At 67.4% G+C, this 43,779-nt stretch carries 43 protein-coding genes, 1 tRNA gene, 1 pseudogene and 1 riboswitch; of the genes and pseudogenes, 25 read left to right on the top strand and 20 right to left on the bottom strand.

Features of this window, described 5'->3' with window-relative positions:
- Window positions 1-123: 123 nt before the first annotated feature.
- Entirely contained in the window at window positions 124-489 is a 366-nt protein-coding gene (locus tag H3O04_RS10680) for a BON domain-containing protein (protein WP_011544712.1), read from the bottom strand.
- 433 nt (window positions 490-922) lie between these two features.
- On the opposite strand from H3O04_RS10680, the gene H3O04_RS10685 reads away from it, so the two are divergent.
- The 3 genes from H3O04_RS10685 (at window position 923) to H3O04_RS10695 (ending at window position 4,122) form a co-directional block, all read left to right on the top strand.
- Window positions 923-2,365 carry a TAXI family TRAP transporter solute-binding subunit gene (locus H3O04_RS10685; protein WP_053524216.1) on the top strand — a complete coding sequence of 481 codons (1,443 nt, stop codon included), beginning with the start codon at window positions 923-925 and terminating at the stop codon, window positions 2,363-2,365.
- 94 nt (window positions 2,366-2,459) lie between these two features.
- Complete coding sequence (locus tag H3O04_RS10690) at window positions 2,460-3,098, top strand: DsbA family protein (RefSeq protein ID WP_012328007.1); 639 nt, start codon at window positions 2,460-2,462, stop codon at window positions 3,096-3,098.
- Between the two features lie 79 nt (window positions 3,099-3,177).
- Window positions 3,178-4,122 carry a LysR family transcriptional regulator gene (locus H3O04_RS10695; protein ID WP_027807430.1) on the top strand — a complete coding sequence of 315 codons (945 nt, stop codon included), beginning with the start codon at window positions 3,178-3,180 and terminating at the stop codon, window positions 4,120-4,122.
- Window positions 4,123-4,183: 61 nt separating this feature from the next.
- Here the strand turns inward: H3O04_RS10695 and H3O04_RS10700 are convergent, their stop codons facing one another.
- The 4 genes from H3O04_RS10700 to xdhA form a co-directional block, all read right to left on the bottom strand.
- The gene (locus H3O04_RS10700) at window positions 4,184-4,585 is read right to left on the bottom strand and encodes a nuclear transport factor 2 family protein (protein WP_202587651.1); all 402 of its coding nucleotides are present in this window, start codon (window positions 4,583-4,585) and stop codon (window positions 4,184-4,186) included.
- 113 nt (window positions 4,586-4,698) lie between these two features.
- Window positions 4,699-5,367 (bottom strand): xanthine dehydrogenase accessory protein XdhC, encoded by a 669-nt coding sequence (xdhC, locus tag H3O04_RS10705; RefSeq protein ID WP_012328004.1) that lies wholly within the window; start codon window positions 5,365-5,367, stop codon window positions 4,699-4,701.
- Window positions 5,368-5,454: 87 nt separating this feature from the next.
- Entirely contained in the window at window positions 5,455-7,818 is a 2,364-nt protein-coding gene (xdhB, locus tag H3O04_RS10710; protein WP_175781088.1) for a xanthine dehydrogenase molybdopterin binding subunit, read from the bottom strand.
- An 18-nt stretch (window positions 7,819-7,836) separates the two neighbouring features.
- Window positions 7,837-9,438 (bottom strand): xanthine dehydrogenase small subunit, encoded by a 1,602-nt coding sequence (gene xdhA, locus H3O04_RS10715; protein WP_202587652.1) that lies wholly within the window; start codon window positions 9,436-9,438, stop codon window positions 7,837-7,839.
- 335 nt (window positions 9,439-9,773) lie between these two features.
- On the opposite strand from xdhA, the gene H3O04_RS10720 reads away from it, so the two are divergent.
- Window positions 9,774-10,988 carry an MFS transporter gene (locus tag H3O04_RS10720; RefSeq protein ID WP_006476769.1) on the top strand — a complete coding sequence of 405 codons (1,215 nt, stop codon included), beginning with the start codon at window positions 9,774-9,776 and terminating at the stop codon, window positions 10,986-10,988.
- 116 nt (window positions 10,989-11,104) lie between these two features.
- Here the strand turns inward: H3O04_RS10720 and H3O04_RS10725 are convergent, their stop codons facing one another.
- Complete coding sequence (locus H3O04_RS10725; RefSeq protein ID WP_012327998.1) at window positions 11,105-11,995, bottom strand: DMT family transporter; 891 nt, start codon at window positions 11,993-11,995, stop codon at window positions 11,105-11,107.
- A 134-nt stretch (window positions 11,996-12,129) separates the two neighbouring features.
- Here H3O04_RS10725 and H3O04_RS10730 point away from each other — a divergent pair, with 134 nt between their 5' ends.
- Entirely contained in the window at window positions 12,130-13,065 is a 936-nt protein-coding gene (locus H3O04_RS10730) for a helix-turn-helix domain-containing protein (protein WP_012327997.1), read from the top strand.
- Window positions 13,066-13,092: 27 nt separating this feature from the next.
- Here H3O04_RS10730 and H3O04_RS10735 read toward each other — a convergent pair whose 3' ends face one another.
- Entirely contained in the window at window positions 13,093-14,304 is a 1,212-nt protein-coding gene (locus H3O04_RS10735) for a pyridoxal-phosphate-dependent aminotransferase family protein (RefSeq protein ID WP_006476772.1), read from the bottom strand.
- A 761-nt stretch (window positions 14,305-15,065) separates the two neighbouring features.
- Here H3O04_RS10735 and H3O04_RS10740 point away from each other — a divergent pair.
- The 5 genes from H3O04_RS10740 (at window position 15,066) to H3O04_RS10760 (ending at window position 20,641) form a co-directional block, all read left to right on the top strand.
- Window positions 15,066-16,049: a LysR family transcriptional regulator gene (locus tag H3O04_RS10740; RefSeq protein WP_202587653.1), complete on the top strand. Its 984-nt coding sequence runs from the start codon at window positions 15,066-15,068 to the stop codon at window positions 16,047-16,049.
- A 30-nt stretch (window positions 16,050-16,079) separates the two neighbouring features.
- Window positions 16,080-17,078 carry a 2-hydroxyacid dehydrogenase gene (locus H3O04_RS10745; protein WP_006476774.1) on the top strand — a complete coding sequence of 333 codons (999 nt, stop codon included), beginning with the start codon at window positions 16,080-16,082 and terminating at the stop codon, window positions 17,076-17,078.
- A gap of 172 nt (window positions 17,079-17,250) precedes the next feature.
- Window positions 17,251-17,994: a 5,6-dimethylbenzimidazole synthase gene (gene bluB, locus H3O04_RS10750; protein WP_006476775.1), complete on the top strand. Its 744-nt coding sequence runs from the start codon at window positions 17,251-17,253 to the stop codon at window positions 17,992-17,994.
- A 223-nt stretch (window positions 17,995-18,217) separates the two neighbouring features.
- The gene (locus H3O04_RS10755; RefSeq protein ID WP_069232247.1) at window positions 18,218-19,387 is read left to right on the top strand and encodes an MFS transporter; all 1,170 of its coding nucleotides are present in this window, start codon (window positions 18,218-18,220) and stop codon (window positions 19,385-19,387) included.
- A gap of 93 nt (window positions 19,388-19,480) precedes the next feature.
- The gene (locus H3O04_RS10760) at window positions 19,481-20,641 is read left to right on the top strand and encodes an MFS transporter (protein ID WP_202587654.1); all 1,161 of its coding nucleotides are present in this window, start codon (window positions 19,481-19,483) and stop codon (window positions 20,639-20,641) included.
- Window positions 20,642-20,826: 185 nt separating this feature from the next.
- Here H3O04_RS10760 and fahA read toward each other — a convergent pair whose 3' ends face one another.
- From fahA to H3O04_RS10785, 5 genes are read right to left on the bottom strand one after another with little or no spacing between them, the layout of a single operon-like run.
- The gene (gene fahA / locus H3O04_RS10765; protein WP_011694175.1) at window positions 20,827-22,131 is read right to left on the bottom strand and encodes a fumarylacetoacetase; all 1,305 of its coding nucleotides are present in this window, start codon (window positions 22,129-22,131) and stop codon (window positions 20,827-20,829) included.
- The gene (gene hmgA / locus H3O04_RS10770) at window positions 22,128-23,462 is read right to left on the bottom strand and encodes a homogentisate 1,2-dioxygenase (protein WP_027807440.1); all 1,335 of its coding nucleotides are present in this window, start codon (window positions 23,460-23,462) and stop codon (window positions 22,128-22,130) included. Before hmgA ends, fahA begins: the two co-directional genes overlap by 4 nt.
- Window positions 23,463-23,478: 16 nt before the next feature.
- Window positions 23,479-24,837 carry an MFS transporter gene (locus H3O04_RS10775; RefSeq protein WP_027813031.1) on the bottom strand — a complete coding sequence of 453 codons (1,359 nt, stop codon included), beginning with the start codon at window positions 24,835-24,837 and terminating at the stop codon, window positions 23,479-23,481.
- Window positions 24,834-25,064 (bottom strand): DUF2783 domain-containing protein, encoded by a 231-nt coding sequence (locus H3O04_RS10780; protein WP_011544693.1) that lies wholly within the window; start codon window positions 25,062-25,064, stop codon window positions 24,834-24,836. Before H3O04_RS10780 ends, H3O04_RS10775 begins: the two co-directional genes overlap by 4 nt.
- A gap of 28 nt (window positions 25,065-25,092) precedes the next feature.
- Window positions 25,093-26,754, bottom strand: a complete 1,662-nt coding sequence (locus H3O04_RS10785; protein WP_011544692.1) for an FAD-dependent oxidoreductase — start codon at window positions 26,752-26,754, stop codon at window positions 25,093-25,095.
- Between the two features lie 356 nt (window positions 26,755-27,110).
- Here H3O04_RS10785 and H3O04_RS10790 point away from each other — a divergent pair, with 356 nt between their 5' ends.
- Window positions 27,111-27,914, top strand: coding sequence for an EAL domain-containing protein (locus H3O04_RS10790; protein WP_006484944.1), 804 nt, complete (start codon window positions 27,111-27,113; stop codon window positions 27,912-27,914).
- 190 nt (window positions 27,915-28,104) lie between these two features.
- Here the strand turns inward: H3O04_RS10790 and H3O04_RS10795 are convergent, their stop codons facing one another.
- Window positions 28,105-28,515, bottom strand: coding sequence for a GFA family protein (locus H3O04_RS10795; RefSeq protein ID WP_011694174.1), 411 nt, complete (start codon window positions 28,513-28,515; stop codon window positions 28,105-28,107).
- Between the two features lie 152 nt (window positions 28,516-28,667).
- Window positions 28,668-29,459 (bottom strand): IclR family transcriptional regulator, encoded by a 792-nt coding sequence (locus H3O04_RS10800; RefSeq protein ID WP_011544690.1) that lies wholly within the window; start codon window positions 29,457-29,459, stop codon window positions 28,668-28,670.
- A 278-nt stretch (window positions 29,460-29,737) separates the two neighbouring features.
- Between H3O04_RS10800 and H3O04_RS10805 the strand changes: the two genes are divergently transcribed.
- Entirely contained in the window at window positions 29,738-30,925 is a 1,188-nt protein-coding gene (locus H3O04_RS10805; RefSeq protein ID WP_011544689.1) for an acyl-CoA dehydrogenase, read from the top strand.
- 119 nt (window positions 30,926-31,044) lie between these two features.
- Here H3O04_RS10805 and H3O04_RS10810 read toward each other — a convergent pair whose 3' ends face one another.
- Complete coding sequence (locus tag H3O04_RS10810; RefSeq protein WP_006476788.1) at window positions 31,045-31,683, bottom strand: peroxiredoxin; 639 nt, start codon at window positions 31,681-31,683, stop codon at window positions 31,045-31,047.
- A 318-nt stretch (window positions 31,684-32,001) separates the two neighbouring features.
- Here H3O04_RS10810 and H3O04_RS10815 point away from each other — a divergent pair, with 318 nt between their 5' ends.
- The 3 genes from H3O04_RS10815 (at window position 32,002) to H3O04_RS10825 (ending at window position 33,299) form a co-directional block, all read left to right on the top strand.
- Window positions 32,002-32,304, top strand: a complete 303-nt coding sequence (locus H3O04_RS10815; RefSeq protein WP_006494044.1) for a DUF883 family protein — start codon at window positions 32,002-32,004, stop codon at window positions 32,302-32,304.
- Window positions 32,305-32,422: 118 nt separating this feature from the next.
- Window positions 32,423-32,812, top strand: coding sequence for a phage holin family protein (locus H3O04_RS10820; protein ID WP_011544688.1), 390 nt, complete (start codon window positions 32,423-32,425; stop codon window positions 32,810-32,812).
- A gap of 43 nt (window positions 32,813-32,855) precedes the next feature.
- Window positions 32,856-33,299, top strand: a complete 444-nt coding sequence (locus H3O04_RS10825; RefSeq protein ID WP_202587655.1) for a DUF3318 domain-containing protein — start codon at window positions 32,856-32,858, stop codon at window positions 33,297-33,299.
- On the opposite strand, the gene H3O04_RS36650 is transcribed toward H3O04_RS10825, so the two are convergent.
- From H3O04_RS36650 to glyA, 3 genes are all read right to left on the bottom strand, one after another.
- The gene (locus tag H3O04_RS36650; RefSeq protein WP_334029296.1) at window positions 33,242-33,631 is read right to left on the bottom strand and encodes a prepilin-type N-terminal cleavage/methylation domain-containing protein; all 390 of its coding nucleotides are present in this window, start codon (window positions 33,629-33,631) and stop codon (window positions 33,242-33,244) included. The two genes, H3O04_RS10825 and H3O04_RS36650, sit on opposite strands and share 58 nt — an antisense overlap.
- 186 nt (window positions 33,632-33,817) lie before the next feature.
- Window positions 33,818-34,297, bottom strand: a complete 480-nt coding sequence (nrdR, locus tag H3O04_RS10835) for a transcriptional regulator NrdR (protein ID WP_011694173.1) — start codon at window positions 34,295-34,297, stop codon at window positions 33,818-33,820.
- 6 nt (window positions 34,298-34,303) lie between these two features.
- The gene (gene glyA, locus H3O04_RS10840; RefSeq protein WP_011544684.1) at window positions 34,304-35,551 is read right to left on the bottom strand and encodes a serine hydroxymethyltransferase; all 1,248 of its coding nucleotides are present in this window, start codon (window positions 35,549-35,551) and stop codon (window positions 34,304-34,306) included.
- Between the two features lie 137 nt (window positions 35,552-35,688).
- Window positions 35,689-35,789, bottom strand: a riboswitch (ZMP/ZTP riboswitch).
- A 180-nt stretch (window positions 35,790-35,969) separates the two neighbouring features.
- Here glyA and H3O04_RS10845 point away from each other — a divergent pair.
- The 9 genes from H3O04_RS10845 (at window position 35,970) to H3O04_RS10885 (ending at window position 42,535) form a co-directional block, all read left to right on the top strand.
- Entirely contained in the window at window positions 35,970-36,716 is a 747-nt protein-coding gene (locus H3O04_RS10845) for an SDR family NAD(P)-dependent oxidoreductase (RefSeq protein ID WP_054927409.1), read from the top strand.
- Window positions 36,717-36,823: 107 nt separating this feature from the next.
- Window positions 36,824-37,309, top strand: a complete 486-nt coding sequence (ybgC, locus tag H3O04_RS10850) for a tol-pal system-associated acyl-CoA thioesterase (protein ID WP_053525121.1) — start codon at window positions 36,824-36,826, stop codon at window positions 37,307-37,309.
- A 144-nt stretch (window positions 37,310-37,453) separates the two neighbouring features.
- Window positions 37,454-38,131, top strand: coding sequence for a protein TolQ (gene tolQ, locus H3O04_RS10855; RefSeq protein WP_006476795.1), 678 nt, complete (start codon window positions 37,454-37,456; stop codon window positions 38,129-38,131).
- Window positions 38,132-38,141: 10 nt separating this feature from the next.
- Window positions 38,142-38,591, top strand: a complete 450-nt coding sequence (gene tolR, locus H3O04_RS10860; RefSeq protein WP_006484943.1) for a protein TolR — start codon at window positions 38,142-38,144, stop codon at window positions 38,589-38,591.
- On the top strand, window positions 38,588-39,643 hold the full coding sequence (gene tolA / locus H3O04_RS10865; RefSeq protein WP_012327979.1) for a cell envelope integrity protein TolA: 1,056 nt from the start codon (window positions 38,588-38,590) through the stop codon (window positions 39,641-39,643). Before tolR ends, tolA begins: the two co-directional genes overlap by 4 nt.
- A 109-nt stretch (window positions 39,644-39,752) precedes the next feature.
- Window positions 39,753-41,048, top strand: coding sequence for a Tol-Pal system beta propeller repeat protein TolB (gene tolB, locus H3O04_RS10870; protein ID WP_202587657.1), 1,296 nt, complete (start codon window positions 39,753-39,755; stop codon window positions 41,046-41,048).
- Between the two features lie 17 nt (window positions 41,049-41,065).
- Window positions 41,066-41,578 (top strand): peptidoglycan-associated lipoprotein Pal, encoded by a 513-nt coding sequence (pal, locus tag H3O04_RS10875; RefSeq protein ID WP_006484980.1) that lies wholly within the window; start codon window positions 41,066-41,068, stop codon window positions 41,576-41,578.
- Window positions 41,579-41,597: 19 nt separating this feature from the next.
- Window positions 41,598-42,347 (top strand): tol-pal system protein YbgF, encoded by a 750-nt coding sequence (ybgF, locus tag H3O04_RS10880; protein ID WP_011544679.1) that lies wholly within the window; start codon window positions 41,598-41,600, stop codon window positions 42,345-42,347.
- A gap of 111 nt (window positions 42,348-42,458) precedes the next feature.
- A tRNA-Lys gene (locus tag H3O04_RS10885) sits at window positions 42,459-42,535 on the top strand.
- A gap of 259 nt (window positions 42,536-42,794) precedes the next feature.
- On the opposite strand, the gene H3O04_RS10890 is transcribed toward H3O04_RS10885, so the two are convergent.
- Window positions 42,795-43,115: a helix-turn-helix domain-containing protein gene (locus H3O04_RS10890; RefSeq protein WP_012327977.1), complete on the bottom strand. Its 321-nt coding sequence runs from the start codon at window positions 43,113-43,115 to the stop codon at window positions 42,795-42,797.
- Between the two features lie 140 nt (window positions 43,116-43,255).
- Here H3O04_RS10890 and H3O04_RS10895 point away from each other — a divergent pair, with 140 nt between their 5' ends.
- Window positions 43,256-43,651: a hypothetical protein gene (locus tag H3O04_RS10895; RefSeq protein WP_202587658.1), complete on the top strand. Its 396-nt coding sequence runs from the start codon at window positions 43,256-43,258 to the stop codon at window positions 43,649-43,651.
- Here H3O04_RS10895 and H3O04_RS10900 read toward each other — a convergent pair.
- Window positions 43,648-43,779 (bottom strand): annotated as a pseudogene (locus H3O04_RS10900) (IS481 family transposase); the annotation flags it as partial. The gene H3O04_RS10895 and the pseudogene H3O04_RS10900 sit on opposite strands and share 4 nt — an antisense overlap.

A 43,779-nucleotide genomic window follows, 5' to 3' on the forward strand; every position in this document is an offset into this window, starting at 1 on the left:
ATCGTTATCGGTCCGCCGCCGCGTCGCGCGCGGCGTTCGGCCTCTGAAGCGCAAACGGGCCCCGGCATGCCGGGGCCCGCCTGAAAACGGGCGCACGCGGCGCTCGCGCGCCGCCGCCCGGCGTTACTGCTGCTGAACCGTCAGCTTGTTCGTGACCGACGTCACGCCCTTCACGCTCTTCGCCGCCTCTTCCGCCTTGTCGATCTGTGCCTGGTCGGGCACCGTGCCCTCCAGCGAGATCGCGCCGCCCTTCGAACGCACGACGATGTTCGCCACGTCGATGCCGCCTGCCTTCGTAATGGCCTTGCGCACCGCGTAGCCGAGCTTGCGGTTCGCCTTCTTCGCGGTTTTCGCGGCGGCCTTCGGCGCGCTGCTCGCCGCCGCCGGCGCTTCCGTGGCCGCTGCGTCGCTCGACTGCGCATACACGCTGCCCGACAGACAGGCCGCCACGGCGGCGACACCCAACGCTCTCAACACGATCGACTTCATGCTATCTCCTTATCACTCCGGAACGGCCGTGCACAGTACGGCCGAATACCCCCAAAAACAGCCGGCCCGCGCGCGAACGGGCGGGACAGCCGGTGTTTTCCACGGCGATACGAGAGAGGCGTCACGGGCCGGCGGCCGGCGCACGCGAAAGCGGGCCGGCCGGGCCGGGCAACCGCCGGCCGGACGCGCCCGGTCTGATGACGTGCCGGGTCGCGCGCGAATCGGGCGCGGCTGCGTCGCACAATGTAATCCAGCGCCCGCCGAAGCGCAAAGCTTTTGACGCGGGGGTGCCCGCCGCCGTCCCGGTGCCGCGGTGCAATACTCTCCCCGACTCGCGCAGGCGCGGGGAAACCGGGTACCATCGCCGCGAGACTCCACGTCGTCCCGCGACGACCGTCACCGATGCGTCACGCCAGCGTCATCCGCCAACCCCATGAAGCCTGCCCGCCCTCGCCCGCCGCGCCGCATCCTCGCCCGCTTCGTCGCCGTCTCGTGGCGCGACCTCGCGCTGTCGATCGGCCCGACCGTGCTGCTCGCCGGCGCGGCCGTCTGGCTCGCGGTCAAGCTGATCCAGCCGGCGCCGCCGTCCACGCTCGTGATCTCGTCCGGGCCGCCCGGCAGCACGTACTGGAACGCCGCGCAGAAGTACAAGACGATTCTCGCTAAAAACGGCGTCACGCTCGACGTTCAATCGTCCGAAGGTTCCGCGCAGAACCTCGCGCGGCTGTCGAATCCGAACGCGCCGGTCGACGTCGGATTCGTGCAGAGCGGCATCGGCCCGAAGGAGCGCGACGAGCATCTCGTGTCGCTCGGCAGCATCGGCTACGTGCCGCTCGCGATCATGTACCGCGGCCCGGTCGTCGCGCGCCTGTCCGACTTCAAGGGCAAGCGGCTCGCGCTCGGTGCGGAAGGCAGCGGCGCGCGCGAACTGAGCCTCGCTCTGCTGAAGATGAACGGCATCGTGCCGGGCGGCCCGACCGCGCTCCTGCCGACCGCCGGCGAGGACGCGGCGACCGCGCTGCTCGACGGCAAGATCGACGCGGCCTTCCTGTCCGGCGATTCGACGCAGATCCCGGTGATGGCGAAGCTGTTCCGCGCGCCGGGCGTGCACGTGTATTCGTTCACGCAGGCCGAGGCGTACGCGCGGCGCTTTCCGTACCTGACCGCGATCACGCTGCCGATGGGCGTCTACGATCTCGGTCTCAACCTGCCGCCCGCCGATATCCACACGGTCGCGCCGACGATCGAACTCGTCGCGCGCGACTCGCTGCACCCCGCGCTGTCCGACCTGCTGATCGAGGCCGCGCGCGAAGTGCACGGCCACGCGACGATCCTGCAGCACGCGGGCGAATTCCCGTCGCCGGTCACGCGCGGCTTCCCGCTGTCCGACGACGCGTCGCGCTATTACAAGTCGGGCAAGACCTTCCTGTACCGGCGGCTGCCGTTCTGGGTCGCGAGCCTGGTCGACCGGTTGCTGGTCGTGCTGGTACCGCTGATCGTCGTGCTGATTCCCGGGCTGCGGCTCGTGCCGTCGCTGTACGGCTGGCGGGTGCGCTCGCGCATCTACCGCTGGTACGGCGCGCTGATCGCGCTCGAACGCAGCGCGCTCGGCGACCATACGGCCGAGGAGCGCGTGCAGTTGCTCGACCAGCTCGACGACATCGAGGAAGCCGTGAACCGGATGAAGATGCCGCTCGCGTACGCCGGTCAGTTCTACGTACTACGCGAGCACATCGGCTTCGTGCGCGAACGGCTCACCGCGCACGACCAGGATGCGCCGGCGGGCCCGCCCGGGGCCGGCAGCCCGCCGGCACGCGCGCAAGCCGCGCCACCGCCGGCTGGCGACGCCCCCCGGGCGACTCCCGGTTCCGCGTGAGCGAACGATCCGCGATCATTGCTGCATGCGCGCGCCGCCGCGTAACATGGAGGCCGCCGCCAGGCGCCGCACGCCCCACCTTCTGGAGAACGACATGACAACCGGCCTCGATACCACCCAACCCGCCTGGTTCTTCGACTTCGTGTCGCCGTTCTCGTATCTGCTGCTGGAGCAGCACGACAAATGGCCGGACGTGCCGTTCGTCCCCGTGCCCGTGTCGCTAAGCGACCTGCAGCGCCACTGGGGCCAGCGCCCGACCGCCGACGTGCCGGCCAAGCGCGTGTTCACGTACCGTCACGCGCTGTTTCGCGCGGAGCAGCTCGGCATCCGTTTCAAGATGCCGCCCGCGCACCCGTTCGATTCCGACAAGGTGCTGCGCCTCGCGATCGCGCTGCGCGCCGATATCGTGACGGTGCTGGAAATGTTCCGGTTCATCTGGCGCGAAGGCAACGATCCGTCGACGCCGGAAGGCTTCGCCGCGCTGTGCGAACGCGTCGGCGTGGGTCACGGCGACGAGCTGATCGAATTCGAGGAAACCGCTGCGCAACTGACCCGCAACACGACCGACGCGATCGCGCTCGGTGTGTTCGGCGTGCCGACGTTCTGGATGAACCAGCAACTGTTCTGGGGCGAGGACGCGCTGCCGATGGTGCTGTACTGCGCGCGCACGCCGAACTGGCTCGAATCGCGCGAGGTCAAGCGGATCAGCACGCTGCCGAAGGGCCGCGCGTGATGGCGTGCGTGATGGCCGGTATCACGCACGGCAACGTGCGGCTGCGGTAAGGTTACGCGTCCCCCGAATCCCTCCACCCATGGAAGACGACCGTACCGCCTCGCTCGACATCTGGCTCGTGCGCGTGCTGCGCACGCTGCTGCTCGAGCGCAGCGTCACGCAGGCCGCGTTGCGGCTGAACCAGACCCAGCCCGCGATCAGCACCGCGCTGCGCAAGCTGCGCGAGACGCTGAACGACCCGATCCTCGTGCGCGGCAAATCGGGCATGGTGCCGACCGAATACGGCGCGTCGCTGCTCGAAGCCGCGTCGCGGGCGCTGCGCGAGGTCGATTTCATCGCGACGCCGCACGGCGACTTCGATCCGTCATCCGCGCGGCGCACGTTCCGCGTCGCCGCGCCCGACTACCTGAACGACTTCTTCATGCCGACGCTGATCGAGCGCTTTCGCGACGCGGCGCCGCATGCCCATCTGGAAATCGATTCGCTCAATCCCGCGCTCGACCACGCGGGCGCGCTCGAATCGGGCGCGCTCGATCTCGTGATCGGCAACTGGCCGAAGCCCGACCCGCAGTTCGCGCGCCAGGACCTGTTCTCCGACACGATCGTGTGCCTGATGCGCGACGCGCATCCGCTTGCCCGCGCGCCGCTCACGCGCGAAGCGTATGCATCGGCCGCGCACGTCGCACCGACGCCGTACACCGGCGACAAGCGCAACGCGATCGAAATCGGCCTGGCACGCGCGCGCCTCACGCGGCGTATCGTGACGACGCTGCCGTACTTCGGCATCGTGCCGCAGGTGCTGCTGCAGTCGGACCTGATCTTCACGACGACGCGCCGCTTCGCGACACACTATGCGCAACTGCTGCCGCTCGTCGTCGTCACGCCGCCCGTGCCGTTCCCGCGCATCAAGAGCTACCTGCTCACGCACCCGCAACCCGATCGGCCGACCGACATCGCGTGGCTGTGCGCGCTGATGCAGAGCGTGTCCGACGAGCTGACGGTCGCCCGCACGCGCAAGCGCTGACGCGCGGCCGAAGCGCAGTATGACGGGGCAGGCAGCGCGACGGGTCAGGCAGCGCAGCCGCTCAGGCCGTGCAGAAGGTTTCCTGCAGATGGGTCCAGCGCACGACGCCCGCCGCATCACGCGTGAACACGGCGGTCGCACGGCGCGCGGGCAGCTCGCCCGCTGCCGCGTGCTGCGCTTCGAGATAGGTGAGCACCGCATGCGATGCGTCGGCCGCGAGCACGCGGATCTTCGACAGCGTGATGCGCAGCCCCGGCTTCGCGCCGGCCAGCTTCGCGAACAGCGCGTGCATGCCGTCATGGTCGACCACCCGGCCGTCGGTCAGGATCATCGTGAAGTCCGCGGAAAACGTGGCGAGCAGTGCATCGAGCGCCGCGGGCGCGGTATCGACGCCGGATAGCCAGCGCTCGATGGCGACGAGGCTCGCATCGAGCGCGTCGAGATAGACGGAGTGATCGGACATGGGTGCGTGCACGGTGAGGTGAAGCGCGACCCGCTGCCGCGCATGGTCGTGCAGTGTATGCAAAAACGCGCGGCCGTGCGCCGGCCGCGCGGCGTCGCCGTTTTACCGTGGCTTTATCGCGCGCAGGACACGTCGTCGCGTGCGCGGCCGGCCGCAGCCGCCTTCGCATCGGCCACCGGCATGCCCGAGCGGGCCTGCAGCAGTTCCGCGCAGACGGCCACTGCGATCGCGCCCGGCGCCTTGTCGACGATGCCCGCGACGCCGATCGGACACACCATCTCCACGAGCCGCGCCGGATCGACGCCGCGCGCAGCGAGCCTGCGCTCGAACTTCACGCGCTTGGTGCGCGAGCCGATCATCCCGAAGTACGCGTAGTCGCGCCGCCGCATGATCTGCGCGGCGAGCGAGAAGTCGAGCGCATGGTTGTGCGTCATCACGAGGAAGTACGCGCCGGGCGGCGCCGCGTCGACGACGGCCTCCGGCGTGTCGGTCGGCTCCGGCTGCACGTTCGGCGGACATTCGTCCGGAAACAGCTCGTCGCGCGTGTCGACCCACTGCACGACGCACGGCAGCGCGCCGAGCAGCGTGACGAGCGCGTGGCCGACGTGCCCCGCACCGAACAGCACGATGTGCATCGGCGCCGGCGCGCCGGTCGCGCGGTTGCGCTGGCCGGTGCCCGGCGCGAACGGCTGCATCGACGACGGCGCGCTGCCGCACGCGCCGTCGCAGCCGGCGGCGGGCGCCTGCGACGCGGCACGAGGCGAACGAGCGGGGCCGTTCATGCCGGCCTCCGCCGAGCCGGCCTGACGACGAGGCTGACCGCCCCGTCGGGGCCGGCGCACGAAGCGAGCGTGGAGAGGCGGTTCATCTCAGCCTGCCCGCGCGGCGCTCGCCGCCCGCACCGCGCCGATCGCGCGCAGGATCGACTCGCCGGTGGCCGGCGCGTCGAGCGGCGGGTTCACCTGGTAGTCGCCGACCGCGGCCACGGCGTCGCGCACCGCGAAGAACACCGAGAACGGCAGCAGCAGCGGCGGTTCGCCGACGGCCTTCGAACGGTGGATGCTGTCCTCGACGTTGCGGTTCTGGAACAGCCGCACGTTGAACTCGGGCGGCGTGTCGTTCACCGTCGGGATCTTGTACGTGGACGGCGCGTGCGTCATCAGCTTGCCGCCCTGGTTCCACCACAGCTCCTCGGTCGTCAGCCAGCCCATCCCCTGGATGAACGCGCCTTCGACCTGGCCGATGTCGAGCGCCGGGTTCAGCGACGCGCCCACGTCGTGCAGCGCATCGACGCGCAGCGTGCGCATTTCGCCGGTCAGCGTGTCGATCACGACTTCCGACACGGCCGCGCCGTACGAGTAGTAGTAGAACGGCCGGCCCTGCAGCTTCGACTGATCCCAGTGCAGCTTCGGCGTCGCATAGAAGCCGTCGGACCACAGCTGCACACGCGCGAGGTACGCCTTCGCGATCACTTCGCCGAACGGCACGCCATGGCCGCCGACCCACACGACGTCGTTGCCGAACTTCACGTCGGCCGCATCGACCTTGCCGTCGCCGAACTGCTTCGCCGCGAACACCGCGAGCCGCTCGCGCAACTGGCGCGCCGCATCCTGCGCGGCCTTGCCGTTCAGGTCCGAGCCCGTCGACGCCGCCGTCGCGGACGTGTTCGCGACCTTGCTCGTGTCGGTCGCCGTCACGCGGATCCGGCCGAAGCGGATGCCGAGCTCGTGCGCGACCACCTGCGCGACCTTCGTGTTGAGCCCCTGCCCCATCTCCGTGCCGCCGTGGTTCACGAGCACCGAGCCGTCGGTGTAGATGTGCACCAGCGCGCCGGCCTGGTTGAAGTGCGTGACGTTGAACGCGATGCCGAACTTCACCGGCGTGAGCGCGATGCCCTTCTTCAACACAGTGTTGCGTGCGTTGAAGGCGCGCACGCCCGCGCGCCGCGCACGGTAGTCGCTCGTCGTCTCGAGTTCGCCGAGCAGCTCCTGCAGCACGTTGTCCTCGACCGTCTGCCCGTACGGCGTCACGTTGCGCTCGGTCTTGCCATACAGGTTCGCGTAGCGGACGTCGAGCGGATCGCGGCCGAGCGAACGCGCGATGTCGTCGAGGATGTATTCGATCGCGAACGCACCCTGCGGGCCGCCGAAGCCGCGGAACGCGGTGTTCGACTGCGTGTTGGTCTTGCCGCAGTAGCCGGCGATGTCGACGTCGCCGAGCCAGTACGCGTTGTCGAAGTGGCACACCGCGCGCGTCATCACCGGGCCGGACAAGTCGGCCGAGAAGCCGCAGCGCGACGTCATGTCGAGCGCTACGCCGTCGATGCGGCCATCGTCGTCGTAGCCGACGTCGAAGCGGTAATGGAAGTCGTGCCGCTTGCCGGTGATCATCATGTCGTCGTCGCGGTCCGGGCGCAGCTTCACCGGGCACAGCAGCTTCCATGCGGCGAGCGCCGCGCAGCACGCGAACAGCCCCGACTGCGATTCCTTGCCGCCGAATCCGCCGCCCATCCGGCGGCATTCGACCAGCACGTTGTGCGACGCGACGCCGAGCACGTGCGCGACGAGGTGCTGCATCTCGCTCGGGTGCTGCGTCGAGCAGTACACGTGCATCCCGTCGTCGTCCTTCGGCACCGCGTACGCGATCTGCCCTTCGAGGTAGAACTGCTCCTGCCCGCCGAGCAGCATCTCGCCCGACTCGCGGTGCGGTGCGGCGGCGAGCCGCGCGGCCGCGTCGCCGCGTGCGAGCTTCAGCGGCGGGATCACGTAGGTTTCGGCCTTGCGCGCTTCCTGCGCGGTCAAAATCGCCGGCAGCTCCTCGTAGTCGACCTGCGCGCGGCGCGCGGCGAGCCGCGCGGTTTCGTGCGACGTCGCGACGACGATGAACATCGGCTGGCCGACGAACTGCACGACGCCCTTTGCGAGCACCGGATCGTCGTGGATGATCGGGCCGCAATCGTTGACGCCCGGGATGTCGTCGGCCGTGAACACGGCGACCACGCCCGGCGTCGCGCGCACCGCGTCGAAGTTCATCGACACGATCTTCGCGTGCGGCTTCGCCGACAACCCGAGCGCCGCGTGCAGCGTGCCGGCGACGAGCGGAATGTCGTCGGTGTAGGTGGCGCGCCCGCTCACGTGCAGGTGGGCGGATTCGTGGGCGCGCGACACGTGCACCTGCGCGGCGTCGGCCTGCGGATCGAGGGTGCTCAGGAACGGTTCTGCTTGCTGGTTCATGTTCGGTGTTCTCCCTCGTCAGACGCGCGCCGCGTCGTTGGCCGCTTCAGCGGCGATTTCGGCGGCCACTTCGCGCACGTTCAAGGCTTGCGGCGGCAGCGGGTCGTGCGGACGCGTCTCCAGCCAGAATCGATACATCAGGTTCTTCGCGGTCTCGAGCCGATACGTGCTCGTCGCGCGCATGTCGGACAACGGCTGGTAGTCGCGCTCGAGCGCCTGCATCGCGGCCTGCGCGGTGGCTTCGTGCCACTGCGCGCCGTCGAGCACGGCTTCCGTATTGGCCGCGCGCTTCGGCGTCGCGGCCATTCCGCCGAACGCGATGCGCGGTTCGCGGATCGTGTCGCCGTCCGCGATGAACGCGAACGCCGCGCACACGGCCGAGATGTCCGAGTCGAAGCGCTTCGACAGCTTGTACGTGCGGAACTGCAGCTTGTCGCGCGCGCCGGTGCGGGTCGGCACCTTCAGGCCGACGACGAATTCGTGCGGCGCCATGTCCTTCTGCTGGTAGCCCGTATAGAGCGCCTCGAGCGGCAGCTCGCGCACCGTGTCGCCGCCGCGCAGCACGACGCGCGCGCCGAGCGCGATCAGGCCCGGCATCGAATCGCCGATCGGCGAGCCGTTCGCGACGTTGCCGCCGAGCGTGCCCGCGTTGCGGATCGGCAGCGACGCGAAGCGCTTCCACATCTCGGTCAGTTCCGGATACGTGCCGGCCAGCGCCGCATAGGCCTTCTCGACCGTCACGCCTGCGCCGATCCCGATCCAGTCGTCGCCGTGCACGATCTGCTGCAGTTCGGCGATCTGGCCGACGTAGATCAGGTCGTCGAGGCGGCGCATCTGCTTCGTGACCCACAGGCCGATGTCGGTGCTGCCGGCGAGAATGCGCGCGTCGGGGCGCTCCGCCTTCAGCGCGGCCAATGCGTCGAGCGTGCGCGGCGCCGCGAAGCGTTCGCCGTTGACCGTCGTGTAGTCGAACGTGTCGTCGCGCTTGAGCGATGCAAGCGTGCGGGCGAGCGCGGCCGTGTCGACCGGCGCCGACGGTGCCTGAGCACCTTCGCCGGCCGCGCCTTCGCCGGTCGCACCTTCGCCGGCCGCGTCGAACATCCGCACCGCCGCATCGACGATCGGGCGATAGCCGGTGCAGCGGCACAGGTTGCCGGTCAGCGCATCGGCGATCTCGGTGCGCGTCGGCACGTCCTTCGCCTTCGCGCACGCACTGCCGCAGCCTTCGTGGCCGTGCTTCTCGTACAGCGCCCACATCGACATCACGAAGCCGGGCGTGCAGAACCCGCATTGCGAACCGTGGCAATCGACCATCGCCTGCTGCACCGGATGCAGCGTGCCGTCCGGCTGGCGCAGGTCCTCGACCGTCAGGAGCGCCTTGCCGTCGAGCGTCGGCAGGAACTGGATGCACGCGTTGACGGCCTTGAACTCGACCGCGCCGGCATCGGTCAGCTCGCCGACGACGACCGTGCACGCGCCGCAGTCGCCTTCCGCGCAGCCTTCCTTGGTGCCGGTGCAATGCGCGTCCTCGCGCAGGTATTGCAGCACGGTGCGGGTCACGTCCGCGCCGCTGACTTCGCGGATCGCGTGACGATGATAGAAGCGGATCGGCTCACTCATGTCTCGGCGTTTCTTCAAATGGGGGGCAAGGCGGCCTGCGCGGAGCGCTCGACCGACGTTTTTCTGACAGTTTGCACGCTATCACCGTCAAATTCCGCAACCCATAGCCCATCACGCATGCGGCTCATATAACTGCCGCGATATGCGGGCCCGGCCGGCCGACACCCTTGCCGCACGGTGCGCTCGGGCCCGTCCCGGTCGCCCGCGACCGTCCGCGATCCTCCGGAACGGGGCTCGATTAACTAAATGGTACCTGCGGGAAAACCGGTTCCATGGGAAAATCCCGATTCCCTTTTCCGCCGTTTTCCGTTCGTTCCGTCATTCGTTCCGACCCCATGTCCTCCGATTCCGCCACACCGCCGCGCAGCGGGTTCGCGGTCACGCTGCAAATCGTGTCCGTCGTCTGCTTCACGTTCATCTGCTACCTGACCATCGGCCTGCCGCTCGCGGTGCTGCCGGGCTTCGTCCACGACGACCTCGGCTTTTCGGCGATCGTCGCGGGTGGCGCGATCAGCGTCCAGTACTTCGCGACGCTCGCCTCGCGGCCGCTCGCCGGGCGCCTCGCCGATACGCTCGGGCCGAAGCAGACCGTGCTGCGCGGGCTGGTCGGCTGCGGCGTGTCGGGCGTGCTGCTGCTCGTCGCGCTGCTGCTCGCGCACTGGCCGGTCGCGAGCCTCGTGCTGCTGGTCGCGAGCCGGCTCGTGCTCGGCGTCGGCGAAAGCCTGTGCGGCACCGGCGCGATCCTGTGGGGCATCGGCCGGGTCGGCGTCGCGCACAACGCGAAGGTGATCTCGTGGAACGGCATCGCGACCTACGGCGCGCTCGCGCTCGGCGCGCCGGTCGGCGTCGCGATCGCGCATACGCTGAATCCGGCGCTGATCGGCGTGATCGTGATCGCGCTGGCCGCGCTCGGCTTCTACCTCGCCCGCCTGATCGCGCCGGTGCCGCTGGTGCACGGCGAACGGATGTCGTATGCGAGCGTGTTCACGCGCGTGCTGCCGCACGGCCTCGGTCTCGCGCTCGGTTCGGCCGGCTTCGGCTCGATCGCCACCTTCGTCACGCTGTACTACGCGGCGCGCCACTGGCCGAACGCCGCGCTGTCGCTGACGGTATTCGGCACGCTGTTCATCGGCGCGCGCCTGCTGTTCGCGAACACGATCAAGACCTACGGCGGCTTCCGCGTCGCGATCGTGTCGTTCGCGTTCGAATCCGCGGGCCTGCTGCTGCTGTGGCTCGCGCCGGTACCGCACGTCGCGCTGGTCGGCGCGGCGCTCACGGGCTTCGGCTTCGCGCTGATCTTCCCGGCGCTCGGCGTCGAGGCCGTCGCGCTCGTGCCGCCCGCGAGCCGTGGCGCGGCGCTGTCCGCGTACTCGGTGTTCCTCGACCTGTCGCTCGGCATCACCGGCCCGCTGGCCGGCTATGTGGCAGGTGCGTTCGGCTATCCGCAGGTATTCCTGTTCGCGGCGGTGGCCGCCGCGGCGGGCGTCGCGCTATCGATGGTGCTGTATCAGCGGCAGGCGCGCGTGGCGGGGAGCGGCGCGACGGCGTGATGCCTGCGCCGTGCACGGCGGCCGGCCGCGACCTTCGCCCCGCCGCCAAAATAAAACGCCCGCGCGATGCGGGCGTTTTTTCATCCGTCGATCGATATGACGACAGCGAGGATCGATCACGCCGTCCGCAGAAACAGCTTCCGCGTGAGGTCGAACGCGACGAGATTGCCGGCCACCACGAGCAGCAGCCCCAGCACCGCCAGCGGCGACCACTGGTAGCCCTCGAACACCGTCGACACGGCCAGCGCGACGATCGGGAACAGCACCGTGCAGTACGCCGCGCGCTCCGGTCCGATCCGGCCGACGAGCGTCAGGTAAGCGGTGAAGCCGATCACCGAGCCCGGCACGGCGAGATACACTAGCGCGCCGAGATAGCGCGGGCTCGTGTCGAGCGTGAACGGCATCCCGGCCGCCGCGCTGCCGACGGTCAGGATCGCCGCGCCGATCAGCATCGCCCAGCCGTTGGTCACGAGCGGATGCAGCCCCATCGACTGCATCCGGCTCGACAGCAGGTTGCCCGCCGAGAAGCACATCGTGCCGGCGAACGCGATCGCGAGCCCCGTCCACGTCGCATGGTCGTCGAGATGGCCGGCCATCTGCTGCCAGAACAGGCATGCGATGCCCGTCAGGCCGAGCAGCGCGCCGGCGATCGCCGACGGCCGCAGCGGGCGGCCCATGAACAACCGGCCGTTGATCGAGTTCAGCAGCGGCGCGGTCGAGAAGATCACCGCGACGAGGCCGCTCGGCACGACCTGCTCCGCGTAGTAGAAGCACAGGAAGTTCAGGCAGAACAGCGCGAAGCCCTGCGCGACGAGAAAGCGCCACGCCTCGCGCGGCGGGCGCACCGGGCGGCGCATCACGCGCAGCAGCGCGAACAGCACGGCGGCCGCGAGCCAGAAGCGCCACGCGATCGACACGGGCGGCGGCACCGAGCCGAGCTGCCACTTGATCGCGATCCAGGTGGTGCCCCAGATCAGCACGGTGACGAAATAAAGCGACAGGTTCATGGCGGCATTCCGGACAATCGGGTGAATCGGGATCCCGACTATGCCGTCGCCCAGCGTGGGTCGATTGTCCGGAATTGCGGTCTTTTTCGGCGCGCCGCACGCGGCGCCGCGTGCCCGCTTATACTCGGCGCATCATGAGTCTCTCCCTCTGCGCCCCGCCCGTCGATCGCGCCGCCGCCCTGGCCGGCGGCGATCTGCCGTTCGGCCTGCAGTCGGTCTGTCGCACGCTCGCCGACGCGAACGCGACGCTCGAGCGCTTCGCATGGCTCGGCGATCACCTCGCGATCGCCGAATGGACGCGGATCACCGATGAAAGCGAGACGGTCTACGAGCAACCCGGCCACCACACGCTGTCGTGCTACCTCGACGGCGGCTACCGGACCGAGCGCCAGCGCGTGCCGCGCTACGGCGCGCCGAGCCTGCTGTGCGCGTTGCCGGGCGACCATGAATCACGCTGGTGGGTGCGCGGCGAAATGCATTTCATCCACCTCTATTTCCTGCCCGAGCACTTCACGCAGCGTGCGATCCGCGAGCTCGATCGCGAGCCGCGCGAGCTGAAGCTCGCCGATCGCACCTATTTCGAGGATGCACGCGTCGCGGCGCTGCTGCGCTCGCTCGCGCTGGATGGCTGGGACGATGCCGACGAGCGGCTGCGCGTGAACGAGACCGCGCACGAAGTACTCAGCCTGCTGCTGCGCGGGCAGAGCACGACGCGCACCGACACGTCGTTCCGCGGCGGGCTGGCGCCGGCCGTGCGCCGCCGCGTGCGCGACTACATCGACACGTATCTCACGCAGCCGCTGACGCTCGGCGAACTTGCCGAGGTCGCCGCGCTGTCCGAATACCATTTCTCGCGGATGTTCCGGCTGTCGTTCGGCCGCGCGCCGCACGCGTGGGTGGCCGAGCAACGGCTCGCCCGGGCCCGCGAGCTGCTGCGCACGACGTCGCTGCCGCTCGCGCAGATCGCGGCCGACTGCGGCTACGCGAACGCCGGCCACTTCAGCCATCGCTTTCGCGACGCGCACGGCACGACGCCGAATACGTATCGGCGCGCGATGCAAGGCCGCTGAGCGCGGCCCCTTTCCGCTGTTCCGCGCTTACGCGCCGCGCCGCGACAGTTCCTGTTCGAGCGCCGCGACGCCGGCCGGCAGGTCGACCGGCACCTTCAGGTCGACCATCGTGCGGCCGAACGCATGCAGCGTGCGGAACAGGTTGTGTTCGCGGCACTGCTCGCCCATCTGCCCGATCCGCACGATCGGCAACCCGAACGAACCCGAGATCTCGACCTGGTACTGCTTCGAGATATGGCCGCAGACCATCCCGGGCGTCAGCCCCTCCGGCGTCTCGATCCCGACCACCGAATTGAGCCGGCAGTCCTTCGGCGCATAGAGCTTGAGCCCCATCGACTCGACGCCCGCCTGCAGCGCCAGCGAGCAGCGCAGGTGGCGCGCGAAGCGGCTTTCGAGCGTCTCCGCGCAAACCAGCCGCAGCGCCTCGTGCAGCGCGAGCACCCCCGACACGGGCGCCGTGTAGTGATAGCCGGCGTTGTGCCAGAAGTTCTCCGCGAGCGCCATGTCGAGACACCAGTGCGCGTTCGGCTCGGGGCGCGTCTTCATACGCTCCCACGCGGCATCGGAGAACGCGATCAGCGACACGCCCGGGATCGACGACAGCCCCTTCTGGCCGCCGGTGATCACCGCGTCGATGCCCCACGCGTCCATCTCGAGCGGCATCGTCGACAGCGTGCACACCGCGTCGACGACGACCAGCGCGCCGGCCGCCTTCGCGAGCGCCGCGATGTCGCGCAGGTCGCGGTTCCACACGGTGTTCGACGTCTCGCCCTGCACGATCGTGACGATCTCGGGCCGCTCGCGCGCGATCGCGTCGGCGATCTCGTCGAGGCTCGCCACCGCACGATCGGCCACTTCGAGCGTCGCGACGTCGGCGCCGACACGCGTGGCCATCTCGGCCATCCGCGCGCTGAAGAAGCCGTTGCGGATCGACAGCACGCGCGTGCCGCGCCATGCGAGGTTCGAGATCGCCATTTCCATCGCGGCCGAGCCGGGGCCCGCGACGCCGAGCACCCACTTCGTGCGGGTCTGGAACACGTAACGCGCCATCTCCTTCACCTGCTCGATGATCTTCGCCATCGTCGCGCCGAGGTGGTTGATCACGATCGTGTTCGCCTTGGCCACCGCGGCCGGAATCGGAACCGGGCCGGCCCCCATCATCAGCAGCGGTTCTTCGGGCAGGATCGCGTCGAGCGGCACGACGACGGGACAGGGAATCGGCGAGTAATCGATGGACATGGCTGGAAAAGGATGAGGAAAGGAAGTGCTCGAACGCCCGCAGCACGGGGCCCGTTGCACGCGGCGAACTGATCGATCATTCCGTGTTCCGCCGCCTCGCGCAAGAGGCACGCACGTCCGGACAGCGCGACGGTGGCCCGGTCATCGAACCGGGCCAGACCGGCCGTTCGCCGCACGCGCGATGATCGTCCGGATTGGAAAAAGGATTGCCCCCGGTTGCGAAACGGTTCCATTCGGGTTCCGTACGCGCGATTTTCTTCGCCAATATCAAGACGATTCTTCGAAACCGGCGGCTCAGCCCAATTGGCGGATCGCGCGCAATACACCGGCCACCTGATACAAATCACGGAGCGAATTCGATACACAAAATCCGAACGTTGAAAAAACATCCACCATTCCTGATCGTATTGGGGAACGACTCCTGCACTGCCGTGTACCCGCTCGCTCGAACCACCTACAACACATTGATTAATTTGATAAATATTCTCCAAATCGACACATACTCCAATACCGATTCGGTTTTGTCCGGTGCGTTCTTGCTGCGTTGCAGCGTTAAACCGGTACCCGCGATTTCGATTTTACGCAAGCCGCCCATTTTCTCAGGTTGACGGATATCGGTTCTGTATTGAACAATTGTCTACGGAATCGAAAAATCGATTTTTCGATACGAGGGCAAGCTGGAGCCGCGCGATGCGCTTTCGACGTTGCGCGGCGAAAAATCACAACCATAATCAATCAACCGGGCCAGAAATACGCAAGCCATGAACCAGATTCAGACCATGCGTGTATTCGTCTGCGTCGCCGAGCAGCAAAGCTTCCGGCGCGCGGCGCACCATCTCGGCGTGTCCAATGCGCTCGTCACGCGTTCGATCGCGATGCTCGAGGGCCACCTGAACACACGGCTGATCCATCGCACCACGCGCAATCTGTCGCTCACCGAGGCTGGCGTGCGCTACCTCGATGGTTGCCGCGCGCTGCTCGAGGAATTCGACCACCTCGAATCGTCCGTCGCGCATGCCGTGCGCGAACCGGCCGGCACGCTGCGCGTCGTCGCGTCGGGGCTGCTGTCGCCGCTGGCGCTGACGCCGCTCGTCAGCGGCTTCCGGCACCGCTACCCCGAGCTGCGCGTGCAGCTGACCGTCGCCGAAGGGCCGCTCGACGTGCTCGATTCCGGCTACGACGTCGGCATCGTCACCGGCACCCGGCTCGACGGCAACCCGACGCTGATCGGCCATGCGCTCGCACCGAACCCGTTCGTCGCGTGCGCGGCGCCGGCCTATCTCGACCGCCGCGGCGAGCCGCGCGTGCCCGACGACCTGCCGGGCCACGACTGGGTCACGCTCGCGCCGCACCAGCACGCACCGACCTGGCAACTGGTCGGCCACGACGGCGTCGCCCATTCGGTCACGGTGCGCCCGGCCTGCACGGTCAACCAGCTCGCGCTCGTCCAGGCGGCGGCCGTGGCCGGCGCCGGCATCGCGATCCTGCCCGAGCCGTGCGTCGCCGACGCACTCAACCACGGCACGCTCGTGCGGCTGATGGCCGGCTACCGGATCGACGATCCCGACACGCAGTTGTCGCTCGTCTATCCGAACCGCCAGTACGTGCCGGCCCGCACCCGCAGCTTCGTCGAGCACACGCTCGAGCACTTCAGCGCGCCGGCCGCCCGCGAGCAGGCGGATTACGGCTTCCTGCGGCCGGTACGCGGCCCCGAACGCTCCGACATCGTCACGGGGCTGCAGTAAACTGCGCGCGTCAGCCATCGGAGGTGCAGCGTGCGCGTGATCCTGTTCAGCAGCCGGCAGTACGACGACGATTCGTTCACCGCCGCCAACCGGCAGTTCGGCTATCGGCTGCACTTCCAGCCGTCGCACCTCGACGCGGAAACCGCGATCCTCGCGCACGGCTATGACGTGGTCTGCCCGTTCGTCAACGACACCGTCGACGCGGCCGTGCTCGAACGGCTCGCCGACGGCGGCACGCGGCTGATCGCACTGCGCTCGGCGGGCTTCAACCATGTCGACCTCGCCGCCGCCGAACGGCTCGGCATCACGGTCGTGCGCGTGCCCGCGTATTCGCCGCATGCGGTCGCCGAGCACGCGGTCGCGCTGATCCTCGCACTCAATCGCCGCCTGCCGCGCGCCGTCGCCCGCACCCGCGAAGGCGACTTCTCGCTGAACGGCCTGCTGGGCTTCGACCTGCACGGCAAGACCGTCGGCGTGATCGGCACCGGCATCATCGGCAGCGTGTTCGCGAAGATCATGATGGGCTTCGGGATGCACGTGCTCGCGCATTCGGTGCCGCCGTACAACGACGAGCTGATCGCGTTCGGCGCGCGCTACGTCGAGCTCGACGAGCTGCTGCGTCATGCCGACATCGTCAGCCTGCATTGCCCGCTGCTGCCGTCGACACACCACCTGATCAACGAGCGGACGCTCGCGCGGATGAAGCACGGCGCAATGCTGATCAACACCGGGCGTGGCGGCCTCGTCGATGCGCAGGCGCTGGTCGACGCGCTCAAGAGCGGCCAGCTCGGCCATCTCGGGCTCGACGTGTACGAGGAGGAAAGCGGGCTCTTCTTCGAGGATCACTCCGACCTGCCGCTGCAGGACGACGTGCTCGCGCGCCTGCTGACGTTCCCGAACGTGATCGTCACGTCGCACCAGGCGTTCTTCACGCGCGAGGCGCTGGCCGAGATCGCGCACACGACGCTGCTGAACATCGAGGCGTGGCACGCGGGCGCGCCGCAGAACGTCGTGACCGCAAACCGCTGAGAAACCGCACGTTTGATGGCCGGCAGCGCATCCGCAATCGTTTGCTTGTGCGTGCTGCCGCGCACCGCACTCGTCCTCGTCAACAATTCAGCGCATTGTTTCGGCTGAAGTAACGTTTCGCGCGCGCCGTCTGCTATCGTTGCGTCGACGTCCTTCCCTGCCTTTGCCGCTCATGCGTTTCGACGATTCAGACATCGCCGCCGTCTACCGTGCCATCTTCGAACGGCGCGACATGCGCCACTTCACACCGGCGCCCGTCGATCCGGCCGTGCTCGCGCGGCTACTGCGCGCGGCGCACCATGCGCCGAGCGTCGGTTTCATGCAGCCGTGGCGCTTCATCCGCATCACCGATCCCGCCCTGCGCACCTCGATCCACGCGCTGGTCGAGGCCGAACGCCGCGCGACCGCCGACGCGCTCGGCGAGCGCCAGGAGGAATTCATGCGGCTGAAGGTCGAGGGCGTGCGCGAATGCGGCGAGTTGCTGGTCGTCGCGCTCGCCGACGGCCGCGAACGCCACGTATTCGGCCGCCGCACGCTGCCGGAGATGGATCTGGCCTCCGCCGCGTGCGCGATCCAGAACATGTGGCTGGCCGCGCGCGCGGAAGGGCTCGGGATGGGCTGGGTGTCGCTGTTCGACGTCGATGCGCTGCGCACGCTGCTGCGGATGCCCGACGGCGCGAAGCCGATCGCCGTGCTGTGCGTCGGCCACGTCGACGCGTTCTATGCGAAGCCGATGCTCGAAGCAGAGCGCTGGGCCGCGCGGATGCCGATCGAAGCCTGCCTGTTCGAGAACGGCTGGGACGATCCGGCTGCGATCGGTGGGGCCGGAGCGGCTGCGGCGCCAGCGGATGGGGGCAGCGAAACGAAGCACACGCCGGACGCGATGCGCGACGGGCCGTCCGAACGCATCGCGTGATCTCACCCGCCGGCAGCCGCCATCATCCCGGCCTGGGCCCCCGCGAATCCCACACTGTGAGCTTGCCGCTCACCACCCCGTCGCACGCCGGCAACACCTGTTTTGGCCCCAAGCATAGGGGTTTTCACTGAAGTAGAATCGCGGCTGACGTTCGCCTCACCGACCGCCCGCTCCGCGCCTCCCGCGCCTGGCTCGAGCGGCATCCTTTCCCGAGCCTACCGCGATGCCCCTGCCTCTTTTCGCCCTTGCCGTCGCCGCATTTGGAATCGGTACCACCGAATTCGTGATCATGGGGCTGCTGCCCAATGTCGCGCGCGACCTCGGCGTGTCGATTCCGGCCGCCGGGATGCTCGTGTCGGGCTACGCGCTCGGCGTGACGATCGGCGCGCCGATCCTCGCGATCGTCACCGCGAAGATGCCGCGCAAGCGTGCGCTGATGAGCCTGATCGGGCTGTTCATCGCCGGCAACCTGTTCTGCGCGATCGCGCCCGGCTACGCGGTGCTGATGGCCGCGCGCGTCGTCACCGCGTTCTGCCACGGTGCGTTCTTCGGCATCGGCTCGGTGGTCGCGAGCAACCTCGTCGCACCGAACCGCCGCGCACAGGCGATCGCGCTGATGTTCACCGGCCTCACGCTCGCGAACGTGCTCGGCGTGCCGCTCGGCACCGCGCTCGGCCAGGCGTTCGGCTGGCGCGCGACGTTCTGGGCCGTCACCGGCATCGGCATCGCCGCGGCCGCCGCGCTCGCGGTGTGCCTGCCGAAGAACCTCGCGATGCCCGACACCAGCATCACGCGCGAATTCAGCGTGCTGAAGCACCCGCAGGTGCTGATGGTGCTCGGCATCAGCGTGCTCGCGTCCGCGAGCCTGTTCAGCGTGTTCACGTACATCACGCCGATCCTCGAGGACGTGACGGGCTTCTCGCCGCGCCAGGTCACCTACGTGCTGCTGCTGTTCGGCCTCGGCCTGACCGTCGGCGGCACGCTCGGCGGCAAGCTCGCCGACTGGCGCCGGATGCCGTCGCTGATCGCGACGCTCGCGCTGATCGGCATCGTCCTCGCGCTGTTCGCGGGCACGATGCATCTGCCGTTCGCCGCGCTCGCGACGATCTTCGTGTGGGGCATCCTCGCGTTCGCGATCGTGCCGCCGCTGCAGATCATGATCGTCGATCGCGCGAGCGACGCGCCGAACCTCGCGTCGACGCTCAACCAGGGCGCGTTCAACCTCGGCAACGCGACCGGCGCGTGGCTCGGCGGGATGGCGATCGGCTCGGGCGTGTCGCTCGTGAGCCTGCCGTGGGTCGGTGTCGCGATGGCGGTCGCGGCGCTCGCGCTCACGCTGTGGTCGGCGTCGCTCGAACGCCGGCCGGTGGTCGTGCCGACCGAGTACGTGTGACATCACCCTGCTGCGATCGTTGCGTACGCAACTCCATCCGATCCTGATGGCCTTCATGGACCTTTCAACGGTCGCGGTGTAGCATCGCGGCCGATGAAAGCCATTCTCAATCGCGACTTCCTCGCGCTGATCCTGAGCGTCGCGGTCGTCGGTCTCGGGACCGGCGCCACGCTGCCGCTCACCGCGCTCGCACTGACCGAAGCCGGGCACGGCACCAACGTCGTCGGCATGCTGACCGCCGCGCAGGCGCTCGGCGGCCTCGCGATCGTCCCGTTCGTCACCGCGCTCGCACGGCACATCGGCGCGCGCCGCGCGATCGTCGTGTCGGTCGTGCTGCTCGCGGCGGCCACCGTGCTGATGCAGTTCACGTCGAACCTGATCCTGTGGGGCGTGCTGCGCGTGCTGTGCGGCGCCGCGCTGATGCTGCTGTTCACGATCGGCGAAGCATGGGTGAACCAGCTCGCCGACGATTCGACGCGCGGTCGCGTCGTCGCGATCTACGCGACCAATTTCACGCTGTTCCAGATGGCCGGCCCCGTGCTGGTCAGCCAGATCGCCGGCGCGACCAGCATCCGCTTCGCGCTGTGCGGCGCGCTGTTCCTGCTCGCGCTGCCGACGCTCGCGACGATCCGCCGTGCACCGCTCGCCGGCGACGACGCGCATCACGCAGCGCACGACAGCTGGCTCGCGGTGCTGCCGCGCATGCCCGCGCTGATCATCGGCACCGGCTTCTTCGCGCTGTTCGACACGCTCGCGCTGTCGCTGCTGCCGCTCTATGCGATGGATCACGGCGTCGCGAGCGCGACCGCCGTGCTGCTCGCGTCGATCATGCTGTTCGGCGATACCGCGATGCAGTTCCCGATCGGCTGGCTCGCGGACAAGCTCGGCCGCGAACGCGTGCACCTCGGCGCCGGCTGGATCGTGCTGGCCGGCCTGCCGCTGCTGCCGTTCGTCATCGCGAATCCGTGGCTGTGCTGGCCGCTGCTGTTCGTGCTCGGCGCGGCGGCCGGCAGCATCTATACGCTGTCGCTCGTCGCGTGCGGCGAACGGTTCCGCGGCGCGGCGCTCGTCACCGCGAGTTCGCTCGTGTCGGCGTCGTGGAGCGCGGCGAGCTTCGGCGGCCCGCTGGTTGCCGGCGCGTTGATGGAGCAACTGGGCAGCAACGCACTCATCGGCGTGCTGGTTGCCTGTGTCGCCGCGTTCGTCGCGGCCGCGCTGTGGGAGCGCCGCGCCGCGGTGCAACGCGCGGTCTGATGCGGGTTGGCGTTGGCGTTGGCGTTGGCGTTGGCGTTGGCGTTGGCGTTGGCGTTGGCGCGCAGCATCATGCACCCGTACGCACCGGCCCGCTCGCGCTCTTCCTCCGGTAAACGACAACGGCCTGCGCAATGCGGGCCGTCCTCTACGCGTGACCTATACGTCACATTTCGCGCTGCGATCCGTCACACGCTGCGTGCCGGCAAAATCTTGCCTGCACACGTACCGAAGCCGACGCGATACCCCTCGCCCTGGCACCAGCCCGCGAGCGTCAGCTCGTCGCCGTCCTCGATGAACGTGCGGCTGCCGCCGCCGTTCAGCGCGACCGGCTCCTTGCCGTTCCACGTCAGTTCGAGCAGGCTGCCGAACGAATCCTTGGTCGGCCCGCTGATCGTGCCCGAACCCATCAGGTCGCCCACGCGCGTGTTGCAGCCGGCCACCGTGTGATGCGCGAGCTGCTGCGCCATCGTCCAGTACATGTGCTTGAAGTTGGTGCGGCAGATCGACGTGGCCTCGGCCGCACCCTCGGCGCGCAGCGTCACTTCCAGCGCGATATCGAACGCATGCTTGCCCGCATGCCGCAGATACGCGAGCGGCTGCGGCGACTGCTCCGGCTGCGCGACGCGGAACGGTTCGAGCGCGTCGAGCGTGACGATCCACGGCGAGATCGTCGTCGCGAAGCCCTTCGAGTTGAACGGCCCGAGCGGCACGTATTCCCACTGCTGGATGTCGCGCGCGCTCCAGTCGTTCAGCAGCACCATCCCGAAGATATGCGCTTCCGCGTCCTCGCACGCGATCGGCTCGCCGAGTGCGTTGCCCTTGCCGACGATGAAGCCCGTCTCCAGTTCGATGTCGAGCTTGCGGCACGCACCGAACACCGGACGCTCCTGGTCGGGCAGCTTCAGTTGCCCGTTCGGGCGCCGCACCGGCGTGCCGCTCACGACCACCGACGACGCGCGGCCGTTGTAGCCGATCGGCATCTCCGACCAGTTCGGCAGCAGCGCATTCTTCGGATCACGGAACATCGAGCCGACGTTGGTCGCGTGCTCCTTCGACGAATAGAAATCGGTGTAGCCGGGAATCTCGACCGGCAGATGCAGCGTCGCGTCGCGCTGCGCGACGAGTACCTGCGCGCGCAGCGCCGCATCGTCACGCAGCGTCGCGTTGTCGCGCGAGAACAGCGCCGACAGTTGCGAGCGTACGCTGCGCCATGCATCGCGGCCGAGCGCGATGAACGCGTTGAGCGTCGGCGCGGCGAACACGTCGGCGCCGGCCGGCAGCGTCACGAGGCCCGCACGCGCGAGTGCCGCGAGATCGACGATCTGGTCGCCCAGTGCAACGCCGGCACGGCGCACGCCCTGCTTCGCATCGCTGAAGATCCCGAACGGCAGGTTCTGGATCGGGAAATCGCACGCGGGATCGTTCGCCGTGTCGATCCAGCTCTTGCGAGCCGGGTCGAGCGTCGCGCGCCAGTCTTGGGTGTCGCTCATCGTTGCTCCGGATTGAAGTGTTTCTTGATGCCTTGCCAGCATTCGAAGTAGTCGGCCTGCAGCTGCGCGGTGTCGAGCGCGTAGCGCGTCGGCCGAATCAGCGTGCGGGTTTCGAACATGAACGCCATCGTCGCGTCGACCTTGTGCGGCTTCGTCGTGTCGCTCGCGGACGCCTTCTCGAACGTGTCCGCATCGGGCCCGTGGCCCGACATGCAGTTGTGCAGGCTCGCGCCGCCCGGCACGAAGCCTTCGGCCTTCGCGTCGTACGCGCCGTGCACGAGCCCCATGAACTCACTCGCGACGTTGCGGTGGAACCACGGCGGGCGGAACGTATCCTCGGCCGCGAGCCAGCGCGGCGGAAAGATCACGAAGTCGATCGTGTCGACGCCCGGCGTGTCGCTCTGCGCCTGCAGCACGAGGAAGATCGAAGGATCGGGATGGTCGAAGCTGATCGAGCCGATCGTGTTGAACAGCCGCAGATCGTACTTATACGGTGCGTAGTTGCCGTGCCACGCGACGACGTCGAGCGGCGAATGGCCGATATCCGCGCGCCAGAGCCGGCCGTTCAGCTTCGCGATCAGCTCGAACGCGCCTTCGCGATCCTCGTACGCGGCCTGCGGCGTCAGGAAATCGCGCGGGTTCGCGAGCCCGTTCGAGCCGATCGGGCCGAGATCCGGCAGGCGCAGCAGCGCACCGAAGTTCTCGCAGATATAGCCGCGCGCGTCGCCGTCCGGCAGCGCGACGGCAAAACGCACGCCGCGCGGGATCACCGCGATCTCGAACGGCTCGACGTCGAGCCGGCCGAATTCGGTCGCGATGAACAGCCGCCCCTGCTGCGGCACGATCAGCAGCTCGCCGTCCGCGCTGTAGAAAAAGCGGTCCTGCATCGAACGGTTCGCCGCGTACAGGTGGATCGCGCAGCCGTTCATCGCGGCGGCCGACCCGTTGCCGGCCATCGTCACGAGACCGTCGACGAAATCGGTCGGCTCGACCGGCATCGGCAGCGGGTCCCAGCGCAGCTGGTTCGGCGGCGTCGGCGGCACGTCGGCCGAATCGCCGAATTCCGACACGAGCCGCTGCGCGCCCGCATACGGCTCGAACGGCCGGTGCACGGCGGCCGGGCGAATCCGGTACAGCCATGAGCGGCGGTTGTGGCCGCGCGGCGCGGTGAACGCGGTGCCCGACAGCTGCTCCGCGTACAGCCCGTACGGCGCGCGCTGCGGCGAGTTGCGGCCGTGCGGCAGCGCACCGGGCAGCGCCTCGGTCGCGAATTCGTTCGCGAAACCGCTCAGGTAGCCGGCGGTCGCCGGTTTCGACAGGTCAAGCGTCATCGTTTTCCTTTCTCCATCAATTCAGGGCGGCGTTCGGCGCCTGCGCAGCGCTGCGGCGCGTGACGCCCGCAAGGCCGAGCACGAACAGCGCCGAGCACAGCACGGGCACCGCGGCCGCGTGGAACAGCGCGCCGTTGGACCAGTTGAGCGCAATCAGTTGTCCGCCGACGAGCGGCCCGAGCACCGAGCCGATCCGGCCGATGCCGAGGCTCCAGCCGATGCCCGTCGAGCGCAGCGACGTCGGGTAATACTGGCCCGCGAGCGCGTTCACGGCCGGCTGCCCGCCGACCACGCAGAACCCGCCCGCGAACACGGCGACCAGCAGCCACGGCAGCGCATGCGCGACCGAGCCGATCAGCCCCACCGACACGGCCGCGCACGCGAAGCAGGCGAACAGCACGCGCACGAAGCCGTAACGTTCGATGAACCAGCCGAGCGACAGCGTGCCGATCACGCCACCCGTCTGCAGCACCGTGCCGACGATCACCGCCGTGCCCGGCGAATAGCCGGCTTCGCGCATCACGGTCGGCAGCCAGTTCGACAGGAAGTACAGATCGATCAGGTTCATGAAACTGATCGCCCACAGCAGCAGCGTGACCGGCAGGCGGCCATGGCGGAACAGTTCGGCCACCGGCGCGCCGCTCGCCGCGCGTTCGCGCACGACGAGCCGCGTATTCGCATCGATGCCGGCTTCCGGCGCGAACCTCGCGAGCCAGTCGCGCGCCTGCGCGACGCGCCCTTTCAGCACCAGGAACTGCAGCGATTCGGGCAGCCGCGCGACCATCGCGATCGTCAGCACGAGCGGCACCGCACCGCCGACGAAGAACACCGAACGCCAGCCGAGCGCCGGAATCAGCGCCGCGCTGATGAAGCCGCCGAGCGCCGCGCCGAGCGTGAAGCCGCATGACACGATCATCATCCGCTTCACGCGATGCGCGGCCGGGCTGAACTCGCCGACCAGCGCCATCGCGTTCGGCATGATGCAGCCGAGGCCGAGACCGGTGACGAAGCGCAGCGCCATCAGCACGGGGATCGAGCCCGCGAACGGCGTCGCGAGCATCGTCACCGCGAAGAACAGCGTCGAGCCGATCAGCACCGGGCGCCGCCCGATCCGGTCGGCCAGCACCGATAGCCCGAGCGCGCCGAGCAGCATGCCGAACAGGCTCGCGCTGAACACGGGCCCGAGCGCCTGCTTCGGCACGCCCCATTCGGCGATCACGCTCGGCGCGACGTAGCCCATCGCCTGCGCATCGAAACCGTCGATCACGAGACACAGCCCGCACAGCGCGAGCAGCATCCAGTGAAAACCCGGGCGATGGGTCTCGTCGATCACGCGCTCGACTTCGAGCACGCGCGTATCGGCCGCCGCGCTCATTGCGCCACCTCGGTGGCCGGATGCACGGGCGGCGTCACGCCCTGGCGCGCGAGCGCCATCGCTTCGCGCAGTACGTCGGCGTCGCCGACCTGGTTCGCGAGCAACAGGATCAGCTTCGCGTTGACGAGCTGGCTGTCGGCATCCGACAGGTCGCGATGCATGTCGATCAGCGCTTCGTAGAACGCATCGGGGTCGGCCAGGCGCGGGCGGGTATCGAGTGGGGGCATGACGGTGTCTCCGGTGTCTTTATCGTATTCAGCGTGCGCAGCTCGCGCGCGCCAGTGCGTCGGCAATCGCCTGACGGTCGAGCGTGCGCGTGCGGGCGCAGACGTGCTGGTCGGGACGCAGCAGGTAAAACGTGCCGGGCTGCGCGTCGTAGCGCTGCGCGGCGAGCCCGTCGATGTCCTCCACGACGTCGACGCCGGCCGCCGGCTGCGCGTGCCCGGCCGGCACGACGAGCACCGGCCGCACCGCCGGCGCGAGGCCGTCGACGGCCTGCGCGAGCGCGGCCGCGTCGCCCGGCAATCCGAACAGCACACCGGTGAAGCCGCCGCGCAGATGCTGCAACAGCCAGCCCGACGCACCCTGCGCGCGCACCGGTGCATCGGCCGCCGCCGCGCCCGGCCGCATCGCGCATGCGAATGCGTCGCCGCCGCGGTCCGGAGTGTTGAGCGGCGAATCGGCCAGCACGGCCGGCACCGACAGGCGCCCGCTGTTCACCAGCTTGCGCGCAAATTCGCAGTCGCGCGCGAGCTTCAGCGTCGCGTCGCGGAACACGCGCGACACCGCGCTTTTCGGCGTGATGAAATCGGTCGAGCGCGTCGAGTTGCGGATGTTCTCGTCCGCCGCGAACTCCCGCTCGCTCGCATAGGTGTCGAGCAGGCGGTCGTGCGCACGGCCGTCGAGCACCAGTTTCAGCTTCCACGCGAGGTTGTCCGCGTCCTGCACGCCGCTGTTCGCACCGCGCGCGCCGAACGGCGACACGCCGTGCGCCGAATCGCCCGCGAACAGCACGCGGCCATGACGGAACGTGTCCATCCGCTGGCAGCGGAACGTATAGACGCTCACCCATTCGAGCTCGAACTCGACGTCCGCACCGAGCAGCGCGCGCACACGTGGAATCACGCGCTCCGGCTGCTTCTCGGCGATCGGATCGGCATCCCAGCCGAGCTGGAAGTCGATGCGCCACACGTTGTCCGGCTGACGATGCAGCAGCACCGACTGGTTGCGGTGAAACGGCGGGTCGAACCAGAACCAGCGCTCGGTCGGAAACTCCGCCTTCATCTTCACGTCGGCGATCAGGAAGCGGTCCTTGAACGTGCGGCCGCGGCTTTCCAGGCCCATCGCCGCGCGCATCGGGCTGCGCGAGCCGTCGGCCGCGATCACGTATTGCGCGCGCAGCGTCGCGACGCCGTCCGGCGTCTCGATCGTCAGCACCGCGTGTTCGGCCGACTGGTCGACGCCCGTCACCTTGTGCTTCCAGCGGATGTCGATGTTCGGCAGCTCGAACGCGCGGTCGGCCAGGTAGCCTTCGACGTAGTACTGCTGCAGGTTGATGAACGCGGGACGCGCATGCCCTTCCTCGGGCAGCAGGTCGAACGCGTAAAGCTGCTCGTCCTGCAGGAACACCTTGCCGACGTGCCAGCTCACGCCCTTGTCGACGAAGCGCTCGCCGCAGCCGAGCCGGTCGAAGATCTCGAGCGTGCGCTTCGCGAAGCAGATCGCGCGCGAGCCGGTCGACAGCGTGTCGTCGTCGTCGAGCAGCACGACCGGCACGCCCTGCTGCGCGAGGTCGATCGCGGCGGCCAGGCCCACCGGGCCCGCGCCGACGACGATCACCGGGTGGACGGCCGCGTCGTGCGCGTGGGCGCGGTACTCGAACTTCAGCGTCTGGTAATCGATGCTCATGGTCGCCATCCGCGCGTCAACCCCGCCGTGCGCGCACCGCCGCGCCCGTCGCTCCGTCCGTCTCCTCGCGGCGCGCCTGCCCGCTTGTCCTGTCAATAACCGCCACGTCTCGCTCCTTGCTTCCTATTGATTCGTGAACGGCGCCGTTTCGCGGCGCCCGCATGCCGCATTTCTTGATCGGCGACAAATCTTGGATTTACGAATAGTAAAACCAATTACGAATAGTGAAATCAACGTAAACCCTAGTCGTTCGCTCGGGGACGGGATAACCATATGAGTGAAACGCCGAGCCGAGCGCGGCGCGCGCTGCTAATATCAAGTCAACGAGGCGGCCCTTTCGGCCGCCATTTTTCCTTCTCACGCCGATGATTCCGCCTACCATCCCCGAGCTGGTCAGCCGTGCCGGGCAACTGCCGTATCTGCGGGAACACCTCGCGCTTGCCGAAGGCGGCACCGCGTGCGCGAATCTGCCCGAGCGCACGCTCGCCAGCGCGTACGAGCCGATCTACGACGTGACGATGCCCGGCGCGCCGCAATCGACGTCGTTCGCCGACGCGATCGAGCGCTACGGCGACGAGCTCGGCTTCCAGGCGGTCACGCTCGTCACCGGCGCGCAGCACGACCCGGTCGACGCGGCCGTCGACGACCAGACGCTGGTCGCGATCGACCGCCTGTCGCGCGCGCTGCACGCGATCAATTTCTTCGGGGCGCAGCGTCACGGGCTGCTGTTCCTGCGCGTGCACGAGCGGCTGCTCAAGAGCGTGAAGTACGACCACGGCAAGCATTTCTCGTCGGTACTGCAGCGCTTCGGGCTGCCGCCCGAGCGGATCGTGATCGAACTGCCGGCGGTCGCGGTCGCCCACAAGACATTCCTCGGCTACCTGACGCGCAGCTATCAGCATCACGGCTTCAAGGTCGCCGACAAGCTGCCCGATCCGGGCCGCATCCTCGCGGTCGAATCGGACATGGCGCGCCCCGACTACATCAAGATGGATGCAGGCATCGCGTTGCGCGACGGGATGGTCAAGGCGCTCGTCGCCTACGCGCAGCGCGTGCGGATTCCGCTGATCTTCGACGGCGTGGTCGACGAGACGCAGTGCGAGTTGCTGCGCCAGCACGACGTGCGGTTCATGCAGGGGCCGGTGTTCGCGAAGGTGGTGACGGCCTGAGCGATCGGCGGGAGAAGCGCGCGCGAAGCGCGGCGCGCCGGATGGCGGATGCCGGTGTCGGGTTGCCTCGGGAATCGGGTTTCAGCACACGCGTCGCTCGACGCCGGCCGGTTCCTCGTTCGTTCTCGCAGAAAGGTCGAATGCGCTTGCGCACCCGCCCGGCACCGGCGCATTGCCCGCGATGGGCCGCCTACTCCCTGCCACCGTCGTCGTACTTCGGTAGATCGTCGTCGATCTCGATGCCCGGGAAACGATCGCCGTACCAGACGTGCCACGCCGGACGCAGCCTCGACGGTTCGTCGAGCGTCGCGTAATTGATCTCGACCGTCTGCGGCGCGTCAGAGCGCCGGTATTCGAGCTGCGCGCCGCAACGGCCGCAGAAGCGTCGCTCACCCCATGCGCTCGACGCGTAGACGGTTGGTTCGCCCCGCAGATATTCGAATGCGTCGATCGGCACCGATGCCGATGCGACGACCGCCGCGCCGGTCGTGCGCTGGCAGAGCCGGCAGTGGCAGAAGCCGGCGTCGGTCGGAACGCCGGCGATACGGTAGCGGATCGCGCCGCACGCGCATCCGCCTTCCATCGGTTCGGGGTGCGCCATCGCAGACCTCATCGTCGGGGAAGCAGGCGAACGATGATGAGCGCGGTTCGCCCGTCGCGCAATACGCAACGGCACCGCATCGCCTCTGCGCCCACATCCGTCACACACGGATCGGTTGCCGCGCGACGGCAACACCCGCGAGCTCGTCGCTCTCAGACCGTCTGCCCGAGCCGCTGCGCGAGCGCCTTCAGTTGCGGCCCGACCTGCGTGCGAAACACGTCTTCGTCCATCGACGACGCCGGGCCGCTGCAGCTCAGGATCAGCCAGCGCCCCTCGCGCGGCTCGCGAAACGGCACGGCCGCCGCGTTCACGTCCGTGTGCCACGCGCGAAACGAATAGCAGCAGCCGCTCGCCGAGAATTCGGCCACCGCCTGCTGCGCGGCGGCGACGAGCGCATCGGCGTCGGCCGCGCCGCCGGTCGCGCGGTGCAGTTCGGCATAGAGCGCGCGGCGCACGTCCTCCGGCTGCACGGCCAGGTACGCACGCCCCATCGAGCTCGTCAGCATCGACAGTCGCGAACCGGGCGCGAGCCCGAGCGTCAACGCGGTCTCGCTGCGGATCGTCTCCAGATAGATCATGTCGAGCCCGTCGCGGCAGCCGAGCGACACGGCCGCGCCGATCTCGCGCGCGAGCGCCTGCATGTGCGGCCGCGCGAGATCGATCGTGCCCGAGCCCGACAGCAGCGCGTAGCCGAGCGACAGCACACCGGCGTCCAGCGCATACTTGCCGAGCGTCTCGTCGTAGCGCAGATAGCCGAGCACGGTCAGCGTATAGGCAAGCCGGTTCACCGTCGCCTTCGGCAGCCCCGTGCGTTCCGCGAAATCGCGATTGCCCAGCATCGTCTCGCCGGGCCGGAAGGCGCGCAGCAGGTCGAGCCCGCGCGCGAGCGCGACGACGAACTTGCGCTCGTCGATCGTGGTGTCGTCGATGGTTGAAAGTGTCATCCGGTGCTACACTGGGTTCGATTTGCAAAACATTGTTCCGCACAGCGGAACGCAAGTCAAGCGAACTTCAGGCATCAGCCCGGAGCAAGCGCTGCAGCGCAACTTCTGCCCGACTGAAAAGCACGGGCTCGGGGCCGGCGCCGAAGCGCCCGCTCCGACCGACCGACCGTAAAGCATGGGGCCGAAGTAAGCGCCGAAGCGCCCACTCGGGCCGACCGCGAAGCATGGGACCCGAGTAAGCGCTGAAGCGCCAACTCGGGCCGACAGGAGATGAGACGATGAGTGCTGCAACTTTTCATTGGGACGATCCGCTGCTGCTCGACCAGCAACTGACCGAAGAAGAGCGAATGGTCCGCGATGCCGCGCAGGCGTATGCACAGGACAAGCTCGCGCCGCGCGTCACCGAAGCGTTCCGCCACGAACGCACCGACGCGGTCATCTTTCGCGAGATGGGCGAGGTCGGCCTGCTCGGCCCGACGATTCCCGAGGAATACGGCGGCCCCGGCCTCAACTACGTGAGCTACGGGCTGATCGCGCGCGAAGTCGAGCGCGTCGACTCCGGCTACCGGTCGATGATGTCCGTGCAGTCGTCGCTCGTGATGGTGCCGATCTTCGAATTCGGCTCCGACGCGCAGAAGCAGAAATACCTGCCGAAGCTCGCGACCGGCGAATGGATCGGCTGCTTCGGCCTGACCGAGCCGAACCACGGCTCCGATCCGGGCAGCATGGTCACGCGCGCGAAGAAGGTGCCGGGCGGCTACGCGCTGTCCGGCGCGAAGATGTGGATCACCAACTCGCCGATCGCCGACGTGTTCGTCGTATGGGCGAAGCTGGAAGAGAACGGCAAGGACGCGATCCGCGGCTTCATCCTCGAGAAGGGCTGGAAAGGCCTGTCGGCGCCGGCGATCCACGGCAAGGTCGGGCTGCGCGCATCGATCACCGGCGAGATCGTCCTCGACGAGGTGTTCGTGCCCGAAGAGAACCTGATGCCGAACGTGAGCGGCTTGCGCGGCCCGTTCACCTGCCTGAACTCGGCGCGCTACGGGATCGCGTGGGGCGCGCTCGGCGCCGCCGAGTCCTGCTGGCACACCGCGCGTCAGTACGTGCTCGACCGCCAGCAGTTCGGCCGGCCGCTCGCCGCGAACCAGTTGATCCAGAAGAAGCTCGCCGACATGCAGACCGAAATCACGCTCGGCCTGCAAGGCGTGCTGCGCCTCGGCCGGATGAAGGACGAAGGCACGGCCGCCGTCGAGATCACGTCGATCATGAAGCGCAATTCGTGCGGCAAGGCGCTCGACATCGCCCGCCTCGCGCGCGACATGCTCGGCGGCAACGGCATCTCCGATGAATTCGGCGTCGCGCGCCACCTCGTGAACCTCGAAGTGGTCAACACGTACGAAGGCACGCACGACATCCACGCGCTGATCCTCGGCCGCGCGCAGACGGGCATCCAGGCATTCTTCTGATGATCCGGCCATGACGCACGCGGCAGCGATGCCGCGCACGCCGCCCAAGCAAAAGCCCGCTCGGCATGACTGCCGAGCGGGCCTTTTTCATCACAGCCGCGGCCGCGGGCCGCCGATGCTTACTTGTTCGGCTGCGGCGTCAGGCGCAGATACGGACGCACCGCGTTGAAGCCCTTCGGGAAGCGCTTCTTCAGCTCTTCCGGATCCTGCAGCGACGGCACGATCACGACATCGTCGCCGTCCTTCCAGTTGCCGGGCGTCGCGACCTTGTAATTATCGGTCAGTTGCAGCGAATCGATCACGCGCAGCACTTCGTCGAAATTGCGCCCCGTGCTGGCCGGATAGGTGATCGTGAGCCGCACCTTCTTGTTCGGGTCGATCACGAACAGCGAACGCACCGTCAGCGTTTCGTTCGCGTTCGGGTGAATCATGTCGTACAGCTGCGACACCTTGCGGTCCGCGTCGGCGATGATCGGGAAGCCCACGACCGTCGACTGCGTTTCGTTGATGTCGTTGATCCAGCCCTTGTGCGATTCGACGCCGTCGACCGACAGCGCGATCACCTTCACGTTGCGTTTCTCGAATTCGCCCTTCAGTTTCGAGGTCAGCCCGAGTTCGGTCGTGCACACCGGCGTGTAGTCGGCCGGATGGGAGAACAGGACGCCCCAGCTGTTGCCGAGCCACTCGTGAAACTTGATGGTGCCCAGGCTCGATTCCTGCTCGAAATCCGGTGCGATGTCGCCAAGACGCAGACTCATGATGTTCCCTCCTCGAACGATGCTGGTTGAAACCGCGCGCTGGACAGCGCGGGGCAGTCCATCAGCTTACGGGAAGCAATGGGCCGTGCGAACGATTATTCCGTTTGATATTCATACTTTTTTGTCATTTTTACCCGGCGTCATGGCAGAACGGAAGCTCGCGGGGGAAACTTTTCAACCCGTTTGCCGCTCTGTTCATGATTACAAGTCGTTTACCATGCAGTCTTGCGCTGCCGCCGTGTGTCTTCCCGGCTCGCCAGCAGGCAGGGGTTTCGCTACGATGTGAACCTGCAGCATGACAGCACGAAGGGAGTTGCAATGTCGGAAATCAACAAGGAGAAACTGATGTCGGATATCAAAACCGTTCTCTCGGACGCCGAAGACCTGCTCAAGCAAGCTGCGAGCAGCACGGGCGACCGTGCGGCCGAGTTGCGCGAGAAAGCCATGTCGCGTCTCAAGCAGGCCAAGGAAAAGGCAGCCGACGTCCAGGTCGTGGTGGTCGAGAAAGGCAAGAAGGCCGCGCGCGCGACCGACGACTACGTGCACGAGCATCCGTGGACGTCGATCGGCGTGGCCGCCGGCGTCGGCGTGCTGATCGGCCTGCTGATCAACCGCAAGTAACGCGCTCTGCGCCGTTTCGTCCCGCAGGCCGCCTTGCGGCCTGCGGGCCTCGAAGCCGGCCGGCCCGCGCCGGCCGGCTTTGTCCTAGCTGCTCACTGCACGCGCAAGCACCTCATCCATGACGACAGACACCCACTCGCAGCCGCCCGGTCAAGGACCGCTGCGCCGCCTCGTCGGCTCCGCCATCGGCCTTCTGCAGACGCGCCTCGAACTGGTGGGCATCGAGCTTGCCGAGGAGAAGGAGCGCCTGATGGGCGTGCTGTTCCTCGGCCTCGCCGCGATGATGCTCGCGACGATGGCGCTCATCAGCCTGACCGTGCTGATCGCGATCGCGTTCTGGGATACCTACCGCTGGCAGGCGCTCGCCGCGATCACCGCACTGTATGCCGTTGGCGGCATCGTATGCGCGCTGAAAGCGCGTTCGGGCCTGCGCGACGCGCCGACCGTGTTCGAGGCGACGCTCGCCGAACTCGAGAAAGACCGCGACCTGTTCCGCGGCAAGCCGTGAACGCCCTCGCGCTCATCCCTCTCACCTACTTCGCCGACGCGCCATGAGCCAGAACATCACGGGCAATCCATCCCGCTCCCATTCGTCGCGATCGAACTGGAATGCGTCGCAGCACCGCGCGCTCCGCAAGGAATTGCTGATCCTGCGATCCGAAGTCGAGCGGCTCGAACTCGCGGAAGCCGCCGCCGAAATGCGTCAGGCCGTCACGCGCTTCAGTTGGCTCAAGGTATTCATCCCCGGCCTGTCCTCGCACAAGTTCGGCCAGTCGGCCAAGAACCTGAACGCAAGCCTCGGCCAGCTCGTCAACCAGTATCCGATGCTGAGTTCGCTCGCGTCGCTCGTGCTGGCGAAGCCCGTCCGCTCGCTGCTGCGCGCAAGCGCGGGCCCCGCGTTGAAGTGGGGCACGCTCGGCTTCGCCGCATGGGAGGTCTACCGGATCTGGAAGCAGTCCCGCGACGAGCGCGGGCTCGACGCACGCGACGACTGACCGTCGGCCCCCTGCGCGCACGGCCATGCGCCGCTGCGCGCCTTTCTTGCGAACTCAGCGCACGCCCCAGCACCCGGTTCGTCGGCGCCATCGCTTCCTGCATTGCCTTTCGTTCCGTTTGAGCGCAGCGTGAACGTGCCGCGTGCATCGTCGCGCATCGGCTCGGTATCGAGCGGCGTCGCTGTCAGTTCATAGCTCACCGGCGAACCGTCGCCGTCCGGCGGCGCGTGCGCGAGCGCGTCCGACAACGCCGGGGGCGGCGCCATGTCGACCACCGCGAGCGACATGGCGACCATCAACTCGACGAGCGTGAATCCGCACGATCGTTGCACCACATTCTTCAAGGGTCGAGCGCCCCGTTCCATCGCAATCGCCCTCCGCCACGGTGATGCGACGACTGTAGCGGCGCGTGCAAACGTGCGCCATTTGCCGAACGGCCGACTGGCGACATGCGATCGCAGCCGACACAATCGGCGCGAATCGAACCAACGGAGCAGACGATGAACGAACGCAGCGCGTCAGCGCTTACGTGGAGTCTTGGCGGGAGAGGCGCGACGGAACTCTTCGATCACGTCGGCAAATTCGGAAACGTCCTCGAACCGGCGATACACCGATGCGAAGCGGACATAAGCGATCGTATCGAGGCCGCGCAACTCGTTCATCACGAGTTCGCCCAGCTTCTCGCTACGCACTTCACGCTCGCCAGTCGCGAGCAGTTGATACTCGATGCGGGCGACCGCCGCGTCGATCGCGTCGGCCGCAACCGGCCGCTTGCGCAGCGCGAGTTGCATGCTGGCGACGATCTTGCGACGGTCGAATTCCGTGCGGCTGCCGTCCTTCTTCACGACGGCCGGCAGGTTCAGTTCGACCCGCTCGTACGTCGTGAAGCGCTTGTCGCAAGCCGAGCAGCGACGGCGCCGGCGAATCGCGGCGCCATCTTCGGACACGCGCGAGTCGACGACCTGCGTGTCGTCATGCCGGCAGAACGGGCAGCGCATCGGCGATCAGCGATAGACCGGGAAACGCTTGGTCAGCTCGGCGACCTGCGCACGCACGCGCTCGATCGTCGCTGCGTCCTCCGGGTTCTCCAGCACGTCGGCGATCAGGTTACCCACCTGCTCGGCTTCCGCCGGCCCGAAGCCACGCGTCGTCATCGCCGGCGAACCCAGGCGCACGCCGCTCGTCACGAACGGCTTTTCCGGATCGTTCGGGATCGCGTTCTTGTTCACCGTGATGTGCGCCGCGCCGAGTGCCGCTTCCGCTGCCTTGCCCGTGATGTTCTTCGCGCGCAGGTCGACCAGCATCACGTGGCTTTCGGTGCGGCCCGACACGATCCGCAGCCCGCGCTTGACCAGCGTTTCGGCCAGCACGCGTGCGTTCTCGACCACCTTCTGCTGATATTCCTTGAACTCCGGCGACAGCGCTTCCTTGAACGCCACCGCCTTCGCCGCGATCACGTGCATCAGCGGGCCGCCCTGGATGCCCGGGAAGATCGCCGAGTTGATCGGCTTCTCGTACTCGGCCTTCATCAGGATCACGCCGCCGCGCGGGCCGCGCAGGCTCTTGTGCGTCGTCGTCGTCACGAAATCCGCGTGCGGCACCGGGTTCGGGTACACGCCCGCCGCGATCAGGCCAGCGTAGTGCGCCATGTCGACCATCAGGTACGCGCCCACCGACTTCGCGATCTTCGCCAGACGCTCGAAATCGATCTTCAGCGCAAACGCCGACGCGCCCGCGACGATCAGCTTCGGCTTGTGTTCCTGCGCGAGCTTCTCGGCCGCTTCGTAGTCGATGTCTTCGTTTTCGTTCAGGCCGTAGCTCACCACGTTGAACCACTTGCCCGACATGTTCACCGGCGAGCCGTGCGTCAGGTGGCCGCCGTGCGCGAGGCTCATGCCCATGATCGTGTCGCCCGGCTTGAGCATCGCGAAGAACACGCCCTGGTTCGCCTGCGAACCCGAGTTCGGCTGCACGTTCGCCGCTTCCGCACCGAACAGCTGCTTCACACGGTCGATCGCCAGTTGCTCGACCACGTCGACGTACTCGCAACCGCCGTAGTAGCGCTTGCCCGGATACCCTTCCGCGTACTTGTTCGTGAGCTGCGAGCCCTGCGCGGCCATCACGGCCGGGCTCGTGTAGTTTTCCGACGCGATCAGCTCGATGTGATCTTCCTGGCGGCGGTTTTCCTGCTCGATCGCTGCAAAGATTTCGGGATCGACGTTCGCGATGGTGCTTTGGGCTCTGTCAAACATACGGTTTCCGTTAAGTGTGTACAGGTTGACCGGAGTGGCCGAGTACGGTGCGCTGCTGGCGAGACCAGCCCGACGTGGCGGAAGAATCCGTATGACGCGAGGCAGGACAGCCACCGGCGATGCACGCGACGGCGCACAACGGCTGCCCAGGCGAACGGCAAAAACGGCGCCCCGCGCTTCACGGTGGGATGCTCCACCTTGAACCCTGAGGGTTCTATCGCCAGTCACGCAGGGGTGATGAGCACATTAGTGTATTGGATGCGTCATGAATAGGCAACCGCACGGCAGGGCGCCCCAAACAATAAGGGCCAGACTCTACGCGCCCGTGCCGACACGCTTCGCCGTCTTGCCGCGGTGCGGCATTCTCAGTAGGCTTGCGGGATTCCACCCGCTATTCCGTTACCGACCAGGAGCAGCAATGATCGTGTTCGTCACAGGTGCGTCCGCCGGCTTCGGCGCCGCCATCTCCCGTGCCTTCGTCAAGGGCGGCCATCGCGTCGTCGCCACCGCACGCCGCAAGGATCGCCTCGATGCGCTCGCGGCCGAACTCGGCGACGCGCTGCTGCCGTTCGAGCTCGACGTGCGCGACCGCGCGGCCGTCGAAGCCGTGCCGGCCACCCTTCCCGCCGAATTCGCGGCGCTCGACGTGCTCGTCAACAACGCCGGCCTCGCGCTCGGCGTCGAGCCGGCCCAGAAGGCGAGCCTCGACGAGTGGCAGACCATGATCGACACGAACTGCTCGGGCCTCGTGACCGTCACGCACGCGTTGCTGCCGGGCATGATCGCGCGCGGTCGCGGCCATATCTTTAATCTGGGCTCGGTGGCCGGCACCTATCCGTATCCGGGCGGGAACGTCTACGGCGCGACCAAGGCTTTCGTCAGACAATTCAGCCTGAATCTGCGCACCGACCTGATCGGCACGCCGTTGCGCGTCACCGACATCGAACCGGGCCTGTGCGGCGGCACGGAATTCTCGAACGTCCGCTTCCGCGGCGACGATGCAAAGGCGGCGAACGTCTACCAGAACGTCCAGCCGCTCACGGCCGAGGACATCGCCGATACGATCTACTGGATCGCCACGCGCCCCGCGCACGTCAACATCAATACGATCGAAATGATGCCGGTCGCGCAAGCGCCGGCCGGCCTCACGATCCATCGCGGCTGACCGTCGCCCGCAGCCGCGGGCCCGCCTCCGGGCGGCCCGCGGTGTGCTACGACGCACTACATTCCGTTACGAATCGGTTACGAATCGGGCCTTTGCCTTCCGGTAGAATGCGCGCCATGACTCAGCCTACCCGCTCCCCGGAAGCGCCGTCCGGCTTTACCTGGCCGGTGCGCGTGTACTACGAGGATACCGATGCAGGCGGCATCGTCTTCTATGCCAACTACCTGAAGTTCTTCGAGCGCGCCCGCACCGAGTGGCTCCGTGCATGCGGCGTCGACCAGCGTCGGCTCGCCGACGACACCGGTGCGATCTTCATCGTGCGTAGCACGTCGCTCGACTACCGCGCGCCGGCGCGACTCGACGACACGCTGACGATCACGAGCCGGCCCGGACGCATCGGCCGCGCCTCGGTGGAATTCACGCAGGAAGCCTGGTGTGGCGACACACTGCTCGTGGCCGGGCATATCCGCCTCGGCTGCGTCGACCGTCACGGCATCCGGCCCGCGGCCATCCCGCCCGTCGTGCTCGACGCGTTGCAACGCGGTCCCGTCATCGACGCCGGGCAGACGGGTTTGTCAACGAAGCGCGCATGAGCGCCGTTTAGACAAAGCCTATGAACTTGCCGTTCTGATTCGATACTAAGCAAGGTTCGGCGTCAGGCATGGCCGGCGCGCCGCGCCGCACGCACGCCGGACGCCCTTGCCGGGCACCCCCGAAGGGACGTTACTCAAACCTCTATGAATACTGTTCAAGACCTGTCGATCATTTCCCTCGTCCTCAACGCGAGCGTGCTGGCCCAGGCGGTGATGGGACTGCTGCTGCTGCTGTCGCTGATGTCGTGGACCTTCATCTTCCGCAAGTGGTTCGCGATCCGCCGCGCGCGTGCCCAGACCGAACGCTTCGAGAAGGATTTCTGGTCGGGCGGCGACCTGCAGGCGCTGTACCAGAGCGCCGCCAACAACCGCCACACGATCGGCGCGCTCGAACGGATCTTCGAATCGGGGATGCGCGAATTCCTGAAGGCGAAGGAAAAGCGCCTCAGCGATCCGGGCCTCGTGCTCGATGGCGCCCGCCGCGCGATGCGTGCGTCGTTCCAGCGTGAAATGGACGTGCTCGAAGCCAACCTCGCGTTCCTCGCGTCGGTCGGCTCGGTCAGCCCGTACATCGGTCTGTTCGGCACGGTCTGGGGGATCATGAACTCGTTCCGCGGCCTCGCGAACGTGCAGCAGGCCACGCTCGCGAACGTCGCGCCCGGCATCGCCGAGGCGCTCGTCGCCACCGCGATCGGCCTGTTCGCCGCGATTCCGGCGGTGGTCGCGTACAACCGCTACGCGCACGACATCGACCGCCTCGCGATCCGCTTCGAGACCTTCATCGAAGAGTTCTCGAACATCCTGCAGCGTCAGGCCCAGTAAGGAGCGCGCCATGGCAGGAAGCCCCATCCGATCCAGCATGCGCGGCGGCCGCTCGCGCCGCGCAATGGCCGACATCAACGTCGTGCCGTACATCGACGTGATGCTGGTGCTGCTCGTGATCTTCATGGTCACAGCACCGCTCGTCGCCCCGTCGATCATCAACCTGCCGACCGTCGGCAACGCCGCGCCGCAGGAGCAGACGCCGCCCGTCGTCGTCAACATCAAGGCCGACCGCACGATGAGCGTCAAGTACAAGGGCGACTCGGGCGCGACCCAGGAAGACACGATGACGAAGGCCGAGCTCGACAGCTTCATCTCGGCCCGTCAGGCCGATCACCCTGACCAGCCGGTCGTGATCGCAGCCGACAAGACCGTGCAGTACGATGCCGTCATGACCGTGATGTCCGATCTGAAGGCGCGTGGCGTCAAGCGCGTCGGCCTCCTCGTCAAATCGCAATGAACCGGCAGCAATCCACGCGCAGATCCGCCTACCCGCTCCAGCCTCCCCGCGAGCGCGGGACGTGGCGCGCGTTCGCGCTCGCCGCGCTGATGCACGTGCTGCTCGCGCTGTTCCTCTATCACGGCGTGCAGTGGCAGAACAGCACGCCGGCCGGCGCCGAAGCCGAGCTGTGGACCGAAGTGCCCGACGTTCCCGCGCCGCGGCCCGTCGTCACGCCCGCGCCGCCCGTGAAGGTCGCGCCGCCCCCTGCCCCGGTGCGCGACGAGCAGGCCGACATCGCGCTGCAGCAGAAGAAGCGGCAGCAGGAAGCGGCCGCGCGCGAAGCGCAGCTCGAGCAGCAGCGCCGTGCGCAGCAACTGAAGGCCCAGCAGGAAGAGGAAGCCCGGCGCGCGCAGCTCGCCGCGCAACAAGCCGCCGCGCTGGCCGCACAGAAGGCCGCGGAACGCGACAGACAGAAGCAGGCCGACAAGCTCAAGCAACAGCAGCTCGCCGAACAGCAGAAGCTCGAACAGCAGAAACTCCAGCAGCAAAAGCAGGCGCAGCTCGAAGCGCAGCAGGCGGCGAAGGCGAAGGCCGACGCGGCCGCCAAGGCGAAGGCGGAAGCCCAGGCCAAGGCGAAGGCCGAGGCCGCGGCGCGCGCGAAGGCCAGTGCGGCGGCGAACGCGAAGCTCGACCGCGAACGCAGCGCGCGCCTCGCGCAGATGCAGGGCCTGTCCGGCGCCGGTGAAGGCGGCGGCGAAGGTCTCGCGAAAAGCGGCACGGGTACGGGCTCCGGCGGCAATGCCGCCACGCCCGGCTATGCCGACAAGGTGCGCCGTCGCGTCAAGCCGAACATCGTTTGGGGCGGCGAGCGGGCGGGCCTGACCACCGTCGTCAAGATTCGGTGCACGCCGTCCGGTGACGTATTGAGCGCATCGGTCTCCCGCTCGAGCGGGAATTCGGGGTGGGATCAAGCCGTGGTCAGTGCGATCCACGCATCGGTCCCGTTGCCGCCCGATTCTAACGGTCGTACCCCGTCTGACATTACGATTACCTTCAAGGCGGCGGAGTGAAACGAAATGCGCTTACACTCCGGGCGTCGCTGTCAGATGGGAACGAATCGGGTATTTTTACTGTCTCTGCCGTTGCGCAGCGATCCAAGCCATACGGGAAGCAAGAAGCATGAGTTTGATGACAAAGCTAGGTTTCAGGGCACTCGTGGCCTCGTGTCTGATCACGGCGGGCAGCGCCGCTAACGCCCAGGTCAACGTGCTGATCACCGGTGTCGGGTCGACCCAGTTCCCCATTGCCACCGCAAACTTCACGAACGAGGCGAATCTGCCGCAGCAGGTCACGTCGATCGTGCGCGCCGACCTCGCCCGCAGCGGCAAATTCACCAACATCGACGCGGGCAGCACGCCCGTGCCCGAGACCGCCTCGGTCGATCTCGGCGCATGGAAGGCCAAGGGCGCGAATGCGTTCGTCGCCGGCAGCGTGAATCGCGACGCGAACGGTCAGTACAAGGTCAACTTCATCCTGTACGACACCGTGAAGCAGCAAAGCCTCGGCGGCCTGTCGCTGACGGCCACCGACACCACGCTGCGCACGGCCGGCCACAAGATCGCCGACTACATCTATCAGAAGCTGCTCGGCGTGCGCGGCGTGTTCGCCACGCGCCTGTCGTACGTGATCAAGACCGGCAACCGCTACCAGCTGCAGATTTCCGATTCGGATGGCCAGAACGCGCGCATCGCGCTGTCGAGCACCGAGCCGATCATCTCGCCGGCCTGGTCGCCGAGCGGCACGAAGGTCGCGTACGTGTCGTTCGAACGCAAGAAGCCGATCGTCTACATCCATGACTTGCCGACCGGCCGCCGCTACATGGTCTCCGACCAGAAGGGCAACAACAGCGCACCGGCGTGGTCGCCGGACAGCAACACGCTGGCCGTCGCGCTGTCGCTGACGGGCAATACGCAAATCTATACGGTCAACGCGAACGGCGGCGGCCTGCGCCGTCTCACGCAGAGCAGCTCGATCGACACCGAACCGTTCTACTCGCCGGACGGCCGCTGGATCTACTTCACGAGCGATCGTGGCGGTGCGCCGCAAATCTACCGGATGCCCGCCCAGGGCGAAAGCGCCGGCGCCGCGCAGCGCGTGACCTTCACCGGCAGCTACAACACGAGCCCGCGCGTGAGCCCGGACGGCAAGCTCCTCGCTTACATCTCCCGCACGGGCGGGGCCTTCAAGCTGTACGTTCAGGATCTGCAGACTGGCGCGGCGAACGCCATCACGAATACCAATCGCGACGAATCGCCGAGCTTCGCGGCAAACGGCCAGTACCTTCTGTACGCTACCCAGTCGGGTGGTCGCAACGTTCTGGCTGCAGTGCCCTCCGACGGCAGCGCGCCGCCGCAGATCCTGTCCGTCCAGGGCGGCTCCGTTCGCGAGCCGTCGTGGGGGCCCTTCATGCAATGACCACAAGGAGAGTAACCATGATGTCGAATAAAGCTCGTCTGGCCCTGGCCGTGATGATGATCAGCGCGCTCGCAGCGTGCAAGTCGGGCGTGAAGCTCGACGACAAGGCAAACAACGCGGGCGCAGTCAGCACGCAGCCGAGCGCGGACAACGTCGCGCAAGTGAACGTCGATCCGCTGAACGACCCGAACAGCCCGCTCGCGAAGCGCAGCATCTACTTCGACTTCGACAGCTATTCGGTGAAGGACGAGTACCAGCCGCTGATGCAGCAGCACGCGCAGTACCTGAAGAGCCACCCGCAGCGCCACGTGCTGATCCAGGGCAACACCGACGAACGCGGCACGAGCGAGTACAACCTCGCGCTGGGCCAGAAGCGTGCGGAAGCCGTCCGCCGTGCGATGGCACTGCTCGGCGTGAACGATTCGCAAATGGAAGCCGTGAGCCTCGGCAAGGAAAAGCCGCAGGCAACGGGTCACGACGAAGCATCGTGGGCGCAGAACCGTCGCGCCGACCTCGTCTACCAACAGTAAGTAACGGAAGAATCGCCGTATGACGCACCGTTTAACCTGGCTGCGCGTTGCCGCAGCATTCTGCGTCGCCGGCGCGGCGTGGTCGGCCGCGCCGGCGCACGCCGGCATGTTCGACGACAACGAAGCGCGCCGTGCCGTGCTCGATCTGCGCAGCAAGAGCGACAACCTGTCGAGCCAGTTGTCGGCCGCCCAGCGTACGATCCTCGATCAATCCGGCCGTATCGACCAGCTGAACCAGCAGGTCGCGACGCTGCGCGGCGAGAACGAGGATCTGACGAACCGGCTGACGACGCTCGAGCGGCAGCAGAAGGAGTACTACCAGGATCTCGACACGCGGCTCAAGAAGTTCGAGCCGCAGCAGGCGACGATCGATGGTGTCGAAGGCACCGTGCAGCCGGGTGAAACGGATGCGCTCAGCGCGGCGCAGCAGCAGTTCCGCAACGGCAACTTCAAGGCGGCGGCGGCTTCGTTCCGTGCGTTCATCGCGAAGTATCCGCAGAGTCCCTATCAGCCGACCGCGCAGTACTGGTACGGCAACGCGCAATACGCGCTGCGCGACTACCGCGGCTCGACCGCGACGTGGCAAGGGATCGTCAGCAAGTTCCCGCAACACCCGCGCGCGGCCGACGCCCTCGTGGCGATCGGCACGAACCAGCTCGAGCAAGGCCAGAAGGCGGCCGCGAAGAAAACGTTCGAGCAGGTCGTGTCGCAGTACGCCGGATCGAACGCGGCGCAGACTGCGCAGGGCAAGCTCGAAACGATCAAATAATTATCGTGACGGGTTGTTGACAGCCCTGTAACCCGCCGCTATAATCTTTTGCTCTTTGGGTCGTTGCCCAAGTTGTTGAAGCAACGAATCAAAAACAAGTTTCAAGAACGTGGGGTGGTAACTCAGTTGGTTAGAGTATCTGACTTTTAATCAGAGAGTCGAGGGTTCGAGTCCCTCCCACCCTACCAACTATCTTCGATAGTGCAAAAAGCCTCCTTCGTGGAGGCTTTTTTGCGTCTGTCGCCGAGTGGCGTATGCTGCTCATTTCCACTTCCCGGCTACACGCCCGTCGCCCCCTCGCCTTGATCGCATCGCTACCACGGTTAGCCCGACTTCTCCTGGTCGACACCTGATATCGCGACGATCAGGTCGCCGATCCAATACCGCCCGCCGATCCAATACCGCCGCTCCAACACGACGCCCACTGCCAAAAAGCGGGATGAGCAACTATTGCGACGACCGTTCAGCAATTGCCTCTATCAGGGCCAAAATCACCTCGCGTTTCCGCGCGTCGAGCGCTCGAAATCCAGAGACGATCCGCCGCTCGTCGAGGTTCTCGAGCCGGGCGCTCTCTTCGCCGGTAAGCACGTACCAGACATCAACGCCAGCAAGTGCAATCGCGCGCAAGTAGTCGGAGTTCGGGCGCCTCAAGCCCTTTTCATATTGATACTGCGCGCGCTGCTTGACCGCGCCTAAGGCTGCAAACTCCGTCTGGTTCAAACCCAGCCGCACCCGTTCGCACTTCAGTCGCTCCCCAAATACGTCCATTCGAGCCAATTTTCCTCTTGACAATGGATCAATTGATCCTATATTTGATCCTAAGCATGCCCAACTGAGTCAGTTGAGCGGCGCATGACATTGAGCCCGATCTCCGACCGGTTATCGAATGTCCATTTACCGGGAGCATCATGACGATCACTTATGCAATCTGCGGCGCCTTACCCGTCCTCGACAACTTCCGGCACTACCATGCGCAGCAATTCGCTCGGAGCATTGCCGAGCCCGCAGACATCTACTTCGCAATCGATGCCGTCACGCGATCTCTCGTAATTCGCATTCGTGGCGCACTGACAGACGACGAAACGAAATCGGTGGACAGTGCATTGGAACAATTCTCCCAGAAATGGGCGCAGACCGGCGCAATCTTCAGGCGAGTGCGCTATGGCGAGGTGTCGTTCGTGCCTGTTGGATTCGCTTGGCACGCTGAACTGCTCCAAAAGCTCATCGATGAACAGACTCGACTGGAAGCCCTTCTACAGCGTCAGGCACGGATTCTCGAAAAGTTTCGGCCTACTGCGAGCTAGCTGTGAAGCGTCAAGAGGTTGTTTCTCGACGCGGGAAGTCTGGCCATCGGCGCAACGCCGCCGATGGCGCTATGGGCACGATGCCAGTTGTAGTGGTGCTGCCAACTCGCCAAGGCTTCGATGCGATG

The organism is Burkholderia sp. KCJ3K979 (assembly GCF_016759955.1).
Lineage (GTDB): Bacteria > Pseudomonadota > Gammaproteobacteria > Burkholderiales > Burkholderiaceae > Burkholderia > Burkholderia orbicola.

What these genes read in the sequence shown, in the direction of transcription:
- ybgF (WP_011544679.1), top strand. Translation starts at nt 41,598, where the DNA reads ATGACGCACCGTTTAACCTGGCTGCGCGTTGCCGCAGCATTCTGCGTC.
- tolQ (WP_006476795.1), top strand. Translation starts at nt 37,454, where the DNA reads ATGAATACTGTTCAAGACCTGTCGATCATTTCCCTCGTCCTCAACGCG.
- H3O04_RS10695 (WP_027807430.1), top strand. Translation starts at nt 3,178, where the DNA reads ATGGAAGACGACCGTACCGCCTCGCTCGACATCTGGCTCGTGCGCGTG.
- H3O04_RS10740 (WP_202587653.1), top strand. Translation starts at nt 15,066, where the DNA reads ATGAACCAGATTCAGACCATGCGTGTATTCGTCTGCGTCGCCGAGCAG.
- xdhB (WP_175781088.1), bottom strand. Translation starts at nt 7,818, where the DNA reads ATGAACCAGCAAGCAGAACCGTTCCTGAGCACCCTCGATCCGCAGGCC.
- H3O04_RS10760 (WP_202587654.1), top strand. Translation starts at nt 19,481, where the DNA reads ATGAAAGCCATTCTCAATCGCGACTTCCTCGCGCTGATCCTGAGCGTC.
- H3O04_RS10810 (WP_006476788.1), bottom strand. Translation starts at nt 31,683, where the DNA reads ATGAGTCTGCGTCTTGGCGACATCGCACCGGATTTCGAGCAGGAATCG.
- tolB (WP_202587657.1), top strand. Translation starts at nt 39,753, where the DNA reads ATGAGTTTGATGACAAAGCTAGGTTTCAGGGCACTCGTGGCCTCGTGT.
- H3O04_RS10725 (WP_012327998.1), bottom strand. Translation starts at nt 11,995, where the DNA reads ATGAACCTGTCGCTTTATTTCGTCACCGTGCTGATCTGGGGCACCACC.
- H3O04_RS10845 (WP_054927409.1), top strand. Translation starts at nt 35,970, where the DNA reads ATGATCGTGTTCGTCACAGGTGCGTCCGCCGGCTTCGGCGCCGCCATC.
- H3O04_RS10700 (WP_202587651.1), bottom strand. Translation starts at nt 4,585, where the DNA reads ATGTCCGATCACTCCGTCTATCTCGACGCGCTCGATGCGAGCCTCGTC.
- ybgC (WP_053525121.1), top strand. Translation starts at nt 36,824, where the DNA reads ATGCGCGCCATGACTCAGCCTACCCGCTCCCCGGAAGCGCCGTCCGGC.
- xdhC (WP_012328004.1), bottom strand. Translation starts at nt 5,367, where the DNA reads ATGAACGGCCCCGCTCGTTCGCCTCGTGCCGCGTCGCAGGCGCCCGCC.
- H3O04_RS10785 (WP_011544692.1), bottom strand. Translation starts at nt 26,754, where the DNA reads ATGGCGACCATGAGCATCGATTACCAGACGCTGAAGTTCGAGTACCGC.
- H3O04_RS10680 (WP_011544712.1), bottom strand. Translation starts at nt 489, where the DNA reads ATGAAGTCGATCGTGTTGAGAGCGTTGGGTGTCGCCGCCGTGGCGGCC.
- H3O04_RS10795 (WP_011694174.1), bottom strand. Translation starts at nt 28,515, where the DNA reads ATGGCGCACCCCGAACCGATGGAAGGCGGATGCGCGTGCGGCGCGATC.
- hmgA (WP_027807440.1), bottom strand. Translation starts at nt 23,462, where the DNA reads ATGACGCTTGACCTGTCGAAACCGGCGACCGCCGGCTACCTGAGCGGT.
- H3O04_RS10825 (WP_202587655.1), top strand. Translation starts at nt 32,856, where the DNA reads ATGAGCCAGAACATCACGGGCAATCCATCCCGCTCCCATTCGTCGCGA.
- xdhA (WP_202587652.1), bottom strand. Translation starts at nt 9,438, where the DNA reads ATGAGTGAGCCGATCCGCTTCTATCATCGTCACGCGATCCGCGAAGTC.
- H3O04_RS10890 (WP_012327977.1), bottom strand. Translation starts at nt 43,115, where the DNA reads ATGGACGTATTTGGGGAGCGACTGAAGTGCGAACGGGTGCGGCTGGGT.
- bluB (WP_006476775.1), top strand. Translation starts at nt 17,251, where the DNA reads ATGCGTTTCGACGATTCAGACATCGCCGCCGTCTACCGTGCCATCTTC.
- H3O04_RS10755 (WP_069232247.1), top strand. Translation starts at nt 18,218, where the DNA reads ATGCCCCTGCCTCTTTTCGCCCTTGCCGTCGCCGCATTTGGAATCGGT.
- H3O04_RS10790 (WP_006484944.1), top strand. Translation starts at nt 27,111, where the DNA reads ATGATTCCGCCTACCATCCCCGAGCTGGTCAGCCGTGCCGGGCAACTG.
- H3O04_RS10805 (WP_011544689.1), top strand. Translation starts at nt 29,738, where the DNA reads ATGAGTGCTGCAACTTTTCATTGGGACGATCCGCTGCTGCTCGACCAG.
- glyA (WP_011544684.1), bottom strand. Translation starts at nt 35,551, where the DNA reads ATGTTTGACAGAGCCCAAAGCACCATCGCGAACGTCGATCCCGAAATC.
- H3O04_RS10895 (WP_202587658.1), top strand. Translation starts at nt 43,256, where the DNA reads ATGACGATCACTTATGCAATCTGCGGCGCCTTACCCGTCCTCGACAAC.
- tolR (WP_006484943.1), top strand. Translation starts at nt 38,142, where the DNA reads ATGGCAGGAAGCCCCATCCGATCCAGCATGCGCGGCGGCCGCTCGCGC.
- H3O04_RS10780 (WP_011544693.1), bottom strand. Translation starts at nt 25,064, where the DNA reads ATGCCCCCACTCGATACCCGCCCGCGCCTGGCCGACCCCGATGCGTTC.
- tolA (WP_012327979.1), top strand. Translation starts at nt 38,588, where the DNA reads ATGAACCGGCAGCAATCCACGCGCAGATCCGCCTACCCGCTCCAGCCT.
- H3O04_RS10820 (WP_011544688.1), top strand. Translation starts at nt 32,423, where the DNA reads ATGACGACAGACACCCACTCGCAGCCGCCCGGTCAAGGACCGCTGCGC.
- H3O04_RS10735 (WP_006476772.1), bottom strand. Translation starts at nt 14,304, where the DNA reads ATGTCCATCGATTACTCGCCGATTCCCTGTCCCGTCGTCGTGCCGCTC.
- H3O04_RS10775 (WP_027813031.1), bottom strand. Translation starts at nt 24,837, where the DNA reads ATGAGCGCGGCGGCCGATACGCGCGTGCTCGAAGTCGAGCGCGTGATC.
- pal (WP_006484980.1), top strand. Translation starts at nt 41,066, where the DNA reads ATGATGTCGAATAAAGCTCGTCTGGCCCTGGCCGTGATGATGATCAGC.
- fahA (WP_011694175.1), bottom strand. Translation starts at nt 22,131, where the DNA reads ATGAGCGACACCCAAGACTGGCGCGCGACGCTCGACCCGGCTCGCAAG.
- H3O04_RS10690 (WP_012328007.1), top strand. Translation starts at nt 2,460, where the DNA reads ATGACAACCGGCCTCGATACCACCCAACCCGCCTGGTTCTTCGACTTC.
- H3O04_RS10685 (WP_053524216.1), top strand. Translation starts at nt 923, where the DNA reads ATGAAGCCTGCCCGCCCTCGCCCGCCGCGCCGCATCCTCGCCCGCTTC.
- H3O04_RS10815 (WP_006494044.1), top strand. Translation starts at nt 32,002, where the DNA reads ATGTCGGAAATCAACAAGGAGAAACTGATGTCGGATATCAAAACCGTT.
- H3O04_RS10720 (WP_006476769.1), top strand. Translation starts at nt 9,774, where the DNA reads ATGTCCTCCGATTCCGCCACACCGCCGCGCAGCGGGTTCGCGGTCACG.
- nrdR (WP_011694173.1), bottom strand. Translation starts at nt 34,297, where the DNA reads ATGCGCTGCCCGTTCTGCCGGCATGACGACACGCAGGTCGTCGACTCG.
- H3O04_RS10800 (WP_011544690.1), bottom strand. Translation starts at nt 29,459, where the DNA reads ATGACACTTTCAACCATCGACGACACCACGATCGACGAGCGCAAGTTC.
- H3O04_RS10730 (WP_012327997.1), top strand. Translation starts at nt 12,130, where the DNA reads ATGAGTCTCTCCCTCTGCGCCCCGCCCGTCGATCGCGCCGCCGCCCTG.